At 64.9% G+C, this 57,033-nt stretch carries 55 protein-coding genes and 2 tRNA genes (1 of these 57 only partly in view); 26 read left to right on the top strand and 31 right to left on the bottom strand.

The window, feature by feature from the left end; genetic code table 11:
• On the top strand, positions 1–661 hold the 3' portion of the coding sequence (locus EXQ71_10085; GenBank protein ID MSO87851.1) for a hypothetical protein. 224 nt of this gene lie to the left of the window's left edge; the window shows 661 of its 885 coding nt (coding positions 225–885); its start codon lies off the left edge, out of view; its stop codon occupies positions 659–661.
• Between the two features lie 30 nt (positions 662–691).
• On the opposite strand, the gene EXQ71_10080 is transcribed toward EXQ71_10085, so the two are convergent.
• The gene (locus tag EXQ71_10080) at positions 692–1,744 is read right to left on the bottom strand and encodes a magnesium and cobalt transport protein CorA (protein MSO87850.1); all 1,053 of its coding nucleotides are present in this window, start codon (positions 1,742–1,744) and stop codon (positions 692–694) included.
• On the opposite strand from EXQ71_10080, the gene EXQ71_10075 reads away from it, so the two are divergent.
• Positions 1,686–2,564, top strand: coding sequence for a maleylpyruvate isomerase family mycothiol-dependent enzyme (locus EXQ71_10075; GenBank protein MSO87849.1), 879 nt, complete (start codon positions 1,686–1,688; stop codon positions 2,562–2,564). The two genes, EXQ71_10080 and EXQ71_10075, sit on opposite strands and share 59 nt — an antisense overlap.
• Here EXQ71_10075 and EXQ71_10070 read toward each other — a convergent pair.
• Positions 2,561–3,328, bottom strand: a complete 768-nt coding sequence (locus tag EXQ71_10070) for a DUF3105 domain-containing protein (protein MSO87848.1) — start codon at positions 3,326–3,328, stop codon at positions 2,561–2,563. The genes EXQ71_10075 and EXQ71_10070 overlap by 4 nt on opposite strands.
• A gap of 2 nt (positions 3,329–3,330) precedes the next feature.
• On the opposite strand from EXQ71_10070, the gene EXQ71_10065 reads away from it, so the two are divergent.
• The gene (locus EXQ71_10065) at positions 3,331–5,712 is read left to right on the top strand and encodes a hypothetical protein (protein MSO87847.1); all 2,382 of its coding nucleotides are present in this window, start codon (positions 3,331–3,333) and stop codon (positions 5,710–5,712) included.
• A 43-nt stretch (positions 5,713–5,755) separates the two neighbouring features.
• On the opposite strand, the gene EXQ71_10060 is transcribed toward EXQ71_10065, so the two are convergent.
• The 6 genes from EXQ71_10060 to EXQ71_10035 all read right to left on the bottom strand — a co-directional run bounded on the left by EXQ71_10060 (position 5,756) and on the right by EXQ71_10035 (position 13,558).
• On the bottom strand, positions 5,756–7,054 hold the full coding sequence (locus EXQ71_10060; protein ID MSO87846.1) for a cytochrome P450: 1,299 nt from the start codon (positions 7,052–7,054) through the stop codon (positions 5,756–5,758).
• Between the two features lie 42 nt (positions 7,055–7,096).
• A complete protein-coding gene (locus tag EXQ71_10055; GenBank protein MSO87845.1) occupies positions 7,097–8,074 on the bottom strand; it encodes a hypothetical protein in 978 nt (325 codons plus the stop codon).
• 235 nt (positions 8,075–8,309) lie between these two features.
• Entirely contained in the window at positions 8,310–11,006 is a 2,697-nt protein-coding gene (locus EXQ71_10050; GenBank protein ID MSO87844.1) for a hypothetical protein, read from the bottom strand.
• 153 nt (positions 11,007–11,159) lie between these two features.
• Positions 11,160–11,243, bottom strand: a tRNA-Ile gene (locus EXQ71_10045).
• A gap of 110 nt (positions 11,244–11,353) precedes the next feature.
• Positions 11,354–12,778 (bottom strand): hypothetical protein, encoded by a 1,425-nt coding sequence (locus EXQ71_10040; protein MSO87843.1) that lies wholly within the window; start codon positions 12,776–12,778, stop codon positions 11,354–11,356.
• 186 nt (positions 12,779–12,964) lie between these two features.
• Complete coding sequence (locus tag EXQ71_10035) at positions 12,965–13,558, bottom strand: hypothetical protein (GenBank protein MSO87842.1); 594 nt, start codon at positions 13,556–13,558, stop codon at positions 12,965–12,967.
• Positions 13,559–13,719: 161 nt separating this feature from the next.
• On the opposite strand from EXQ71_10035, the gene EXQ71_10030 reads away from it, so the two are divergent.
• Positions 13,720–14,280 carry a sigma-70 family RNA polymerase sigma factor gene (locus EXQ71_10030; protein ID MSO87841.1) on the top strand — a complete coding sequence of 187 codons (561 nt, stop codon included), beginning with the start codon at positions 13,720–13,722 and terminating at the stop codon, positions 14,278–14,280.
• A 118-nt stretch (positions 14,281–14,398) separates the two neighbouring features.
• On the opposite strand, the gene EXQ71_10025 is transcribed toward EXQ71_10030, so the two are convergent.
• The 9 genes from EXQ71_10025 to dnaA form a co-directional block, all read right to left on the bottom strand.
• Positions 14,399–14,475, bottom strand: a tRNA-Ile gene (locus EXQ71_10025).
• Positions 14,476–14,512: 37 nt separating this feature from the next.
• Complete coding sequence (locus EXQ71_10020) at positions 14,513–15,205, bottom strand: hypothetical protein (GenBank protein ID MSO87840.1); 693 nt, start codon at positions 15,203–15,205, stop codon at positions 14,513–14,515.
• A gap of 39 nt (positions 15,206–15,244) precedes the next feature.
• The gene (locus EXQ71_10015) at positions 15,245–15,547 is read right to left on the bottom strand and encodes a hypothetical protein (protein MSO87839.1); all 303 of its coding nucleotides are present in this window, start codon (positions 15,545–15,547) and stop codon (positions 15,245–15,247) included.
• Between the two features lie 73 nt (positions 15,548–15,620).
• Positions 15,621–18,086 (bottom strand): DNA gyrase subunit A, encoded by a 2,466-nt coding sequence (gene gyrA, locus EXQ71_10010; GenBank protein ID MSO87838.1) that lies wholly within the window; start codon positions 18,084–18,086, stop codon positions 15,621–15,623.
• The gene (locus EXQ71_10005; GenBank protein ID MSO87837.1) at positions 18,086–20,053 is read right to left on the bottom strand and encodes a DNA gyrase subunit B; all 1,968 of its coding nucleotides are present in this window, start codon (positions 20,051–20,053) and stop codon (positions 18,086–18,088) included. The genes gyrA and EXQ71_10005 overlap by 1 nt, the downstream gene beginning before the upstream one ends.
• Positions 20,054–20,192: 139 nt before the next feature.
• Positions 20,193–20,585, bottom strand: a complete 393-nt coding sequence (locus EXQ71_10000; protein MSO87836.1) for a DUF721 domain-containing protein — start codon at positions 20,583–20,585, stop codon at positions 20,193–20,195.
• Positions 20,563–21,642 (bottom strand): DNA replication/repair protein RecF, encoded by a 1,080-nt coding sequence (locus EXQ71_09995; GenBank protein MSO87835.1) that lies wholly within the window; start codon positions 21,640–21,642, stop codon positions 20,563–20,565. Before EXQ71_09995 ends, EXQ71_10000 begins: the two co-directional genes overlap by 23 nt.
• A gap of 43 nt (positions 21,643–21,685) precedes the next feature.
• Entirely contained in the window at positions 21,686–22,780 is a 1,095-nt protein-coding gene (gene dnaN / locus EXQ71_09990) for a DNA polymerase III subunit beta (protein ID MSO87834.1), read from the bottom strand.
• 255 nt (positions 22,781–23,035) lie between these two features.
• Positions 23,036–24,430: a chromosomal replication initiator protein DnaA gene (gene dnaA / locus EXQ71_09985; protein ID MSO87833.1), complete on the bottom strand. Its 1,395-nt coding sequence runs from the start codon at positions 24,428–24,430 to the stop codon at positions 23,036–23,038.
• Positions 24,431–24,827: 397 nt separating this feature from the next.
• Here dnaA and EXQ71_09980 point away from each other — a divergent pair, with 397 nt between their 5' ends.
• From EXQ71_09980 to EXQ71_09945, 8 genes are all read left to right on the top strand, one after another.
• Complete coding sequence (locus EXQ71_09980; GenBank protein MSO87832.1) at positions 24,828–24,968, top strand: 50S ribosomal protein L34; 141 nt, start codon at positions 24,828–24,830, stop codon at positions 24,966–24,968.
• 22 nt (positions 24,969–24,990) lie between these two features.
• On the top strand, positions 24,991–25,374 hold the full coding sequence (locus EXQ71_09975) for a ribonuclease P protein component (protein MSO87831.1): 384 nt from the start codon (positions 24,991–24,993) through the stop codon (positions 25,372–25,374).
• Entirely contained in the window at positions 25,371–25,601 is a 231-nt protein-coding gene (gene yidD, locus EXQ71_09970) for a membrane protein insertion efficiency factor YidD (GenBank protein ID MSO87830.1), read from the top strand. The genes EXQ71_09975 and yidD overlap by 4 nt, the downstream gene beginning before the upstream one ends.
• Complete coding sequence (locus EXQ71_09965; GenBank protein ID MSO87829.1) at positions 25,601–26,608, top strand: YidC/Oxa1 family membrane protein insertase; 1,008 nt, start codon at positions 25,601–25,603, stop codon at positions 26,606–26,608. Before yidD ends, EXQ71_09965 begins: the two co-directional genes overlap by 1 nt.
• Before the next feature lie 5 nt (positions 26,609–26,613).
• Positions 26,614–27,516 carry a KH domain-containing protein gene (locus EXQ71_09960; protein ID MSO87828.1) on the top strand — a complete coding sequence of 301 codons (903 nt, stop codon included), beginning with the start codon at positions 26,614–26,616 and terminating at the stop codon, positions 27,514–27,516.
• 67 nt (positions 27,517–27,583) lie between these two features.
• Complete coding sequence (locus EXQ71_09955; protein MSO87827.1) at positions 27,584–28,174, top strand: hypothetical protein; 591 nt, start codon at positions 27,584–27,586, stop codon at positions 28,172–28,174.
• Positions 28,175–29,441: 1,267 nt separating this feature from the next.
• On the top strand, positions 29,442–30,311 hold the full coding sequence (locus tag EXQ71_09950; protein MSO87826.1) for a ParA family protein: 870 nt from the start codon (positions 29,442–29,444) through the stop codon (positions 30,309–30,311).
• On the top strand, positions 30,283–31,188 hold the full coding sequence (locus tag EXQ71_09945) for a ParB/RepB/Spo0J family partition protein (GenBank protein ID MSO87825.1): 906 nt from the start codon (positions 30,283–30,285) through the stop codon (positions 31,186–31,188). Before EXQ71_09950 ends, EXQ71_09945 begins: the two co-directional genes overlap by 29 nt.
• A gap of 198 nt (positions 31,189–31,386) precedes the next feature.
• Here EXQ71_09945 and trxA read toward each other — a convergent pair whose 3' ends face one another.
• The 9 genes from trxA to EXQ71_09900 form a co-directional block, all read right to left on the bottom strand.
• The gene (trxA, locus tag EXQ71_09940) at positions 31,387–31,707 is read right to left on the bottom strand and encodes a thioredoxin (protein MSO87824.1); all 321 of its coding nucleotides are present in this window, start codon (positions 31,705–31,707) and stop codon (positions 31,387–31,389) included.
• A gap of 134 nt (positions 31,708–31,841) precedes the next feature.
• Positions 31,842–32,816, bottom strand: a complete 975-nt coding sequence (gene trxB, locus EXQ71_09935; GenBank protein MSO87823.1) for a thioredoxin-disulfide reductase — start codon at positions 32,814–32,816, stop codon at positions 31,842–31,844.
• Positions 32,817–32,857: 41 nt separating this feature from the next.
• Positions 32,858–33,238, bottom strand: a complete 381-nt coding sequence (locus EXQ71_09930; GenBank protein ID MSO87822.1) for a hypothetical protein — start codon at positions 33,236–33,238, stop codon at positions 32,858–32,860.
• 69 nt (positions 33,239–33,307) lie between these two features.
• On the bottom strand, positions 33,308–34,144 hold the full coding sequence (locus EXQ71_09925; protein MSO87821.1) for a hypothetical protein: 837 nt from the start codon (positions 34,142–34,144) through the stop codon (positions 33,308–33,310).
• A complete protein-coding gene (locus EXQ71_09920) occupies positions 34,141–34,752 on the bottom strand; it encodes a sigma-70 family RNA polymerase sigma factor (protein MSO87820.1) in 612 nt (203 codons plus the stop codon). The genes EXQ71_09925 and EXQ71_09920 overlap by 4 nt, the downstream gene beginning before the upstream one ends.
• A 9-nt stretch (positions 34,753–34,761) precedes the next feature.
• Positions 34,762–36,366 (bottom strand): serine/threonine protein kinase, encoded by a 1,605-nt coding sequence (locus EXQ71_09915; GenBank protein MSO87819.1) that lies wholly within the window; start codon positions 36,364–36,366, stop codon positions 34,762–34,764.
• 60 nt (positions 36,367–36,426) lie between these two features.
• Positions 36,427–37,272, bottom strand: coding sequence for a DegV family protein (locus EXQ71_09910; GenBank protein ID MSO87818.1), 846 nt, complete (start codon positions 37,270–37,272; stop codon positions 36,427–36,429).
• A gap of 46 nt (positions 37,273–37,318) precedes the next feature.
• Positions 37,319–39,343: a hypothetical protein gene (locus EXQ71_09905; protein ID MSO87817.1), complete on the bottom strand. Its 2,025-nt coding sequence runs from the start codon at positions 39,341–39,343 to the stop codon at positions 37,319–37,321.
• Positions 39,340–40,065: a GNAT family N-acetyltransferase gene (locus EXQ71_09900; GenBank protein ID MSO87816.1), complete on the bottom strand. Its 726-nt coding sequence runs from the start codon at positions 40,063–40,065 to the stop codon at positions 39,340–39,342. The genes EXQ71_09905 and EXQ71_09900 overlap by 4 nt, the downstream gene beginning before the upstream one ends.
• 44 nt (positions 40,066–40,109) lie before the next feature.
• Here EXQ71_09900 and EXQ71_09895 point away from each other — a divergent pair, with 44 nt between their 5' ends.
• From EXQ71_09895 to EXQ71_09885, 3 genes are all read left to right on the top strand, one after another.
• Positions 40,110–41,129: a histone deacetylase gene (locus EXQ71_09895; GenBank protein ID MSO87815.1), complete on the top strand. Its 1,020-nt coding sequence runs from the start codon at positions 40,110–40,112 to the stop codon at positions 41,127–41,129.
• An 89-nt stretch (positions 41,130–41,218) separates the two neighbouring features.
• Entirely contained in the window at positions 41,219–42,301 is a 1,083-nt protein-coding gene (locus tag EXQ71_09890; GenBank protein MSO87814.1) for a PilT/PilU family type 4a pilus ATPase, read from the top strand.
• 59 nt (positions 42,302–42,360) lie between these two features.
• Positions 42,361–43,767 carry a CCA tRNA nucleotidyltransferase gene (locus tag EXQ71_09885; protein MSO87813.1) on the top strand — a complete coding sequence of 469 codons (1,407 nt, stop codon included), beginning with the start codon at positions 42,361–42,363 and terminating at the stop codon, positions 43,765–43,767.
• 32 nt (positions 43,768–43,799) lie between these two features.
• Here EXQ71_09885 and EXQ71_09880 read toward each other — a convergent pair whose 3' ends face one another.
• The 3 genes from EXQ71_09880 to EXQ71_09870 all read right to left on the bottom strand — a co-directional run bounded on the left by EXQ71_09880 (position 43,800) and on the right by EXQ71_09870 (position 46,254).
• Positions 43,800–44,489 (bottom strand): methyltransferase domain-containing protein, encoded by a 690-nt coding sequence (locus EXQ71_09880; GenBank protein MSO87812.1) that lies wholly within the window; start codon positions 44,487–44,489, stop codon positions 43,800–43,802.
• Positions 44,490–44,557: 68 nt separating this feature from the next.
• Positions 44,558–45,640, bottom strand: a complete 1,083-nt coding sequence (locus EXQ71_09875; protein MSO87811.1) for an inositol-3-phosphate synthase — start codon at positions 45,638–45,640, stop codon at positions 44,558–44,560.
• Positions 45,637–46,254, bottom strand: a complete 618-nt coding sequence (locus EXQ71_09870; protein MSO87810.1) for a PadR family transcriptional regulator — start codon at positions 46,252–46,254, stop codon at positions 45,637–45,639. Before EXQ71_09870 ends, EXQ71_09875 begins: the two co-directional genes overlap by 4 nt.
• A gap of 147 nt (positions 46,255–46,401) precedes the next feature.
• Here EXQ71_09870 and EXQ71_09865 point away from each other — a divergent pair, with 147 nt between their 5' ends.
• Together EXQ71_09865 and EXQ71_09860 are read left to right on the top strand one after the other, a co-directional pair.
• A complete protein-coding gene (locus EXQ71_09865) occupies positions 46,402–46,800 on the top strand; it encodes a hypothetical protein (GenBank protein MSO87809.1) in 399 nt (132 codons plus the stop codon).
• Positions 46,801–46,825: 25 nt separating this feature from the next.
• Complete coding sequence (locus EXQ71_09860) at positions 46,826–49,039, top strand: PBP1A family penicillin-binding protein (GenBank protein MSO87808.1); 2,214 nt, start codon at positions 46,826–46,828, stop codon at positions 49,037–49,039.
• A gap of 18 nt (positions 49,040–49,057) precedes the next feature.
• Here the strand turns inward: EXQ71_09860 and EXQ71_09855 are convergent, their stop codons facing one another.
• A complete protein-coding gene (locus EXQ71_09855) occupies positions 49,058–49,237 on the bottom strand; it encodes a hypothetical protein (protein ID MSO87807.1) in 180 nt (59 codons plus the stop codon).
• A gap of 105 nt (positions 49,238–49,342) precedes the next feature.
• Between EXQ71_09855 and panB the strand changes: the two genes are divergently transcribed.
• From panB to dnaB, 7 genes are all read left to right on the top strand, one after another.
• Positions 49,343–50,236, top strand: a complete 894-nt coding sequence (gene panB / locus EXQ71_09850) for a 3-methyl-2-oxobutanoate hydroxymethyltransferase (protein ID MSO87806.1) — start codon at positions 49,343–49,345, stop codon at positions 50,234–50,236.
• Between the two features lie 39 nt (positions 50,237–50,275).
• On the top strand, positions 50,276–50,872 hold the full coding sequence (locus EXQ71_09845; protein MSO87805.1) for a DUF192 domain-containing protein: 597 nt from the start codon (positions 50,276–50,278) through the stop codon (positions 50,870–50,872).
• 155 nt (positions 50,873–51,027) lie between these two features.
• Positions 51,028–51,375 carry a 30S ribosomal protein S6 gene (gene rpsF / locus EXQ71_09840; protein MSO87804.1) on the top strand — a complete coding sequence of 116 codons (348 nt, stop codon included), beginning with the start codon at positions 51,028–51,030 and terminating at the stop codon, positions 51,373–51,375.
• A 13-nt stretch (positions 51,376–51,388) separates the two neighbouring features.
• Positions 51,389–51,856: a single-stranded DNA-binding protein gene (gene ssb, locus EXQ71_09835; GenBank protein ID MSO87803.1), complete on the top strand. Its 468-nt coding sequence runs from the start codon at positions 51,389–51,391 to the stop codon at positions 51,854–51,856.
• Positions 51,856–52,314: a 30S ribosomal protein S18 gene (gene rpsR / locus EXQ71_09830; GenBank protein MSO87802.1), complete on the top strand. Its 459-nt coding sequence runs from the start codon at positions 51,856–51,858 to the stop codon at positions 52,312–52,314. Before ssb ends, rpsR begins: the two co-directional genes overlap by 1 nt.
• On the top strand, positions 52,311–52,757 hold the full coding sequence (locus EXQ71_09825) for a 50S ribosomal protein L9 (protein MSO87801.1): 447 nt from the start codon (positions 52,311–52,313) through the stop codon (positions 52,755–52,757). Before rpsR ends, EXQ71_09825 begins: the two co-directional genes overlap by 4 nt.
• A 167-nt stretch (positions 52,758–52,924) precedes the next feature.
• Positions 52,925–55,291: a replicative DNA helicase gene (gene dnaB, locus EXQ71_09820; protein ID MSO87800.1), complete on the top strand. Its 2,367-nt coding sequence runs from the start codon at positions 52,925–52,927 to the stop codon at positions 55,289–55,291.
• 70 nt (positions 55,292–55,361) lie between these two features.
• On the opposite strand, the gene EXQ71_09815 is transcribed toward dnaB, so the two are convergent.
• On the bottom strand, positions 55,362–55,580 hold the full coding sequence (locus tag EXQ71_09815; protein MSO87799.1) for a hypothetical protein: 219 nt from the start codon (positions 55,578–55,580) through the stop codon (positions 55,362–55,364).
• Between the two features lie 22 nt (positions 55,581–55,602).
• Here EXQ71_09815 and EXQ71_09810 point away from each other — a divergent pair, with 22 nt between their 5' ends.
• Together EXQ71_09810 and EXQ71_09805 are read left to right on the top strand one after the other, a co-directional pair.
• Positions 55,603–56,022 (top strand): aminoacyl-tRNA hydrolase, encoded by a 420-nt coding sequence (locus EXQ71_09810; protein ID MSO87798.1) that lies wholly within the window; start codon positions 55,603–55,605, stop codon positions 56,020–56,022.
• Between the two features lie 88 nt (positions 56,023–56,110).
• A complete protein-coding gene (locus tag EXQ71_09805; protein MSO87797.1) occupies positions 56,111–56,770 on the top strand; it encodes a hypothetical protein in 660 nt (219 codons plus the stop codon).
• Positions 56,771–57,033: the final 263 nt, after the last annotated feature.

The following is a 57,033-nucleotide window of genomic DNA, read 5'->3' as shown; positions in this document are numbered from 1 at the left end:
GCGCAAAGACGACGGCACCCCGGTGACCAACGCCGATCTCGACGCCGAGCGCTACCTCCGCCACAAACTGGCTCAGGACTTTCCCGGCGATGGCGTCTTAGGTGAGGAAGAGGCCCCCACTCCGTCCTCCACCGGGCGCCGCTGGATTCTTGATCCCATCGATGGCACCAAGTCTTTCATCCGAGGCGTGCCGCTCTATTCCAACTTGCTGGCCCTCGAAGACGAGTACGGCATCGCCGTAGGCGTCATCAACCTCCCCGCCCTCGGGGAAACGGTCTGGGCGGGGCGGGGCTTGGGATGCTGGTCCGAACGAGGGCCCGCCCGAGTGAGCGACCACGCCGCCCTCACCGGGGCCAGCGTGATGACCACTTCGCTGAGGCGATGGCGGCCAAGTCAGATCGAAGCCTTTCGAGCCGCCGGCACCATGCTTCGCACCGAGGGGGACGGCTACGGATACGCCCTGGTGGCCACCGGCCGCGCCGACGCGATGATCGACCTCATCGTGGAGCCCTACGACGTTGGCCCGATGCCGGTGATCTTGGCCGAAGCGGGCGGCCGCTTCACCGACCTCTCTGGTGCGCCTGGTATCGCGGGAGGCAGCGGCCTCGCCACCAACGGCGTGATCCACGACGAGGTCCTATCGCTTCTCGGCGGCGGCTAGCCCCCCCCCACCTCAACCGGCGGGTTCGTCTCACGAGTCCTTAGCCCGGTCCGCCATGCCGGGCCCGGAATCGGCCCCAGATGGGCCGGGGACGGCGGCTGGTCCCAGCCAACCGATCTGCCGGAAACGACGGTGCAGGGCCAAGGAGATCAACGCCATCAGACCCAGCGTCACCCAGTAGCCGTATCGGGTCTGGAGTTCAGGCATGTGCTCGAAGTTCATGCCGTAGATGGCCGCCACCACAGTGGGGAACCCCCCGATGGCCAGCCAGGCGGAAATCGTGCGCATGTCGTCGTTCTGGCGCACCGAAACCTGGGCCAGGTTGGCGTTGAGAACGTCGGAGAGAAGGTCCCGAATGTGCCCCAACGAACCCACCTCGCGACGAAGGTGATCCTCCACATCACGGAAGTCGCGATCCAACTCCCGCTGGGCCCCGGGAACGGCACCATGCACGAGCGGATCGAGGGCATCGAGCAGCGGCTGACTGTTTCGATAGAACTCCAGGACCTGACGTTTCAACTTGAAGATGCGGGCGGCGGGATCGAATCCCCGAACCCGGTTGGGATCGAATACGGCGTCCTCGATCTCGGCCAGATCGTTGTCGAGCTCCTCCACCACTGCCTTGTAGCCGTCCACCACATGGTCCATCACGGAATGCAGCACGGCCATAGGTCCACACCCGAGGCGCTCGGGGTCCTGCTCCAAGGCGGCTCGCGCGTCGACAACGGCGCTGGCCTCACCGTGCCGGACGGTAACAACGAAGTTCGGGCCAACAAACAGGTGCATCTCGGCGTAGGTCACCGTTTCGCTGAGGTCGTCGTAGTGAGCGGTCTTGAGCACTACGAAGATGCTGTCGCCGTAGACCTCCAGTTTTGCTCGCTGATGGGCGGCGATGGCGTCTTCCACCGCCAAGCGGTGCAACCCCAACTCATCCTTGACCACCAAAAACTCCTCGCTGGAGGGCTCGTGTAGTCCCACCCACACAAAGGAATCGGCCTCGCTGGCCGCCTCGAGGGCATCGCTGATGGGGAGGTCCCCGGGTCGCCGCACCCCCTTCGTGTACACCGCGCAATCCACGATCACCCCGTCAGCATTGCCGGTCCGAGCCCGTCGATCGGGTATGGAGCGGTTCTGCTACCACCGGGGTCGCCGCACCGCCACGGGAGCCATCCGTGGCAGGCTCCTGCCCATGGACCCCTCCACCCACCTCGACCATCTCGTTCGAGACCGCGCCGCCCTCCTGGCGGCCCACGCGGCGGACCCCGACGCGGCAGTGTCTTCGTGCCCAGGTTGGGACCGCGCCACGTTGCTGGGGCACGTGGCGTTTGTCCACGCCTGGATTGGAGCCCAGGTGGAGGCCGGGCCCACCGAACGGATTCGCCTCAGTTCTGTGTCCCGGCCGCCCGAGGGTGAGGACCTGCCCGCCTGGTTCGAAGCCATCGCCGCCCACACCGCGGAGGTGCTCTCTACGATGGATGCCCACCGGATGTGGCCCAGCTGGGCCGGTCCACAACCAGGCACCTTCTACCCGCGGCGTCTCGCACAAGAAACCGCCGTACACCGCTGGGATGTGGCCGCCGGGACCATCGATGCCGCCTTGGCCGTCGATGGTATCGATGAGCTGCTGGACATCTTCTCGCCCTTGATTTCGAGCGAGAAGATGGCGGGTTCGAGCGGCACGATCCACCTCCATGCCACCGACATCGAAGGGGAGTGGCTGATCCAGATGGGCAGCGAGGGCGTCACCTTCACCCGGGCCCACGCCAAAGGCGATGTGGCGCTGCGGGGGGTGGCGTCGGACCTATTGCTATGGGCTTGGAACCGGGTACCGGCCGACGATCGCTTCGAGGTATTCGGCAACCGCGAGGTACTCACCACCTGGCGCAAGGCGGCGGCCGTCTAGGGAATCGGCGTGCCCAGGGGGGACTCAAGGCAGGTGGTCCCGGCCTCGGGGGCCTGATCGCCGTCGGTGTATTGGTCCAGGAACTTCTCAATGCGGGGATCGGCGACGGAGTCGAGGGTGAGTTGACGGGCCCACGCGGTAGCGACCACGGCCACCCCATCGGCGAGGTCGGGATACGGCGTGGCCACAATCCTGGGAGAGGTGCGGGCCAAGTTGTGAATAACGTTGATGTCCGCCGCCGGAAGATCCGGCGAATACGCGAGCCACACGGCCCCGTGCTCCAGATCGTGCACCAGATGCTCAGCGGGTGACGCCTTGTCATAGAAGCCACAGTTCAACCAGACGGGGTTGTGGACACCGCCGGCGGGAGGGCTCAGCCCGTAGTCCACCGGTGATTCCGTGTGGGTGTTGTCCGGTACCCGGATGGCCATCACACCCTCGATCCCCTCAGCGGCGGGCCCGATCTCCACGTTGGTTTCCTCACCACCCGCTGCTCCACCATCGTCGCCTCCGCAGGCGGTGACGATCAGAGTGGACGTGACCACGCCAGCGAGAAGAAGCTGGCGGAGCATCGTCGGAGAGTACACGCCACTGGCGCTATGGGCGCCGCACCCGTAGAGCGTTGCCACGTCCGACATCGCGGCGATGCCAGCAGCGGGCTGGGCGGGCTTCGATCGACGAGGCAGGTCGACAGAGCGACGTAGGCTAGCCATTGGATAGCAGGCGTTGTCGCCTCTCAAGGGTTTTGAAAGAGAGTTGATCATCGGTGGCAGCGATCAGATCGGGCTTGGCGGGCCGGTGTGCTGTCGTTGTGGCCGTCATCGCCACCGTGTGCTGTGTCACCGGGCCCGCTTCGGCCCACACTCCCCATGATGTCGTCGCCGACGTCGAGCTCTCGCCGGACTTCGAGGGTGACCACACCCTGTTCGCCATCGTCCGGGAGTCCCTTCTCAAGTCAGATGACGGCGGTGATACGTGGACCCGACTCGTCCGAGGACTCGACAATCGATTTCAGCTGCGTGCCGTCGAGGTGTCGCCACAGAACAAGCAGGTGCTGTTCCTCGGATCTCGAGGCGACGGCATCTACCGGTCGAGCGATGGCGGGCAGACCTGGGCCAACAGAAGCCGCGGCCTCCCCACCCTCGATGTTCGTTCCCTGTCCATCTCCCCAGGCTCATCGGACAACCTCTTCGCCACGATCGAGACCAATGGTGTGCCCACCGTGGTCCGAACGGAAGACGGCGGCCTGAGCTGGTCGACCGTCTCCGACGCCGGCGCGGCGAGTGTGATCGAGTTCGCCAACGATGACCCTGAGGTGGTTCTGAGCGGGTCGGAAGGCGGACCGGTGAGGATGTCGCGCGACGGCGGGTCCACCTGGCGCAAGATCGCCGACTTTCCTGGGTCGGGAGGCATCACCGCGATCGTCGCGTCACCCAACACCTCTGGCGGCCACTCGATCTTCGTGGCCACGCACGACAAGGGTCTCTTCCACTCCACCGACGATGCTCAATCGTTCGAACCCGTCGGTACCGGCATCACCGATGCCTCAATCGTGTCCGTCGCCGTGTCTCCTCACTTCGCGGTCGACCAGACCCTTTGGGTGAGCACGTGGTCAACAGGGGTCTTCACATCCGGGGATGGCGGCGCTTCCTGGTCTGACGAAGTTGACGGGCTCACGACGAACCGGCAGGCCGACCTCCTCGGGCGATCCCAGTTCGGGCCGTTGCGCGTCTCCAACACGACGGTTGGCATCCGGCCGATCCTCTTCCTCGGCGCGTTTGAGGGGCTCTTCCGCTCCTCCGACGCCGGGATGTGGCAAGAGCTGGAGACGCAGTCCTCGCGCAACATCAGCAGCATGGCGATCTCCTCCTCGTACGGGGAGGACACGACGATCGCGGTGGCCACCTACCTCAACGGAGCGTTTCTCTCGGAGGATGGAGGCCGTACGTGGACGGCGATCAACGACGGTCTCGCTTACCAGGGCGTCTGGACTCGGTCCGAGGAGTACTACGCGCGGCTGACCAGCATCGGCATCTCGCCGTCATTCGCCTCTGACCGCACCCTCTTCGCCAGCGAGCGCGGCTACGTGTTGCGATCCGAGACGGCGGGAGACCAGTGGCGTGCGCAGATCCCAGATGGCCTCGTGGTGGAGGGAGAGGAGCCGCCCGACTACACTCTCTGGGCCTTTTCGTCCGCCTACGCCCAAGACCAAACGGTCCTTCTCGGGTCGAGCAGGGGCAAGGTGTTCCGTTCGAGGAACGGTGGATCGGAGTTCGCCAAGGTCGGCCAGATGGACTCACCCGTCTCAGCGATCGCGACCTCCCCTGCCTTTGCATCTGATCACACCGTCATAGCGGGCACCTCCACCGGGATGCAGCGCAGCGCGGACGCTGGTCGCACCTGGGAGCGCATCGGGCTGGGCGGTCAGCGGGTGACCAGCTTGGCCATCTCTCCGGACTATGCCGACTCGGGCCGCGTCTTCGCCGGCACCACCAACGGGCTCTACGCCACCGACGGAACGGGCTGGACCCCGGTCACGATCAGCGGTGTCAGCCCAACAAGCAGCATCGAGGCCGTAGCCGTCTCCCCAGAGTTCGCGAGCGACGGAACCCTCCTGGTGAGCGTGCGGGGCCGTGGTCTGTTCCGGTCAGCAGACGGCGGGGCGACCTTTGCTCCCACTGGAGAGGCGTTGCTGGAGCGCAACATCGTCCTCGCCAACTTCTATCACGGCGCAACCGAGGCGATCCTCTTCTCCCCAGACTTCCAGCACGATCACACCATCTTTGGGCAAGCGGGCACAGCCGTAGTCAAGTCCACGGATGGCGGCGAGACATGGGAGTCGCTGGTGCTGCCGCTCAGCACCCACGACACCGCCGTCGAGGCTGCTCCCGGCGGATTGCTGCCCATGATCGATCCCTCGGATCTCCACCACGGGCGGCCGGACAAGCAGTCGGCCGCCCCCCCGGTGGGTCGCGCGATTGCACGGCCGTTGCTGGCGGGCCTGGGCTGCGCAGCCCTCGCGTTCGCTGGACTCACGTTTCTTCGACGCCGACGCCTCGGGGCCTGGCGACCGTTCGAGTCGATCGCGGCGCGGGTCGTCGGGTCCTTCGCGGTCCTGGTCGTTGTAGTGGCGGTGCTGGCAGCCTGACGACCCGCGACGGACCTGCGGCGGTGCCGGCGGGCGCTGCGGTCTAACTACCGATGCGATGTTTGACCTTCGGCCCTGGCGTCCATCGCGTCGGCAGGTGCTTGATCCCGTTGATGAAGTTCGACTGGAGCCGGTCGGGTTCACCCACCGTGTGGATGTCGGGCATCCGCCTGAACAACTCTCGAAACATCACGGTGATCTCCCGGCGAGCGAGGTGAGCACCGAGACAGAAATGGGGACCCGGACCGCCAAACCCCAGGTGATCGTTAGGGGTGCGGCCCACATCGAAGGAAAACGGATCGTCAAACACGGCCTCGTCCCGATTGGCGGAGCAATACCAGAGCACCACCTTGTCGCCGGCGTTGAGTTCCTGCTCACCGATGCGCACGCCGTCGGCCGTGCAGGTACGCCGAAAGTGGATCACCGGCGTGGCCCACCGAACGATCTCTTCCACCGCCGTCGGGGCCAGTCCGTCGAAGTCGGCCTGCCATCGGGCCATCTGATCGGGATACTCCGACAGAGCCTGCATGCCGTGGGAAATGGCGTTGCGGGTGGTCTCATTGCCCGCTGCCACCAGCAGCAGGAAGAACGATGCCACCTCGGCGGGAGTGAGGCTTTCCCCGTCTACCTCGGCGGTGATCAGAGCCGTGGTCAGGTCCTCCTGCGGATTCTTCATCCGGGCCTCGCTCAATTCAGTGATGAGTTGCGTCAACTCTTGAGCGGCGATTATTAGCGCTGTCATAATCCCCGACTCGGTCTGATCGGGCACGTATTCGGCATCGCCAAGCCCCAGGATGATGTTGGTGCGATCGAAAATGAACCGCTCCTGGCTGCGGGGGATTCCCATCATGTCCACGATGATCCGCAGGGGCAGGGTGGCGGCCACCTCGGTCACAAAGTCGCCTTCGCCCCGCTCGATCACATCGTTGACGATCCCCGCCGCCGTGGCCTCAACGTCGCCCTTCATCTGATCGAGTTGGCGCGGCGTGAACCCCCTCGACACGATGCGTCGCATGCGGGCGTGCTTGGGATCGTCCATGTTGATCATGGAACCGAGAAACTCCAAGAACTCGGTGGGCATGTCGGGAATGTTGGTGCCCTGACTGGAGCAGAACACCGCCGGGCGTTTGCTGGCTTCGAGCACATCGGCGTGGCGGGTGAGCGAATAGAAACCCGGCCCCGGCGGGAAGGTCTCCGACACGATCGGCTCCTTGAAGAACCGGATCGGATCCTGCTCCCGAAGCGTAAGGAAGGCCCCTTCCCTGTCCGCTACCGGGCCGGCCCAGAATTGAGGGTCAGACAAATCGATCTGATCAAGAGACAACGCTTGGCTCGGCTTCATCCCGCCAAACTAGACCGACTGGTCAACGCGGAGCACCTGACGTCAGGATCCGCCCTCGAACACCGCCGCTTTGATACCAACCGTGGCGAGGGCAACCAAGAAGGGAACCGGCTCGGCCAGGGCACCGAGGCCCTGGGCGCCGGCGGGGAGGCGGCCGTCCACTGCCCAACGCGTCGCCAGGGCGGCCACCGCACCGGCGGCCACTGCGGGGCGGTCGAGTGCGCCGAGCACCCGCACCTCGGTCTGCCCGTTGCGCCGCCCGCGAACTTCCACGCGAACGGCCCCCACCAAGCCCTCGGGATGTGGCTTGCGCAGCATGGGCAAGTGGGCCGAGAGGCGGTCCCGGCGGGTGGCCGCCAGCCGCGCCGTCACCCGACTTACGCCACTGAACAAGGGCTGCAACAACAAAGCATCGGGAAGCTCGGCCCGGTAACAATCTTCGGCGCCGATGGGATCGGGGAACCAACACAGCTCCCGACCCGATCCGGCGGGCCGACGTTGCCATTCGCCGTCACGCCAGTCCAGGCCTCGGCCCGTGAGCGACGCATGGTGGTGACGCGCGCACGCCGGACCGCCGGTTCCGGAGCGGGCGATGTGCACCTCCTCCACCTCGTCGAAACCCGCCGCCGCATGGCGGGCCAGCACGCAGGAGTATCCCGGTGAAAAGGCGGCGCCCACCACTAGCGCCACCGAACGTTCCCGGGCCGCCCCATCGAGATCCAGCAGGGCTTGCACATCACTTATCGAATCACTGGTGGACACCACCGTGCGGCCTGCCGCCACGTGACGAGCGGCTTCGGCCGCGTGGGAGCCAACCGGCCCGGCGAGCAACACGGCGTCCGCCTCCACCTCGCGGTCATTGCCCACGTCGGTGGCCTTGTCGCCCGTGGCCTGGACGACCGCGACCCGTCGGGCCGCGTCGAGATCAGAGACGAAAACCTCCTCAACATCGCCTGCCTCTACCAACTGACGGGCGGCCCGAGCACCCACGGCACCGGCACCAACCAGAAGGATCCTCATTCGAGATCCGGGCCCGACAGTTCACGCCAGCCCCCGTATTGGGGAGGGGTTCCACCGCTCCCTCGGAGACGAAGGACCGTCGCGACGATGCTGGCCACCCCCACTGCAACAACCGCACGGCGAAACAAGGCCATCAGGGCTTCTCCTTCACGAGACCATGGGAGCAGGAGGGTAGCCCCCCGCGGTGCCTATCCCTAGCAGGGATGTGCGGCCCGCCGCGCCAGCGCCGGGGAGGTCAGGCGGGAACAACGAGGTTCGACAGCGTGGACCGTGCGCTCGCTCCAGCGCCGTTGATCGCGATCACGCTGAACCGATAGGAGGTTCCGTTCGTGAGGCCCGTGAGCGTCTGGCTCGTGCTCGCCGGACCGAATGTCGTCGAAGGCAGGACGAAATACCCGACGTAGGGGGTCACCGTGTATCCGGTGATGGGAGAGCCCCCGTCCGACGACGGCACCGTCCAGGAGACCGTTGCCTGTCCCGGCCCAGCCACGGCCGTCACCGACAGCGGGGCCGATGGTACGGCGATCGGTACGACGGCGTTGGACGATCCTGACGGGGCACTGGTGCCTCCCGCGTTCGTCGCCGTCACTCGACACGTGTAGGTCTTGCCGTTGGTCAAGCCGCTTGCCATCACTGGGCTCGATGGGCCCGACCCGCCGCCCGTGACTCCTCCGTTGGTCGAGGTGCAGGTGCTGTCGAAGCGAACCGCGGGGGCCCCTCCGGCGCCGGATGGGGTGAAGGTGACCGATGCGGACCCACTGCTGCTGGTGGCGGTTCCCATCACCGGGGCGGAGGGGGCCACGGGAAAGGGGCCCGTGTGCGTGGCGCGTGGGAAGACCACCCGCACCCACGTGGCCCCCCCGTCGGTGGAACGGAACAGGTGATCGTTGGAGTAGCCGAACACGGTCCGGTCGGCCTCGAAGACCGGGGAGAAGGCGATCGCCGACGCCGTGGGCTTGGCGTTGGAGTTGTCGAGCTGCTCGTTGGCATCCAGGAGCGCGGTCAGTAGGGCACCGAAGGTGGCGCCTCCGTCGGTGGAGCGGAGCAGACCTCGCCCACGGATGCTGACGAGAACGGTGCCGGGCCCGCTGGACGGGGGCGAGCTGGCCACCGACACGACCTCAGCCGTGGCCGGGACCGACGACGGCAGCGACGCTCGCGTCCACGACACCCCTCGGTTGGTACTCCGAAACAGCCCGGTCGTGGTGGCGGCGAGCCAGGTCTCGCTGACGCCGCTTCTCACGACCACCGCAAGCCCCGTCATGTTCAAGCTCGCCGTCGGGGACCACGTCGCACCGAGGTCGGTGCTCACGTAGACACCGCGACTGGTGCAGACCAACAGGCGCTGGTCGGCGGCGAAGTTGGGCGAGGCCTGGAGGCACCGCGGCTGGAACGGGATCGTGCCGACCCGCTGGAACGAAGCGCCCTCGTCCACGGAGCGGTTGACGAAGCCATTGCCACCATCGACCATCAGGACGGAACGATCGTTGGCGAAGTTCGGCGATGGCAGCACGAAGGGGATGTGGGTATCGAAGTCAGGGCTGCTGAACCCCGGCACGGACGTGCGCGACCATGAGGCGCCGCCGTCACTCGAGCGCAGCACGCCGCCGGGACTCCCGCCGTGGGTGGCCACCGAGGAGTACAACCAGGACCGCCCGGCCACCGGGGGCGCGTAGGCGATGTTGTACAACCGAGCGTACCCATCCGGCTCGGCATCCCAGAAGCCCCGTTGGGCCAGCCCCAGGTTGCTCTCCGACCAGGTTGCGCCCGCGTCGGCCGAGGTGAAGGCGCCGTTCGAGTAGGTGGAGATGGCCACCTTCCGGTTCGTGCCGTACTGCGGGGAGAGCGATAGGCCCACGAGGATGCTCGAGGTGAGGGTCTCGCTCTCGGCCCAGGATGCCCCCCGGTTGTCAGAGGCGTACAGCCCCACGAAGGCAGCCAGGAAAACGGTCTGAGTCCGGGTGACCTGGTCCGTCAGCGCGCTCACCACCCGGCCGAAGTTCGGACGGTCCTGGAAGGCAATCTGGGTCGGTTGGGGATCCCACACCAGACCGCTGTTCGACGCGCTCCAGGTGCTCCCCCGGTCACCCGAGACGAACAACCCGCCGGTCCAGGTCGACGCGAACACCGTGGAGTCCCAGGCGTAATCGGCGGAGTACGTCACGGAGGTCACCCGCGGGTCCGTGAGGCCGCTGTTGACCGAAGTGGCCGTCTTGGTGAAATTGTTCCACCGGAGGACGCCGCCAGTATTGGTGCCGATCAACGCGAGGCCGTCGGTCGAGAAGGACGGAGACACCGCGATCGACGTGATCGCTCCGGCCCCCGCCAGTGGGTAGTTGAACCAGGCCGCCCCGCCAGTGCCCGAGATGTGCAGGACACCGTTGGCGTCCCCCGCGAACACCACCTGGCTACTGGCCTTCTTGAAGGCCACCGCGGTGACGGCGGCCCCGAAACTCCCCAGTGGCCCCCACGACACCCCTCCATCGCGGGTGATGTACGCACCAGCGGCCGGGCCCGCGACGACGGCAACATCCCGAGAGGCGCTCGTCGTACCCACCACTTGGAGGTCATTGGCAACCGGGGTCATCACTCGTGTCCAGGCGACTCCCCCGTCGTCCGAGCGAAAGACGCCGTCCCGGCTCAAGGCCCACGCTCGGCTGCTCACCCCGCCGCCGAAGGCCACCCCTTGAGGTTGCGCTAGGTTATTGAGCCCCTTTACGAGGCGCTGCCAGGTCACCCCCGCGTCCGTGGATCGCATGAACAGCCCACGCGAGATGGCGAGGAGCGTGTCGTCGGAGCTGAACTCCGGTGATACGGCGACATCGAAGATGTCGTCGTGCGGGGTGTGCGCCGACGCTGACGGTGGCGACGCCGCGAGCCCCACCGCCACGAGAAGCACCGTTATGAGCGCCCACCGCTTACTTGCTCGCACTGTGCCCACGTACATCACACCCCCCCCCGACAAGCGCCAGCGTAAAACCGGGAACGCAGCACGATTAGCCCCAACGAACCCTACCAATCCCGCCCCACGACTGTCATTTGGCCGAATGGTACTTCCGGCGACGGCAAACTTACAGGTCAGGGATAGTGGGGCGAGGAAGAATCGAACTTCCGACCTCATCCTTATCAGGGATCGATGGGGGTGCGCGCCATTGACCGCCATCCCCACTGACCTGGTCTTTCGCGACGGGGGGTGACCGCCAGAAACCGCTGTTTGCCACTTCGCCGGGTAGCCGCCCCGCCCGATGTCGTCGCCAGTCCCCATCCCCTCAGCCCGCCTCACCGCTCGTGGAGCTCGGCGATGGAGTCGAGCTGGCTCCAGTCGAACAGATCCGGGTCGTTGGGACAGTAACTGGGCCAATACCGCTCGAGGTCCGGGGCCTTGAACGGCTTCCAGGGCTTCCCTGCCGACGATCGGTCAATCTGGACGCGGACCTTGTCGAACTGCTCCTGGGTGAGCGGGACGATCGACCGGGCCGGTGCCTTCGGGAGGACCTTGTCCCAGTCGGGGTCGTCACGCCAGCGGCCGTCGTGGCGGCGGAGGACCTCGCCGTCCACGAGAGCCAGCATCACCAGCACCGCGTCACGAGCGATGTAGTCGACCACCGCGACGACCTTGGACCCGGAAAGCAGCCGTAGCGGCTCTCCTCCCAAGGCAGCATTGATCACTGCCGCCCGGAATCGGTTGGTCGGTTGCAGGCCCCCCGGTGGTACCGGCCTCGGCGGCGAGAAGTGGTCGAGCGCGGCGAGGGCATCGTCGTCTTCGGAATGGAACCAGATCTGGTCGATATCAGTGACGCCGTGGACCTTGACGAGGACCTCCACGGCGGCGGCGGCGGCTTCGTCCTCGTCGGCCGGAATCCATTCCCGCCACAGGTTCCCGCCGTCATCGGCGTCGTGCCACCCCTGGTAGGCGAGCCACACCAGGTGGTCGACGGTCATGGCGTCGTTGTCCCGCTCGAGGTAGCGGATGCCGATGGTCTCCAGACGCAGGTTGGGTCGGAAGGTGGCGAACTGCACGTAGCGGACCGATCCAAGAACGTTGATCACGAGGTGCGAGTCGTCTTTCAGCCGCCGCAGGACCTCCGCAAGGTGGGGGACGATCCCGGCCACCGGGGGTGCGGACGGATCAGCGGCGGCTCGACGGGCCTTGAGCTCATCGAAGAGGACGCTGTCGTCGATCCACTCGAGGGCCGAGTCGACCCCCGCCCCCTCTCGGAGCCCATCGAGGTCGATGATTCCTGTTTCGTCGCGCATGAAGGACGAGAACACCAGCCAGCGGACCCGGTCGGTGCGAGTGCCGCCGTCGAGCTCTGCCGACTCCCGGGCAATTCGTTGGTAGGCGTCGTTGATCCTGGCGATGTCCTTGTCCTCGTCGGAGTACCCGCCCCCGAGGCCGCCCTGGGTGAAAAAGGCGACATCGCCCGTGGGCGCGGTGGTCACGAGGCTGAGGGCGTAGCTGTTGATCCCGTGGCCGGCGTAGGAGAGCGAGAAAAGGGGACCGTGGTCGATGATGTTCCGGGCGACCGCCTCGACGTCGAACAGGTACAGCTCGTCCAGGGCGTTGAGATCGCGGGTGCCCCAGTGCCACTGGCCGAAGGCGTCGACCTGGCCGGGGTCGGTGGATCCGAGGGGCGGTACGACGAGACGGCTCCTCGTAAGCGTCTCGATCATGTCCCAGACGGGCGGTTTGGCTGCGTTCACGGTTGTTCCTTTCGGGGTCGAGGGTCGGGGCCTCATCGGTAGACTTCGGTGGAATCGGTGAAGTCCTGCTTCCAGTGCCACTGGTCCGTGACGTACTGGGCGAACTCGTTGTCGTTGAGCTCGACGGTGACGCTTCTCATTGGGGATCTCCTGGTTGGGTGGGTGTTGGTACGGATAGGTGGCGGGTCAGGCGACCCGGGCGGCCGCTTCGTCCTGGCGGATGCTGCGGATGATGCGAACGACGTCGATATGGTTCTCGTGGCGCCACTGGGCGAGCCGGCGACGGTCCTCGGACCGGCGGGCGGGGTCGACGTCGTGGCGGCGGTGGAACCAACCGAGGGCGTCCTCGGCGTAGGACACTCCGGCGATGGGGCGGGCGGTACGGATGGCGTCGACCGCGTCCACCGGGTCGACGCCCTGATCGAGCAAGACGGCGTAGGCCAACGACGGCCCCCGGTTGATGCCCATGTGACAGTGGATGAGCACCTTGGCGTCGGGATCGCTCAACGCCTCCCGGGCCCAGGCGACACCGTCGTCGAACCAATGGTCCGGTTGGCCGTTGCCGGCGTCAGCGACCCCGTTGCAGAGGTACCTCATCTCGGGGGCGAGGTGGGCCACGAGGTCCTCGTCGGTCCACTCCTGCCGATTATCGATCACGTGGGTGATCCCGAGGTCCTGCCAGACCCGAAGGGCCGCGGCGGCGTCCTCCCGGCGATGGGGTAGGTCGCCGCCGGTGGCGATGCGATCGGTGACGAAGTCGAGGTTGGGCTTGATGGTCACGTTCGTGACTCCTTTCGATGGGGCGCTCGGGTCAAGTGCCCTTCAATGAAGAGGAGTCATCCGAGGGGCGATTTCTTACACCGGGTCTCGCGAATCTCTTGCGGGGGCCCTTGCGGGCTGTCGCCAGCGGCGGGCCGGCCTGACCCGTAGCCTTCGAGGGCATGGGGGAGCTGAGCGACGAAGAGTTGGTCTACTTCCGAAAGATCGCACTCAAGGCAGCCAAGACCATCTCCAGCGATGACCAGGTGTTCGAAGGCGCGGCCAACCACGCCGTGATGGAGCTCATCGAGGGACTCGACGACATCGACCCGGACAAGCGAGATGGGTGGGTCTGGAAGGTCGCCGCCAACGACGCCCGCCGCATCGGCAAGAAGCTGCACCGGGACGTTCCCTTCGGCCGGCAGGGAACCTTTCCTCCACCGCGACAAGATGCCGACGGCGACTTCGGGCCCGACCAGCACTACGCGCGCCTGGTCCAGGAGCTGCCCCTCGGCATGTCGAGCCCCAGCGTCCAGTCCGTCCTGCAGATCGTGATCGAGCAAGCCCTGGACAGCCTGTCCCCCGAAGCCCGGTTCCTCATCGAAGCCCGCTACGTAGCCGGCCGGTCGACCAAGGACATCGCCGCCGAGCTCGGCAAAGAGCCAGGCGCCATCGACGTCGCCATCCACCGCGCCCGCAAAGCCCTCGCACTGCTTCTGGCCGACGACCCCCGTGTCAGCTGAGGCGAGGCAGTTGGGTGCCTTGAGACCTCACCCGACGGCAGCACTCGAGGACGGCGGCCTGGGCCCGGTTCGGGCGGGGCGGCCATCGCAGTATGGCGACGGACTCGCGGGTCAGGACTGGTGGGGCTAGGAAGAATCGAACTTCCGACCTCATCCTTATCAGGGATGCGCTCTAACCGACTGAGCTATAGCCCCGGGTGCAGCGCCGGGAACTGCGAAGATAGCCGCCGCCCTAGCGCCCCGGCGAGCCGGTACCGGCCGATCGGGGGCTGGGATCCTCCTCCAGCACCGTTATCCGTACCCCCCCGGTGAGGTCGCTCAGCACGTTGAACAGCAGCGCCATCACCACGGCACCCATCGAACCGGCGAACACGAGCACAAACCCTCCAAGGGCAACGGCCGCAAAGATCTTCCTGTCCTCGAATCGGAAGGTGTCCTGCAGTTCAGCGCCACCGACGCAGCTCTGATCCCCAGTGGGGACGGCGGTGACCGGTTGGTCAGCGGATGGCACAGCTGGCACCGCCGGGACCTCACCCACGGGTTCAGGGCAGTTGCCGAAGCCCCCCACCTCGGTGATGAAGTCCTCCACGCCACCCAGGGTGCCGGTACTGCGGGCGCCCCCCCACAACAGAGCCAATGCGATACAGATGATGACGACCAGCGCCAGGAAAAACAGCAACGAGAGCTTCAGAACCGACCACGGGTCGATGTGGCGGACCACCCGCTGCACCTTGCGGGCCCGGACGCGATCACGACTGCTCCCGGGCCGTGACGGGTCTTTGCCCCCCTTCGCCGGCGGCCGACTGATTCCGTGAGCGGCGTCAGAGGCACGCCGAGAACGAAGTTCCTCTGTCGCCGCGTCGCCCACCCGGGTGCCAATGGGCATCGATGCGCCAGCGGGATCGGAAACCATCGCCGTAAGCATAGGGCTGGCCCCCCATCACTCAGCCGCATACATGCGCCCTTAGTCGCGTTGCGCCTTCGCTTCCGCACTCGTTCCACCCCGGTCAATCACCACCCACACCTCATTGCCCTCGGCTCGCCACGTCGTCACCTCCGCCCCGTTGGCGGCGGCTACCTCACGGGCCGCATCTTCCCCTTCCGCGGCGCCCGCCAATGCCGCGGCGTCGGCGGCGGTCCGAGCGGCGGCCTGGTTTTGGGCGCGGTGCACCACAGGCACCATCCCGATGGCCACCACTACGGCGATCAGCAGCACCGCCAAGACCAACGGAACGGTTTGGCCACACTCGTGTTCTTGTCGTCCCACGACGACCTCCTCGACTCGGGCGCGTATCGCCACGGGTGAAGGGGGAAGAAGAGAAAAATCCGGACGAGCCGAATCAGCTTGTGTCGTCGTCGGCGGAAAGAACCGGGGCTACCGACGCCACTGTTTCGTTGTCGTCGAGGTTCATAACCCGCACGCCGGTTGCGTCGCGTCCCTGAGAAGAGATCTCCCTCACCGGCATACGAATGAGCGTTCCCACCGAGTTCACCACGAAAATCTCGTCGTCAAGGCCCACCATGAAGGCCGCCACCACGTGTCCCTTTTTGGCTGTGATTTTGATTCCCCGCACTCCCTGCCCGCCGCGGCCTTGGCGGTTGAAGTGCTCCAACTGGGTGCGTTTGCCGTAACCGGCATCGGTAACGATCAGCATGGCTACGTCGTCGCGACAGCTGTCGAGGCTCACCACTTCGTCGCCGGTGCGCAATTTCATGCCCCTCACCCCTGCGGCGGCTCGGCCCATGGGTCGCACGTCGCCTTCCGTGAAACGGATGGCCTGGCCCAACTTGCTGAGCATCAAGATGTCGTCGCTCCCGTTGGTAGGAATGACCTTCACGAGTTCGTCGCCCCCCCGAAGATTGATGGCGATGATCCCGGTGCGCAACGACGAGTCGTAGTCATTGAACTTTGTTTTCTTCACCTGCCCCTGCTTGGTGGTGAAGAACAAGAAACGACTGGTCTCGTAGTCGCGGGTGTCGATGATCGTTTGGATGTGCTCCCCCGGCTGAAGTTGCAGGAGGTTGGGCATCGCCGTCCCCCGAGCGGTGCGTTCCTTCTTCGGAATCTCGTGGGCCTTGAGGCGATAGACACGCCCCAAGTTGGAGAAGAACAGCAGGTACGCATGAGCGGTAGTGGTGAGGATCTGCGTCACGTAGTCCTCATCGCGAAGTTTCGCGCCCGCCACGCCGCGCCCGCCCCGGCCCTGCGAGCGGAAGGCATCGGCCAGCACCGTTTTGATGTAGCCACGAGCCGAGAGGGTGACCACCAGTTCCTCGTCGTCGATGAGGTCTTCGATGTTTACGTCACCGAGGTCGAGGGTGATCTTGGAGCGGCGGGCGTCGGCGAACTTGTCGCGCACCTCGGTTAGCTCATCCTTCATTACCGTGCGCAACACACCTTCATCGCCGAGGATCGCTTCGAGCCCGGCGATCACCTCCCGTAGGTTGGCCATCTCGGTTTCGAGATCAACCCGCGCCAAGCGAGTGAGTTGACCCAACTTCATTTCGAGAATGTGCTCTGCCTGCACGTCGGAGAAGTTGTAGGGAGCCGAAGTGAGGCCCACGCGCGCCTCCGCACGATCATCCGAGGCCCGGATGAGCGCGATGATGGCGTCGATCACGTCAACGGCTTTGAGCAAGCCCTCCACGATGTGGGCCCGGTCGCCGGCCTTTTTGAGGCGGAACTCAGAGCGGCGGCGGATGACCTCGGCCTGGTGATCAACGTAGGCCTGCAGCGCCTGCACCAGGTTTAGCGTGCGGGGAATGCCCCCCACCAGGGCCACCGTGTTCACCGAGAAGTTCGTCTGCAACGGGGTGTGCTTGTAGAGGTTGTTCAAGATGACCAGGCCCGGCGCATCCTTCTTCAACTTGATCACGAGACGGGTTTTGCCCCGGGCGGATTCGTCGTTCACATCACTGATGCCCTCGATGGACCGGGTTTGCACCAACTCCGCGATGCGAGCCGCGGTCACCGAGATGGAGGTCTGGTAGGGCATCTCGGTCACCACGATCTGGTCGCCGCTGCGTCCACTGCCTTCCTCGATCTCGCACACCGCCCGCAGTCGGATCGATCCTTTTCCGGTGCGATAGGCATCAAGAATGCCCTGGCGGCCCATGATGAGAGCCCCGGTCGGGAAATCAGGTCCCTGGACGAACTGCATCAGGTCATCGGGGCTGGCCTCGGGGTGGTCGATGAGGTGGATGGTGGCGTTGATCACCTCGCCGAGGTTGTGGGGCGGAATGTTGGTGGCCATCCCCACCGCGATGCCCTGGCTCCCGTTCACCAACAGGTTGGGGAATCGCGCCGGGAGCACATCCGGTTCGGTTTCGTCGCCCGAGTAGTTATCGGACTTGTCCACCGTGTTCTCGTCGATGCCGTCGAGCATCCGCATGGCGATGGGATCCAGTCGGCACTCGGTGTAGCGGGAGGCCGCCGCGCCGAAGTCGGGGCTGCCGAAGTTGCCGTGTCCGTCTACCAGCGGGTGGCGCAGCGAGAAGTCCTGCGCCATACGCACGAGCGCGTCGTAGATCGATCCCTCACCGTGGGGGTGGTACTTCCCCATGACGTCGCCGGTAACGCGGGCGCACTTCATGTGGGAGCGGTCGGGGCGCGCCCCGAGTTCGTACATCCCGTACAAAATCCGCCGGTGCACTGGTTTCAGGCCGTCGCGCGCGTCGGGCAGAGCGCGGGTGGTGATAACCGACATCGCATAGTCGAGGAACGAGGATTCCATCTCCTCCTGGATCTCGATCGGTTCGATGGCTTCGCGCACGGGCCCGTCAGTGGGGGGGGTTTGATCTGACATCAGATGTCCAGGAACCTCGCGTCCTTAGCGTTATTCACGATGAAGGCCTTGCGTACTTCCACTACGTCGCCCATGAGGGTGGAGACGGTGTCGTCGGCCAGGGCAGCCTGTTCGGCGGTGACCCGAAGCAACGTGCGGAGACCATCTTCCATCGTGGTGACCCGCAACTCCTCCGCGTCCATCTCCCCCAAACCTTTGAGACGACCGAAGTCCTTCTTGTGATTCGGATTGTCTCGCAGGAAGAGATCCTTGGCATGGTCGTCTTTCAGGTACACCTTCGCCTTGCTGACCTCGGTGGAATACAGCGGGGGCTGACAGATGAATACGTGTCCGTGTTCCACCAGGGGCTTCATTTGGCGGTAGAAGAAGGTCAGGAGCAGAGTGCGGATATGTAGGCCATCCACATCGGCGTCGGCGAGAATACAAACCTTGTCGTAGCGGCGTTTTTCTACGTCAAACTCCTCCCCCACCCCGGCCCCGATGGCCGCGATGAGCGCCTGGACCTCGAGATTGCGCAGCATCTTGTCGAGGCGCGCTCGTTCCACGTTGAGGATTTTGCCGCGGATAGGCAGAATCGCTTGCCGTAGAGGATCTCGGGCACTTACGGCTGAACCGCCCGCCGAATCGCCCTCCACGATGAACAGTTCGCGCTCCTCGCGGTTCTTAGAACTGCAGTCTTTCAACTTGTCGGGCATTCCGGCGCCGTCGAGCAGAGTCTTGGACCGGATGACGTCTCGCGCCTTTTTGGCCGCCATGCGGGCTTGGGCCCCCGCGAGGGCCTTCTTCACCATCTTGTTGGCCTCAGCGGGGTTTTCTTCGAACCACTGACCCAATTTGTCGTTGGTGGCCTTCTGCACCAGCGTCTTCACGCTGGTGTTCCCCAGTTTGCCTTTGGTTTGTCCCTCGAACTGTGGCTCGCGCAGACGCACCGAGAGGATTGCCGTGATGCCTTCGCGGATGTCTTCGCCGAGCAGGTTCGGCTCTTTCTCTTTGAGCAGGTTCTTGGCTCGGGCGTGCTTGTTCACCACGGTGGTGAGGGCCGCTTTGAACCCTTCCTCGTGCGACCCACCCTCGGTCGTGTTGATCCCATTGGCGAAGGAGTGGATGCCGTCGGCGTTGTACCCCGTGTTCCACTGGAACGCCACCTCCACTTCTTGTTCTTCTTCGGCCAACTCGTAGTACCCCACCTTGGCGAAGAGTGCCTCTTTGGAGGTATTGAGATGCTTGACAAAATCGATGATGCCGCCGGCGTAACGGTAGGTAACCGCCGGGGCGGCATGCTCGGGCCGTTCGTCGGTGAACACGATCTCCAGGCCCTTGTTCAAGAACGCCATCATCTGGAGGCGTTCGAGAATCGTACGGGCGGAAAACTCGGTGGTTTCGAAAATAGAACCGTCCGGCCAGAACGTGACGGTGGTGCCGGTGCGGCCGCGGGGCGAGGTGCCGACCACCTCGAGTGTGCTGCTGGGTACTCCGCCGTTCTCGAAGGTCATTTGGTAGCGCTGTCCACCGCGGTCCACCTCCACGATGAGTTTTCGGGAGAGGGCGTTCACCACCGACACCCCAACACCGTGCAGCCCACCAGAAACCTTGTACCCGTCGCCGCCGAACTTTCCGCCGCCGTGCAGTTTCGTAAGGGCGATCTCCACCCCGCTCATCTTCTGCTGCTTGTTGATGTCGGTAGGAATCCCGCGTCCATCGTCCACTACCCGGCAGCCGCCGTCGGGCAGTAAGGAGATCTCGATTCGAGTGGCGTGGCCAGCCATGGCCTCATCCACCGAGTTGTCCACCACCTCCCAAACACAATGGTGAAGACCAGTGGGCCCGGTGCTGCCGATGTACATGCCAGGGCGTTTACGAACAGGATCGAGCCCCTCCAGAACCTGCATGCTGTTGGCCCCGTAAGACCCCTCGGACTGCGCCACGAATGGACCTCGTTTAGATGGTGGGCCCGGCGCCTGGAGCATCCGGGCTGCGTAGGGGGAAAACGCCAGGGAAATCGAAGTAAAAACCCTGGTCAGACGCCCGAATCACAACGCCGTCAGCATACCAGGTTGAGGGGTAAAATCAGGTCATTACCAGCCGAAAGTGACCACACCTTTGGGACTACCGCTTGGGACCAACCCGGAGGTCGATGGCGGTCACCCGATCCGGGCCGAGAAGCTCACTCAACCGCTCCAACAACTCCGCTTGGAGGAACTTCACGTGCGTGGCAATCGCCGGCTCGTCCACCGCCAACACCAAACGTTTTCCTTCGATTTTGAGCGGACGGGTGTGGGCCGCCAGAGCCTCTCCCACCACCGTCGACCAACGGTCGAAGACCAGATGCACACCGCTGGCCTCCGGCGCGCCCAGGCCTCGCATCACCGCATCAAGGGCCACCCCCACCCGTTGGGGACCGGGTCCTGGACCGGGAAGAGGGCGAGCGACCATGCCTGATGCTCGCGTTGTTTGGGTAGCCCCACAACCCCCGAATTCATCCGAGGGTGATCTGACCATCGTGGACGCGCAGGATCCGATCGGGTGTGGCTTTGGGCGGGAGACCGCTGGCGCTGGTCAGCAGCGTCTGTCCGGCCGGCAAGTTCGCCAGCAGCGCGTCGCTTCGATCGGGGTCCAGTTCGGAAAAGACATCGTCCAAGAGCAGTACCGGCGCACTGCCGGTCACATCGGTGATCACGTGATGAGCCGCCAGGCGCAGCGCTAGGGCCAAAGAGCGTTGCTCTCCTTGCGACGCATGGGTACGGGCAGGTAAGCCCCCGATGCGTAGCTCGATGTCGTCGCGATGGGGCCCGATGGTGGATACCCCCCGTCTCACATCATCTCGTCGGCTGGTGGCCAGAGCCTTGGCCAGCCCCACCTCAGTCCAATCGGCCACATACCTCACGGTGACGGCCGCCGGACGGTTGGCCACCGCGTCATAGGTTTGTGACAACAGTGGCCGCAGGCGGTGGAGAAGGTGTTGCCGGGCCTCGGCGAGGCGGCCCCCGGATTCCACCAATTTCGCATCCCAGACGTCGAGAGTGAACGCCGCCCCCTCATCGAGTCGGCCTTGGGCCCCCTTCAGAAGCGCATTGCGCTGTTTCAGCACCTTGTCCACTTCGCTCTGGAGAGCGTCGTAGCGGGGATGAGAGGCCACTAAGGCGTCATCAAGATACCGCCGACGGCCTGCCGGCCCGCCTTTGACAAGGTCGAGGTCATCGGGGGCAAACACGGTGACTCGCAGCACCCCCAGGAGATCCCGGGCCCGTTTGAGTGGTTGGCGATTCACCAGCACCCGATTACGACCGCTGGCCACCAGTTCCGTCTCGATTAGCAGCGACCGGCCTTCCCGCTCCCCTTCGGCCCGTATGACCGCGCTACTAGCGCCCTGTCGAATCAACGCCTCAGTAGGGGCTCCCCGGAACGACCCCAAGGTGGCTAAGAAACCAACGGCTTCCAGGACATTGGTCTTGCCTTCACCGTTGCGCCCGAGCAACACCGTAAGCCCAGGAGATAACTCGATTTCCGCGGTCACATAGGACCGGACATCCGCCAGCCACACCCGATCCAACCGCATGGCAACCCTTCTTCATCGCCGTTCTTCGAGGAACTGAACGGCTCTAGGACACCCGCACCGGCATGAGTAGGTACAGGAACTCGGGGTGCTCGGGAACCCTCAAGATGGCCGGCTTGAGCGCATCCACGGTTTCGATGGTTACTTCATCGCCGGGGGCAACCTCGATGCCCTGGAGCAAGTAGTCCGGGTTGAACGCCACAGTGAGTTCGGTACCCTCAAACTTGGCGTCGAGGCTTTCGCTGGCCTGGCCTACGTCTTGTGTGACGGCAACCAATTCCAGGCCCTCACTAGACATGGCCAATCGCACTGGAGTGGCTTCCCGGGCCAAAAGTTTCACTCGCCGTACCGCTTCGAGGAATACCTCTCGACCCACCGTGAGTCGGTTCGGCTGCGACTGAGGGATCAAGCGCTCGTAGGGCGGGAATTCCCCTTCGATCAAGACCGAGGTCAAGCGGGTTCCACCCACCTCGAAACTCACATCTCGTTCACCCAGACTTACCGCCAGGGTGTCGCCGGCCGAAAGCACCCGGGCCAACTCCTGTAGTGCCCGGGACGGAATAAGAACGTGTTGGCCCTCTTCAAGAACGTTCGTACCGGGGAGATCACGAATGGCAAGACGGTAGGAGTCGGTGGCTACCAACCGTAAACCTCCGGGTTCAGCGGCCAGCAACACTCCCGTGAGAATCGGACGGGCGTCGTCATTGGACGCGGCACGAACCACCTGCGATAGCGCCAGAGCCAATTCATCGCTGGCCAGGCTCACTGGTTGTCCGTTGGCTTCAGTGATCCGAGGGAACTCATCGGCCGGAAGCACCCGCAGGCTGAACTTGGACCGTCCCGCGGTGATCTGGGCTTCGTCGTTGGCTACCTCGATTTCCACGCTGCCAGCAGGCAGCGCTCGCACAATGTCCGAAGCCAGTCGGCCAGGAAGTACCACTACACCGTCGGCACTGCCAGAAACTTCCACCTCTACCGAGATCGTCAATTCCAGGTCTGTTCCGGTGATCTGCAGCGAATTCCCCACCAGTTCCACTCGTACTCCAGAAAGCACGGGCAAGGAACTACCGCGCCCAGCGGCCGCACGGCCGGCAACTCCGAGTGCTTCTACGAGAACATCACGCTCACATCGGAACTTCACGCCTTGGCTCGCTTTCTACGGTGGTCTTATGCTGAAAAATAGAAGTAGTAGTAGTAGGGGCTGTGGATTGGGGATAACCAAACATTTTCCCAGGTCAACTGGGGTGGCGCTGCCCAAGGGTTCTCCCCAGGTTCCCACAGGAACGCGACAGGGCTAGGGACGCTACGCCTAAAGGACCCAGCTTGCCCACAGGAGGAGTTGGGTGACTGGTGGGGGCCCACAGTTCGTCCCCGGTGTTTTCCCCAGGCCCACAGTTCATGCTTCTGCCCGGATGGTCTGCACGAGGGCGGTGACCTGGTCATAGGTCGCCTGGTGCGTACTCATTTGAGCGGTGATCTTTTCGACGGCGTGGATCACCGTGGTGTGATCGCGGCCCCCAAACTCCCTGGCGATGGCGGGGTAACTGAGGTCGGTGATGTCACGGAAGACGTACATGGCAACTTGGCGTGCCGTCACGAGAGGACGTTGACGCTTCTTCCCGATGATTTCCTCGACGGGGATACCAAACATTTTTGAGGTGGCTTCAAGAATCACCTGGGGGGTGATTGCCTGAGGCTGACGGCTGGTGAGAAGGTCTCGCAGAACAGAGGCGGCGGTGTCCACCGTAAGTTCCTCAGCCGTGAGGCTGGCGAAGGCCGCCACTCGTATGAGGGCTCCTTCAAGGACCCGGATGTTGTCGGTGATGTTGGTGGCAATGAACTCGAGAACCTCGGGCGGTACCGAGGTGGTTTCGAGTTCGGCCTTGTTTCGGAGGATGGCCAGGCGGGTTTCGAGGTCAGGTACCTGAACGTCGGTGATCAACCCCATCTTGAATCTGCTTCGCAGCCGATCTTCGAGAGTTCCGATCGCGTCAGGCGACCGGTCGGAGGAGAGGATGATCTGCCGGTTGGCCTGGTGTAGATGGTTGAACGTGTGGAAGAACTCTTCCTGGGTCTCTGGCTTGCCCTCGATGAACTGGATGTCATCAATTAACAACACATCGATGTCTCGGTACCGTCGCTTGAATCCATCGTTGGTTTTGTTGCGCACGGCGTCAATGAACTCATTTAGGAATGCTTCCGAGGTGACATACCGAACCCGGTAGGTGGGGTAGTTCACTCTCACGTAGTGAGCAATGGCCTGCAGAAGGTGGGTCTTGCCTAACCCGGCATCGCCATAGATGAACAAGGGGTTGTATTTCCGGGCCGGTCTTTCCGCCACGGCCAACGCCGCAGCGTGGGCAAATCGATTGGAAGGCCCAATCACGAAGGTTTCGAAGGTGAAGGGGTCTGAGGAATCGGCTTCGAGCCCACCCCACCCGTTGGTGTTCTCGGCGACTGGGGCGGCCATGGTGGTGGGACGTGGTTCGAGACCGTGTTCGGTCCGCTGTCCCGCCGGAGCGATCCGCAACGTGAGCTCGAGGTCACCGGAGCCCACATCAGCTAGCGCGTCGCGAACCATGGACAGGTACCGGCCCTCAATGCGCTCCTTCGCCAGAAACGACGGCACCTCTAGGATCAAGACGCCGCCCTCAAGCGACTCGGCACGCGTTTCTCGGAATGTGGTGAGCCAAACCGGTTCCGACACCTGAGCCCGCAAGATTTCGGCGCATTCGTCCCACAACCGCTGTGCCTCGTTCACTCGTAGCGGCGCCTTCGGTCGGGTGGACATCCACAGGACATCCACAACTGTGGAAAAGAAATGACGAAGCGGATTCGGCGGTGGTACTACCCGCCGACCCGCACAATGATGACGCCCGTCCACAGGTACAGGAGCCGATCCAGAGACCATTACCCAGCCGTGGTGATGAGGTTCTGGCACCGTAGCACCGCCGTCACCACTCAGCGCAAGAGCCCGGCCACAATTTGTGTTTACGCTGTTCAGAGCGTTACCAAATCCCCCTGAGCACCCTTGGAATGTGGTAGGGGCTTCCCAGGTTGCCCACGAGGGGGTGTGGCCTCTACGATCCCCCGCGCATCATGTGGCGCCGACAAGTGGCGCGTCGGTGGTGCATCCCACTCGATTTTGTCAGGCGCCGGGCCAAGTGGCCCAGGCCGCCGAGGAGGCCATCCCAGTGAAGCGTACCTACCAACCCAACAATCGCCGTCGGGCCAAGCGCCATGGATTCCGCCACCGGATGTCCGACCGGGCTGGGCAAGCGGTACTGAAGGCCCGTCGCCTCAAGGGCCGCAAGCGCCTGTCGGCGTAGCCGGCCCGATCGGACCGGAAGGATGACGCCCGCCCCGCCCGTACGCCCACTTGGTGCGCCGCGTCCTCAATTGTGGCGAGTGACCGAACGGGAATCGTTTCAGGCCTTGCGCCGTCATGGTCGACGAGTACGCAGGGGTTCGTTGGTGGTCACCTTCCTCGCCCCCGACTCGTCCTTGGGTCCCACCCCACCTCGGGTGGCCTTTGCTGTCGGCACGGCGGTGGGTGGCGCCGTCGTGCGTAATCGGATTCGCCGTCGTGTCCGTGCTGCGCTGCGGGACCTAGTGGTGTCTGATCGCCTCCCGGCGGGCACCTATCTGATTGGCGCTACCAGTGAAACGGCACAGATGCCTTGGTCGAAACTGGTGTCATCTCTCTCCACCACGATCGATGAGGTGACACGTTGAGCCCGCTGGCGCGGGGTTTCCACTCGTTGGTGCGGGGCTATCGCTGGGTCATGTCGGGTCGCCCATCTCCGTGTCGGTTTGATCCCAGTTGTTCCACCTATGCCCTTGCGGCAATCGAGCGCCACGGTGCACGGCGAGGGCTCTGGATGTCCCTCCGACGGGTGGGTCGCTGCCATCCGTGGGGTGGCATGGGGTGGGACCCGGTTCCTGATGGAAAGGCGAACTGATGTTCGACCCTGTTTATGAGTTCCTGGCCCAGGTACTCAGTTTCTTCTACGACGTCATCGCGAACTACGCCATCGCCATCGCCTGGCTGACGGTCTCGGTAATGGTGTTGACCACGCCCTTCACGTTGAAGGGCACCCGCAGCATGATCCAGATGCAGCGGCTGCAACCGGAGATGAAGAAGATACAAACCCAGTACAAGGACGATCGCCAGAAGCTCAATGAGGAGTTGATGGCGTTTTATAAAGAGAACAATCTGAATCCCCTCGGGGGCTGCCTCCCACTGCTGCTGCAGGCGCCGATTTTCTTCTTCCTCTTCGCAGTTCTCCGTGGGCTCACCTACATCCCGAGCGGCGAGACAACCTTCGATCCGAAGTACCTCGACGAAAGCTCCAAGATGTATCGGAGTCTCGACGGGGCCACCGAGATGATGTCGTTCGGCATCGACCTCGCCGAAAGCGCCAGCGCGGCCCTGAAGGTCAGCTTTGCCCACGCCCTTCCGCAGATCAGTTTGGTGTTGATTGTGGCCCTCACCTCCTACTACCAGCAGAAGCAGATTCAGAGCCGGAATCCAGGGGTTGAAGTTCCGCAGCAGCAACAGATTCTGATGAAGTTGATGCCGTTGATGATGGTGTTCTTCGCCTTTGTGACGTCGGCTGCGTTGGTGGTCTATTTCGTCACGTCAAACCTGTACCGGATCGGGATGCAGTACTACATCACCCGAACCCTCTACCACGGTGAGGATTCACTGGGAGCCCAGGCCCAACGGGCATCCGCCGAGACCAAGGAATTGAAGGAGGCCAATGGCACCTCACGTCTCCTGCCTCGGCTCGGCAAGCAGTCGCGAGCGCTGCCGGTGAAGGGATCCACTGTCAAACCGGCCGCCAAGTCCACTCCCCCGTCGAGCACTCCCAGCGCGAGCAGCAACGGTGCTTCCGCCGAGCAGACCCCCGCGCCACGGTCGGTCAGCGACGCCAATCGTTCCAAGAAGAAGAAGAAGCGTAGGTAGCGACCATGGAATGGGTAGTGACAACCGGCAAGACCGTTGAGCAGGCCAAGGATGTGGCCCTGGACCAACTCGGGGTAGATGAGCAGGAGGCCGAATTTGAACTTCTCGAGGAACCTCGGGCCGGGCTGTTTGGCCGCACGCGCGGCGAGGCCCGGGTGCGGGCTCGGGTGCGACCACTCAAGCCTCGAGTCAAGGTAGAGCGCCGGTCGGGTAAGGCCAGGGACCGAGGCGGCCGGAACGCGCCCAGAGGCGGCGGCGGTTCCCAAAAAAGCAGCGGCAAGGCTTCGGGGTCGGGCAAGGCTTCGGGGTCGGGCAAGGCTTCGGGGTCGGGCGGAGGCAACCAGCCGTCACCGAGGTCCGGGGGACGCAGTGGTACCCGTAATCAGTCCGGCGACCGTGCCGGCACCATCGACGACAAGCAGGAGATCATCAACATGAGCAACACCGAGCTGGCTGAGCAAGGCGAGGTGGTGCGGGGGTTCCTCGTCGACCTTCTGGAGGCATTCGGTTTGGAGGGCGAGGTTACGGCCACGCCGGCCGAGGAAGGGGCGGTGGAACTCGATGTTACGGGTGAGGATCTCGGGCTGCTGATCGGCCAGAAGGGTGCCACGCTTCAGGCGGTGCAGGAACTCTCCCGCAGCGTGCTCCAGCGGACCCTTCCCGGCAAAACCCATGCTCGTATCCGGGTTGACGTTGGCGGCTATCGAGCCCATCGCCGGGTGGCCCTGGCCCGTTTCACGCAGCAGATTGCCGAGCAGGTTCGCGACTCTGGCGTGAAGCAGGCTCTCGAGCCCATGTCGCCTCCCGACCGCAAAGTTGTGCATGACACGGTGAATGACATCGCTGGGGTACGCACTCTTTCGGAGGGCGAGGACGCTCGCCGCCGGGTGGTCATCCTTCCCGAGTGAAGCGGTTGTTGATCGGTCGAGCGACAGGCGCCTCTTCAGGCCGTCGGCGGCGAGATGGGGGTGAAGCATGACCCTGCTGGAAGTGCTGCTGCGGGCGCGCACTCTTGGGTTTCTGGGGCCAGGGCCGGTGGAGGACCATCTGGCCCATGCCACGGGCTTTCTGGAAGCGCTTGGTCCCGTGACGGGCTGCGTGGTGGATCTGGGCAGTGGCGGTGGGGTGCCCGGGTTGATCGTGGCGAGTGAGCGGCCGGACCTCAACGTCGTGCTCGTAGACTCCTCGGCGAAGCGATGCGAGTTTCTCCACGAGGTGGTCGGCCAACTTGGGCTGGCGGCGGCGGTGGTACAGGGTCGGGCGGAGGTAGTGGGGCGGGGGCCGTTGCGGGGAATGGTCGATGGGGTCGTAGCCCGCAGTTTTGGTCCGCCGGCAGCTACCGCAGAGTGTGCCGCTCCGTTGCTACGACGGGGAGGACTGCTGGTGGTGAGTGAACCGCCGATAGCCGAGGATCGCTGGCCGGCGGCTGCGCTGGCGCAACTGGGACTTCGACCACTGTTTCGGACGGTGACGTCGCCGGTGATGCAGGTACTGGAGTTGGCATCACTCTGCTCCGACGAGTACCCCCGCCGTGATGGGGTGCCGGCCAAGCGACTCTTGTTCTGACCTGGGTGGGTGTTCCACGTGGAACACCGCTGGCCTTTCGTGGTCAACGGTTGCCGCCGGAGCGGGGTCGCGTGGTGGTTGTCCACGTTGGAGACGTGGTGCCGCTCCTGGTCGTGATGCCGGTGGTGGAGGGCGCGATTCCCCGCCGGGAACGTCGGGCGGTCCTGCTGGCACAACAGCCGTAGCCTCGCCGGTGATGCCGGTACGGGAGTTGGTACGCAGCGGCCTGGCCGAGCCCCCCACTGCGAACGCGAGCGGGAGAACTCCTTCAGGCCCGACGTCGCTGGGGTGCTCCGCGGGGCGTGCAGCACCCGCCATGGTTGAGGGTTGGGCCCAGCCGGTGTGAGGGCCTAGCGGAGTGGGTCGGTGTCCGGGGTCCATGGTCGAGGGGCTACTCCCCCGGTGGCGCGCCGACCCCAGGGGCAGGTCGGCGGCTTCCGTTCCCGGCCGCGCCACACGTTGGCATTGACTCCCCGCATGGTGCCGATGGGTGGTCTTGGCGGATCGAGTGGGTCGGCCAACCCAGGTTTCGTGGCGGCGTCGGATCCTCGGGCCGGGTCACCCCTTGTCCCAGGCACGCTGGTGGGGCGTTCCACGTGGAACATCGGCACGGGTCCGCGGGTGCCGGTGGGATTCGGGGGGTGGGGCCAGGCGGCCCTGTGGTTGATGGCGGCGTTGCCGGCTGCTTCTCGGTGGCAAAACCTTCGAATCCGGCGTTCGGCGGCGTCGGCGGGCCAGGGCGACCGTGGCTTACAGGAGGGATCACGGCGACGGCAGGCGGGCCGCCCACACCTCTGTCCGGGGCGCGCTGGCGGGATGTTCCACGTGGAACACTGGTTGCCTGATGTAGGTGGTTGAGGGTTTCTCCTGAAACATGGCAACGGTCCTTGCATCACCGATGTCCAGCGGGCAGGATGCACCGGTGACTGAACCGTCCGATGATCTAGCCACTCGGGGTCGGGCGATCTTCCGGCGACTACGGGAGGTACGGCCGGAGCCGTCCCCGGAGCCTCCCGTTGTTGGCCCCGATGAGCCACCGGCGCTTACCGATGAGGAGTTGGTGGCCTTCACGGCTCCTCCCGATTCCGAGACTCCGCCGCCCCCGGCGATGCCGATGAGCAGCCCCCTGCCGGGCACGGATGACCTTCCCGGTCGTAGCTCGGCGGCGGCGATCGAACTGAGTGAGGGTGACCTCACGACGCCGATCTATGTGCCGCTTGATGACCCAGAGCCGTCGACGGGCGCCCCCGCCGCTCAGCCGGTTGCAATGCCCGCTCCCCCACCCCGGCCCGGAACCATCGTCGATGCCGCTCCCTCCGAGGTGATCGAAGAGACGGCCCCAGTCTCGTTTGCTCGCGAACTCCCCCGGGTGATGGCGGTGGCGAATCAGAAGGGCGGGGTGGGAAAGACCACGACGGCGGTGAATCTCGGTGCCTGTCTTGCCGACATCGGCTATCGCGTCCTCGTGGTTGATCTCGATCCGCAGGGCAACGCCAGCACGGGTCTGGGCATCAACATCCGCGACCTCCAGGGTTCGATGTATGACGTGATTCTCCACGACCTGCCGATCGAGGACTGCGTCGAGGCTACGTCCGTGAGGAATCTGTTTTGTGCGCCCTCATCCCTTGACCTCGCCGGTGCCGAGATCGAACTCGTGCCGGCCTTCAGTCGGGAGCTTCGCCTGAAGCGTGCCCTGAGTGAGGTGCATGACGATTACGACTTCGTACTGATCGACTGCCCTCCCTCCCTGGGACTCCTCACGGTAAACGGGTTGGCAGCGGCCACCGAGGTGGTGGTGCCGATCCAGTGCGAGTACTACGCGCTCGAGGGCCTGGGACAGCTCCTTCGCAACGTGAGCCTGGTGAAGAAGAACCTCAATCCGATCCTGGATGTGAGCGCCATCATTCTTGTCATGTACGACGCTCGCACGAAGTTGGCAGATCAGGTGGTACGGGAAGTGCGAGAGCACTTCGGGGACAAGGTGTGCAAAAACGTAGTGCCGCGAACGGTGCGTTTGTCAGAGGCGCCGTCGTTTGGGCAACCGATTATTTCGTTCGATCCGAGTTCCCGAGGGGCGATTGCCTATCGGGAACTCGCCAAGGAGGTGAGTGGTGGCACGCCAAAGCGGACTCGGTAGGGGACTCGGAGCGCTCATCCCCACAGAGAGCATCGGAGTATCCGGTTCTGGTTTGCAGGAGGTGGCGGTGGGGTCGATCTCATCAAACCCGCGCCAACCCCGGGCCTATTTCGACGAGGAGGCGTTGGCTGGCCTCACCGCGTCCATCGCCGAGTTGGGGGTGCTGCAACCGGTGTTGGTGCGGGCTTTAGGCGATGAGCGTTTCGAACTCATTGCCGGGGAACGTCGCTGGCGGGCCGCCAAGCGAGCTGGACTTTCCACCATACCGGTGGTGGTGCGGGAGGTTGACGAGGTCCTGTCGCTTGAGCATGCGCTCGTCGAAAACCTCCACCGTGAGGATCTCAATCCCCTTGAGGAAGCGGCCGCGTTTCAACAGTTGATGGAAGACTTCGACCTCACGCAGGAGGTCGTAGCCCAAAAGGTCGGGAAGTCACGCTCGGCGGTGGCCAATACGCTGCGCCTGTTTCAGTTGCCCCCGTCGATCCAGCGCCTCGTGGCTGAGAATCAGTTGGCGGCGGGGCACGCGAAGGCACTCCTCGGCACTCCGGACCGGTTGTATCAGGAGGTGTTGGCCAAGCGGATTGTGGCCGAGGGCCTCTCTGTCCGGCAGGCCGAGGACGCCGTCCGGGCTCATAACGATCCCGGGCAGGCTTCCTCCGAGGGAGACTCGCCGAGTCGGCGAACGCCGGTGGCCAAGCGACTGCGGGCTCCCGGTCTGCTCGAACTGGAGGAGTTGTTGGCTCGCCATCTGGCTACGCGGGTGAGCGTCACGATGGCCGGCGCTGATGGGAAGGGCAAGGTGATCATCGAGTTCGGTGGCCTGGAGGACCTCGAGCGCATCTACCGGTCGATTACCGAGGGCCCTGCACTGGGCTGAAGTCGTTCGGTCGGGCGCAGGACCCTCAACCTCCGCGAGAGAGTCGTGACGGCAACCCGGGTGGTGTGGGTTGGCCCAGTGCTGTATTCCCGGAGGTTGCCGCACGATTGACTGAAGGTAAACAAACCCTGAACAACAGCTCTAGTTCAACCGGAGGTAGAGATTGTCCACAACCTGTGGGGAAGGTTGTGGAGAACGTTAGGCGAGGAGATCCTGTAACTCTTCGAGCAGCTGACCCTTGCCCTTGGCTCCAACCATGCGCTTCACCGGCTGGCCGTCTTGAAACACGATGAGGGTGGGGATGCTCATGACCTCAAAGCGACGGGCGATCTCGGGGTTGTCGTCCACGTTCAACTTGGCGATCCTGAGTTTGCCGACCTGCTCCGCGGCAATTTCGTCGAGGATGGGGGCAATCGTTTTGCAGGGTCCGCACCATTCCGCCCAAAAGTCGACGAGCACAGGTTCCGCCGATCCAGCGATCTCCTCATCGAAGTTGGTATCGGTGAGTGAGGTGGTCATGGAATCCTCCGCAGGTAGGTGGCCCAAGGGGATGGGACATGGTCTCTAACACTCGTTGAAGGCCCGACATTCCCAGGCCCGACCAGTATCGAACACATGTTCGCTTAGTGGTGCCGTTGCCACCACGACGGGTCTTAGCCGTGCTGGGCCTCGAGCCAGCGTTCGGCATCGATGGCGGCTTGGCATCCAGACCCGGCCGCCGTGATGGCCTGGCGGTAGGTGTGGTCTTGCACATCGCCACAGGCGAACACGCCGGCCACGTTGGTAGTGGAGGCACCGCCCCAGCGGCCGGTGATGAGGTACCCGTTGTCTTCGAGGTCGAGTTGGCCCTTCAGGAGATCGGTGTTGGGACGATGCCCGATCGCCACGAAGAGTCCCGTCGCCGCCAAGGTGGTGGTCTCCGCGGTCTGTACGTCTTGCACGACGATGTGCTCCAGGCGGGTCTCGCCCACGATCTCGGTGACCACGCTGTTCCAGCGGATCTCAATCTTGGGGTTGTGGGCCACTCGGTCCTGCATGATCTTGCTGGCCCGAAGCTGATCGCGCCGGACGATGAGCGTGACCTTGCTGGCGAACTTTGTGAGGAACGTGGCTTCTTCGATGGCGGAGTCGCCACCGCCCACCACCGCTATTTCATGATCGCGGAAGAAGAAGCCATCACAGGTGGCGCAGGTGGATACCCCGTGGCCCAAGAGTCGAGACTCACCGGGCAACCCCAGCATGAGGGATTGCGCTCCCGTCGACACGATGACGGAGTGGGCCCGGTAGGTGGGCTCGCTGGCGTCGGCGGATCCCACCCACACCCCGTAGGGCGCAGCCGAGAAATCCACCCGGCTCACTTTTTCGGTGCGGATGTCGGCCCCGAAGCGAAGCGCCTGGGCCCTGAATCGGGCCATTAGCTCCGGGCCCATGATGCCGTCGGGGAAGCCGGGGAAGTTCTCCACGTCGGTGGTGAGCATCAATTGTCCACCGGGTTGGTCGGAGGTGGAGGACACTTCGCCTTCAAGGACCAAGGGGACCAGATTGGCCCGAGCGGCGTAGACAGCCGCAGTGAGTCCGGCGGGGCCAGAGCCGATGATGATCACGTCGTGAAGGGAGGGGGTGGCCATAGGGGTGGGTCAACCGGTCGAGCGGGCCGATTGTTCCATTTCTAGGGAAGGGGACGGCTCGCTCGCCGGATTAGCCAGAGCCCCGGAATGACGAACAGCATCGCGACAATCCCGTGGGCCAACCACACGCGCGGCTCTCCTGTGGCGCTCTGAGGGAGATAGGCAACGAGGAAACGCACGGTGGCAATAGAGAGGAACAGCACCACCAGCGTGCCGGCAAACACCGCAAACATGGCGAGCACTAGCCCCCGAGCGATGGTGATGGCTCTTCCGGTGGTGTTGTCCCGGACAAGTCTGACCATCCGTTCGATTTGATCGGCGGCTTGGGCGGGCCAATCGGTGCCGACGGGGTCGCGGCCGTCCGGGTGACTCGTGGGCGGGGCGATGCGGCCCATTCCCTGGGGGGCTTCTGGTCGGGCCATGGGGTGATCCTAGATGACCCTTACCCCCGGTGTTGCTACTCGAAGGGCGCGACACGCCGGTGGCGTGCCTTAGCGGTTCTGCACCCGCACCGTGCTGCAGTCGCCCCCGGCAATGCGCACGTCCTCGGCCCAGGCGACCACAGCAACCTCCTGCTCGGCCACGACGGCGGTGGCCGCCAGTTGAGCGACCGCCCCGGGGGGAAGGCCGCTGAGGAGCTCGTCGATACAGGAGGTGGGATCCGACAACGATGCGTACCAGGGCACCGAAGTGCTCGGGAGTGCGAGGGTGTCAACGGCCTCACCAACGGCGGCGTCGGTCGGGAAGGTTCCGAGGTCCGGGAGGGGAAGGGCCACGGTGGTGGGATCCGACGACGGGCTGGCGACCGGAGGGGTGGTTGTCGGATCCGGGGGGGTAGGGGCGGGGGCGGTGGTGGCAGAGGATTCCGGTGAGGATTCCGGTGAGGATTCCGGGGCTGGTCCCGACAGGGCGCGGTCCGTGGTCGGTGGTGAGGCGATTTCGGGGGCGGCGGTTTGGCTCGTGTCGCTCGTCGAGGGAAGGAGTGAAGCCACCATGGGTACAACGGCGACAAGGATGGCAACGGCGGCCGCCACACCCACCACCCGCCACACGATGGGGGTGCGCCCCCATGCTCGGCTCGTCACCGGAGTGACGTCCGGGGTGGGGTTGGCCTCTTCGTCGTAGGCGGCGAGCGCCGCGGCGATGGCTCCTTCGCGGTCCTGGCGTGGGTGGGGCGGCGGGGTGGCCATCACTTGGCGGATTCTCCTCATCGCCGCCATGCGAGCCTGGATTTCGGGGTCGGCATCCACCCGCACCGCTTCCTCAGCAGTGCTAACGCCATCAAGGTGGGCTGAGGCGAGTTCGTCGAGGGGTTGGTGGTCGGTCATGGTGAAGTTTCCGGGGGTTGGTCTGAGATAGGACGTTCGCCAGCGGGTAGTTGGTTCCGGGGATCGAGTAGGCCCGCCAATTGGGCCCGACCACGGGCGATGCGGGAGCGAACGGTGCCCGGCGGTATCTCGAGGCGCTCGGCGATTTCGGCGTAGTCGAAGCCCCAGAGATCCCGAAGAACCACCGGTAGGCGAAATTCCTCGGACATTTGGTCCAGCGCGGTGTCGATGGCCAGTCGATCGGGGACCATGTCGATCTCTGCGCTCGGGAGGCCAGTGGCGTCGGCGGCCTTCGACTCGCGAACGTCCTCGGTCAGGCCGACCCTGGGCCGCCGTTTCAGGCGTCGAAGTTCATCGAGGCAGGCGTTGGTGGTTACTCGATAGGCCCAGGTGGAGAAGGAGGCACGACCGTCGAAGAGGCGGATGCCTCGACTGATGGCGATCAGGGCTTCCTGGCTGGCGTCGTGGGCATCAGCGTCGTTTTTCGTTAGTCGCCAGCAGAGCGCGTACACGCGGTCGTAGTGCCGACGAAGGAGTATGTCCAGGGCGTGGCGATCCCCGGCTTGGGCGGCGCACACCAGCGCAGAGTCGTCGAGGTTCGCGGCGATATGCGCAGGTTACGCAGGCACGCCACGCAGGGAGGCGGTTTCGATAGTCACCCGGGGCTCGGGAGTGCCATCGCCGCGATCGGTGATCCATACGAGGACGGCTTGGCCCGTCGTCTTTTTGAGGTCGATGGTGGTGGTGCCGGCCGCAATGCCGCCCATGGTGGCCACGGGGTTCCCCCATCCCTCGAACGACCCAGGGTCGGTATCGGCAACGTAGAAGCTGGCCGACCATCCATTGGTGGGGCTCGTCAGGGTGAGGTCGTCAAGTTGACTCAGCTCCGCACCCGTCAGTACGAGACCCACCCCGTCCTTGAGGGCGGTGATGTCGCGGTTGTCGTACCGCTCGGTACTCCAGGTCGTAGCCGGATCTAGGTCGATCACGCTGGCGGCGTCCTCATCGTTTTCCTGGCTGTCTCCCGACGGGTCGAAGGCCTTGGCGGTGCTGATGGCGATGGTGCCGGAGGTCCCCTCCGAGGGTCCGGTGATGGCCTCGCGCACGCTGCCCAAGACATTCCCGGCCCCGCTGCGTTGGAGCAGGGCTCCGGCCACGCCGAGGCTCACGGCGAGGATCACCAGCATGAGGGTGGGGACCAGCCAGCTCCGTTCGGTTTCTCGGAAGGTGCTCCGGGGTTGGGAGGCTGCAGTGACGGGGGGAGTGTCGGGGACGGGCTGCGCGGCGGCCGCTGGCGCCGCAGTAAGGGTGGTCATGGTGAGGTCAGTTTCGAGGTCGGGGGTGGCGCCTGCCGCCAGGAGGGCGGCCCGCAGGTCGCTGGCCGATGGGTAGCGCTGCTGGGGGACGCGAGCCATGGCCCGTCCTACGATTTCCTCCAGCACCTTGGGGACGCTTGGGCGTACCTGACGAGGTCGCAATGGATCACGCTGAAGACGAGCCAGGGCGGTGGCCGTGTCGTTGTCAGCCACGAAGGGCGGACGTCCGCAGAGCATTTCGTACAGCACGATGCCGAGGCTGTAGATGTCGGTGCGAGCATCGACGGGTTTCCCCTCCACCTGTTCCGGAGACAGGTATTTGGCGGTCCCCACCATCAAGCCGGGTTGGGTGAGGTCCGCCTCCGAGAGAGCCTTGGCGATCCCAAAGTCGGCCACTTTCACGCGCCCATTTCGGCACAAGAGGATGTTGGCCGGTTTGATGTCGCGGTGGATGAGCCCCGCCCGATGGGCGGCGTCGAGAGCCTCGGCTACTTGGGCTGCGAGACTGGCCGCCTGCCAGGGGTCGACGGGCGTGCGGTCGTCGAGTCGTTGCCGCAGCGTCTGGCCGGTGACGAGTTCCATCACGATGGCCTCGGTGCCGTTGTCTGAGCAGGTGTCGTAGATCGCCACGATGCCGGGATGGGCGAGCCGGGCCGCAGCCACGGCCTCCTGCCGGAACCGGGTGACAAAGGATGCATCGGCAGCCAGATGGGGATGCAACAGTTTCAGGGCCACCTGGCGCCGCAGTACTTCGTCGTTGCCGCGCCACACCTGGGCCATTCCCCCCGTCGCCAACAGTTCCCCGAGTTGGTAGCGGCCCGCCAGCACTCGGCCGGGGACAACCGCGATGGGGGGTGACGGAAGGGGGGTGACGGGAAGACCGTGGGGCGGGGTTGGGCTTGACACTGCCGATGGAGGATACCGCTGGGAGGGTGGCGGAGGAGATCGCTGGCGGCGGGACGCGGGTTAGGCCGACGCCACCCAGGTGACGCCCATGACGCGCGGTCCGCCGTGGGTGCCGATCACCGGTCCGATGTGTCCGGTGCGGATCGACTCGCGCGGGTAGATGTCGGCGAGAAGTTCCAACATCTCCTCGATCTCCGCCGCCGGGGCCAAGCCATGGGTAACGCAGAGATGTTCAATGGCGCCGGCCTCAGCCACCTTGTCTCGCAGCGCCACAAGCGCCTTCTTGCGGGTACGAGCTTTCCCAGCCTCTTCCACCTCCCCGCTGGAGATATCCAGAATCGGTTTGATCGACAGCAGAGAGCCAAGGAGCGCTTGGGCACCCCCGATTCGGCCGCCCTTCTTGAGGTTTTCGAGGGTGTCGAGGGCTCCCACCACGTGCGTGCGGGTGGCGAGGTTCTCGGCCAGCGCCACCACCTCGGAGGCTGATGCCCCGGCGGCGGCCGCCTGGGCGGCGAGCACTACTTGTGTGCCGAGACCAGAGGTAATGGAGCGGGAATCGACTACCCGGACGTCGAGGTCGCCGTCGATGGCCCGGGCGGCGTTCTGGGCCGACTGCATGGTGGCGGAAAGGCCCGAGGAGAGGTTGATGCACACCACGGCGTCGGCGCCGGCCTGCTGCTGCCGTCGGAAGGCAGCCTCGAACTTGCCGGGGGAGGGCGCTGCGGTCTCGGGCAGGGTGCTCGAAGCCATGAGTTTCTCGTAGAAAGCCTCCACCGAGAGTTCGCTGCGATCTTCGTATTCCTCGTCGCCAAAGCGGATCGAGAGGGGCACCACCTCCACCCCATGGGTTTCGACTTCCTCGTCGGTGAGATCGGAACTGCTGTCGGTCACGATACGAACGGGCATGGGAGAAACGCTCCTGAGGCGCTGGATGAGCGAGGTCGTCCAGAACCTACTGCCCGGCGGTGGTGGGAGGCTTCGTGCGATGCGATGGGTGGTCAGGGGTGGCGATGAGGCGTCCGCTGCGACGGGCGCGCCGCCAGTGCCGGGCCCACCAGATCATGAGAAATAACCCGGCACCGATGGACAAAACGATGCCGGCTCCCGCCACGGCGGTGGAACGCACCGTGTAGCGGGACACCACGAGTTGGCGCTGACCGTCGGGGGAGGTGACTTCGATGTTGAGGGGGAATGCCCCCGACGCCCGAGCCACTACGGGAATGTCGAGGCGGGTGGAGGTTTCAACCAAAGTGAGGGGGATGGTCGTTCCCTCGGGGAAGGCAAGTTTGGGGCTACGCAGGCGGATAACGACGTTCATGGGGACCCCCGAGTCATTGCGGAGGGTGAGGGGGATAGTGCCTTTGCGGTCGGTGAGGGTGAGTACGAATCGTTCGGGTCCGGTGATTCCCGCCACGAGGTCGTTGATCGTGCTGACCACGCCGTCGGCCACCTCTTGGCGGTCCACGCGAGAGAGGTCGGCGGCGGTGGCGAGGAGAAACCGTCGGTCGGCGTCCTCCGCAAGGGGGCTGGTGACTCCAACTAGGCCACCGAAGGTCTCCACGATGGATCGGTCGGCCTTGATGTCCCTGGCTTCGGAGGGGGCGATGCGGTTGAGGCTGGTCGGGGTGAGGGAACGGGACACGGGGTTCCGGCGGGCGTCTCGGAGGGGGGTAACCGTGTCAAACAGGTCGGCGAGGCTCACGGTTGAGAACACGCCCCCGGCATCGAGTCCGGTGAGGATGGTTCGAACCGTGTCGGGGTTGACCGTCGTGTCCAACGGGAGGACTGCTCCGCGTTCCACTCCCGGTTGTTCGAACCAGAGCACGGCGAGTTCAGTGAGCACGCGATTGGCCACCAGGGCGGGGGTGCCGGGGCCTTCGAGGCGGTCGATCACAACCGGATCAAGGGCCATGGCGTCAACGGCGGAGGGGACAACCTCGGTGTCGTTTTCGGTCTCAGGGGCTGCCAACAGAAACGGCTGGGCCGGCGAGAGGTTGACGAGGTTGTCCGGGAGTGGCGCAACCTGAGCGTCGCTGACCACGGCGTGGCGGGCGCCGAGGCCAGGCAGGGCCGATAGCCCATCGGCACCCAGGTCCGGACCAGCCAGCCAGGTGGTTTCGGTGGGGGGTCTCTCGAAGGTGTCGGTGAGTACGAGGTCGCCGCGTTCTATCTGACGAAGGAGTTCGTACTGGAGTTCCGCCGCCACAAGCGCATCAAGGGAGATGTTCACGTAGGGCCGCTGGAGTAGCGGGCGCCCCGCTGCCGCTTTTTTCAGGCCGGTGAGCAGGTTCGCCGCCGGTTTGCCCAGGGCCGCGAGACTGTCGATCGTTTGGGGGGTGACCGCCAGGGAGACAACGGTGTTATCGACCGATCCCAGGGCGGTCACTAATCCGGCGATGGCGTCAAGGTCGCCCGTGTCGATGGCGGCGGTGATGCCGTCGGTGGCGACCGGCGGCGCGGCGAGCTGGGCTACGACCGCGACGCGTAGCGGAGTGGCCTCGTCTGCGGGCGGCACGATCATGTGGGTGACGAGGCTGGTCAGTTCTGTGCCGCTTGCGTTCTTGGCGCTGATCTCCAGGGGGTAGACGCCGCTGGTGGTCAGCGCAACTCCACCGGTGCTCGGGTCCAGGGAGATAGCGAAGCGCCGGGTGCCGTCGGCGGCCTCCGGCAGGGTGGCGAGTGGCGTAACGATCGTGACCAGTTGGCTCCGAAGGCCGTTGCCGTCGATGGTGGTAGCCAGTTCGGAGCGGGACCGCACCCGCTGATGGATCGACAGGGTGACGCTGCCGTCGGTGGGGACGCCGGGAAGGCGGAGTTGCACCGAGAACTCGGAGCCCGGGGTGGCCAAGGGCGTTTGGGCGACGAGCTCGATAGAGGCGTCGGCTTGGCGGGGCGCGGCGTCGGCTTCGCGTAGTGCGGTTGGACCAGCCAGGACCGTGGTGAGCACCACGAGCGCGCCGAAGGCCCGGCGGGTCATTGCGCGGGCCCGTCGAGGGAGCGACGCAGCACGGCGAGTCCGTCGGGCTGCATACGAAACCCCAGACTTTCGTAGAGCGCCAACGCCGAGCCGTTGCCTTCCTGGGTGTTGACGATGATTTCCCTGGCCCCCCATCGCCGGAGCCAGCGAAGCCCATCGGCGACCAGCGCGCTGCCAATGCCCTGCCGGTGCGCCTCGGGGTCCACGGCGAGCCGCTGGAGATAGCCCCGGGATCCTGCCCGGCCGGTGATGGCATAGCCCACGATGGTGCCCTCATTGCCGCGGGTTAGGGCCACCGCCAGCCGGGCTGAGGGGGTGGCGGCAATGGCATCGGTGAGGCCGGAGTCGTCGAGGCGCCAGAAGGGGGGGAATGACGCCGCGTCAATGGCGAGGACGGCCGGCCGCTCGGCTGGTCGTGTTCGGCGAAGTTCCACGTTGGACACGCGCGGACGGGGGATGTCGTAGAGGGTGCGCTTGAGGAGGTGGAGGCGTTCGAGCACGCTGAACCCCGACTGCAGAAAGGGGATTTGGTCAACGCTGGTCAGGGCGGCGGTGATGGCGGTGTTGTATCCCGCACCGGGCAACTCGCTCAGGCACTGTTCGATGACGGCGAGTGAAGGGCGACCGCGCGTGGGAGTGAGGTAGGCGGTAGTCACATCACCTCGCCAGGGTGTCACGCGGAGTTTGGAATTTGCTCCCGCGAGGATGCGATGCCCAGTCATACCGCCACGGTACCGGCGCGGCTCTGGTGGGTACGCTCGCTTTCGTGGCCGACGTCGTGTTCATCACCCATCCGCGCTATCTCGACCATGACAACGGTCGTGCTCATCCCGAGCGGCCGGAGCGCCTGCGGGCGGTACTTGAGGGCATCCACGAGGCCGGCTTGGGGGAGGCCCTGCGGCCGATGGGGCCCCGGCCCGCCACGCTGGACGAGTTGGAACTTGCTCACGATCCCGCGCTGGTGGCGCGCGTGGCGGCCATGGGGGCCGGGGGAGGAGGTTGGTTGGATGCCGATACGGCGATGAGCGAGCACTCCTATGAGGCCGCGATCCTGGCGGCGGGCGCAGGACTCACGGCGGTTGAGGCCCTCATGTCGGGGGCTGCCGATAGCGCGTTTTGTGCCGTGCGGCCCCCTGGTCATCACGCCACGTCGACGCGCTCCATGGGGTTTTGTCTCTTCAACAACGTGGCGGTTACCGCGGCGGCCCTGGCCGACCAGGGTGAGCGCGTGCTGGTGGTGGATTACGACGCCCATCATGGCAACGGCACCCAGGACGTGTTCTGGGCCGATCCCGACGTGGCGTACATCTCCTACCACCAGTACCCGCTTTACCCGGGCTCAGGTGCGTTGGGGGATATCGGGGGCGGGGCAGGGTGGGGGACCACGCACAATCTGCCCCTACCGGCCGGTGCCACCGGTGATGCATATCGGGCCGGCGTGGACGAGGTGATCGCCCCGTTTGCGGCCGTATTTCAACCCACCTGGTTGCTTATCTCGGCTGGGTTCGACGCCCACCGGGCGGATCCCATCACCGATCTTGGCCTCTCGGCAGGCGACTACGCCGACCTCACGGCGGCCCTGTTGACCCTTGTGCCGCCGGGTCGTCGGATCGTGTTCTTGGAGGGCGGCTACGACCTAGAGGCCCTTCGCCTGTCGGCCGCCGCGTGCGTGGCGGCTATGGCCGGTGAGCGTCTGGTGCCCGAACCGCCTACCAGTGGGGGGCCGGGGCGCGAGGTGGTGGCTCAGGCGAGCCGCATCCAAGCCGAGTGCACGCCCTCGCTCTGAGGGCTTGCCGGCGGTCTGGGCCCGAGGGTGGTTGGGCCGCCACCGAAGGGGGGGTTTAGAAGGCGCGGTGATCTGCCGATGAAGTCCCTATGACGCTGTTGGAAGAAATGTTGTCGCACCTGAGTGAAGTCCAGGGATCGGACCTCCATCTGAAGCCCCGATCTGTTCCGCACGTGCGGGTGGACGGCGAGTTACGGCTCGCGCCGTTCGAGGCCCTCGAGCCTGGTGTGGTGGAAGCCCTCGCGGCCGAGGTTTTCGACGCGGATCGCCTGGAGGAACTCGCTGAGCGCGGTGAGGTTAGCGGCGCCCTCGGCCTGCCGGGCATTGGTCGCTTTCGGGTGTCAGTGCATCGCCAGCGGGGATCGTTGGCGATGGTGTTGAGGCAGGTACCCCCGGAGGTGCCGGATCTTGATGCGTTGGGCCTCTCGCCCCAGTTGGATCGATTCGCCGAGGAGGCCTCAGGTCTCGTGCTCATCAGCGGCGCGCCGGGCTCGGGCAAGTCCACCACGGTGGCCGCGTTGGTGGATCGCATCAACCGTCATCGGTCATGCCACATCCTCACGATCGAGGATCCGATTGAGGCCCTCCACGCCGATATCGAAGCCATCGTGACCCAACGTGAGATTGGTAGCGATACCACCAGTTATGCCGCTGCCGTGCGCAGTGGACTACGCCAGGACGCCGATGTGATGTTCGTGGGCGAGGTCAACGATGTCGAGACGGCGCGGGCGGTGCTCTTGGCGGCGCAGGTGGGGCATCTTGTGATTTCCACGATGCAGGCCGCCAACATCTCGGACACGTTGGTTCGCTTTATTGATTTGTTCCCCGTTTCCGAGCAAGCCAGCGCTCGGGAGGTGCTGGTGGGAGTCGTTCGGGGCGTCGTGAGCCAGCGACTACTGGAGCGGGCTGATGGTAAGGGTCGGATTCCGGCGTTGGAGATTTTGGTGGGCACCTCCCGGGTGGTCGATTGCATCTCTGATCCGCTGCTTCTTCACAACCTCGACAGGGTGCTGGCGGACGGGCGGTATCACGGCATGCAGACGTTGGATCAAGCGTTGCTGGAGTTGACACGCGATGGGATGGTCAGCCTCGGTGATGCCTTGGCCGCGTCCTTGAACCCTGAGGGGCTGCGTATCTCACTGAGCGAATCGGGGGTCGGCGCCTCGCTCTGAGGGGGCCTTGGTCATATCGGTTCGGAAGACGCAGGGCTCTGCGCCTACCCTCCTCACCCGTGATCCCTGAGCGCTTCGCCCTAATTTTCGATGGTGTGGGTCCGCTGGCCCACCGATTCGAGGAGGCGGGGTACCGGATCTACCTCGTGGGTGGAATTGTGCGTGATCTGGTGCTCGGTCGCCCGCTCAGTGAGAGGGCCGATATGGACCTCACCACCAACGCCCGACCGGAGATCACCGCCGAACTCGTGCGGGGGTGGGCCGATGCGGTGTGGGATCAGGGGGCCCGCTTCGGGACGATTGGTGTGAAAAAGGGCGACACGATCTTTGAGATCACGACGCACCGTTCCGAGGCCTACTCGCCCCACTCCCGCAATCCCGATGTTTCCTTCGGCGATGACGTTGAGGTGGATCTTTCACGGCGTGATTTCACCGTGAACGCCATGGCCCTGCGCGTCACGGGAACCAGCGACGAGACATCGGAACTGATCGATCCGTTCGGTGGAGCCGCAGACCTCGCGACGAGCATCTTGCGCACGCCGTTGGCACCGGAAATTTCCTTCGCCGACGACCCGCTGCGGATGTTGCGAGCGGCCCGCTTTGTGGCGGGGTACGGCCTCGCCCCGGTGCCGGAGTTGGTGGCGGCAGTGCAAGCCTTGGCGGGCCGCTTGGAGATCGTGTCGGCCGAGCGGGTGCGGGACGAACTGAGCAAACTCCTGGTGGTGAACGAGCCGAGTCTGGGCCTGTGGTTTCTGGTCGACAACGGACTGGCCGACATTGTCCTGCCCGAGCTTCCCGCCATGCAGGTGGAGCAGGATCCGATCCACCGCCACAAGGATGTGTTGGCCCACACGGTGGCGGTGGTGGCCAAGACTCAACCCGAACTCGTGGTGCGCCTGGCCGCCTTGCTGCACGATGTGGGAAAGCCGAAAACCCGGATGATCGGACCGCGGGGGGTGTCGTTTCATCACCATGAGGTGGTGGGGGCACGGATGGCCCGTAACCGGATGCGGGCGCTGCGGTACCCGAATCACATCGTCGAGGCGGTCACCCAACTCGTCTACCTTCACCTCCGCTTTCATGGGTATGGCGACGATCTTTGGACAGATTCGGCCGTGCGGCGGTACGTCCGTGATGCTGGCGATCTCCTGGATCAGCTCAATGAGCTCACTCGTTGTGACTGCACGACGCGCAATGAGCGGAAGGCCCAGATGCTCTCGGCCCGCATGGATGCCCTTGAAGTTCGCATTGCGGAGCTTCGGGAGCAGGAGGCACTCGAAGCCATCCGTCCTGATCTTGATGGTCAGGCCGTGATGGCTCACCTCGGGATTCCCCCGGGCCGCGAGGTCGGGCAGGCGTTGGCGATGCTGCTCGAACTCCGGCTTGATTCGGGCCCCCTCAGCGAGGTCGAGGCGCTGCGGTGCCTCGATGAGTGGTGGGCGGATCGAGCATCGCCGTCGGATTGATCCGATGGCGATGCTCGGCGGGGAGTGGGCGATTACATCCCTTGTTTGAGTGCTCGGACGATGAGGGTGGCGGGGACGAAGCGCATGTGTTCGTGCCAATGCTCGCTGCGCTGGGCCATCGCGATGGGCTCGGGCTCCAGCACGGTGTCCACCCGGAAGTTGGCTCGGCCGAGCGCGGTGAAGAGGTGGTGGATCGTGCGGGGTACCTGGCCGTCGATCGTGGTGGGATCCCAGTAGGTGCGCCGGACTTGGCACTCGGGGTTGTTGGTGTCCACCATGGCGAACGCGGGGTGAGGCAGGGAAAATACGAGCGGGTGTCCGGGGCGCAACACGCGGTCCACCTGCCGGAATACGCGATCGATGTCCTGCACTGGGGCCAGCCCGTGTACGGAAAGAACGGCATCGACGGTGTCGGCTCGTATGAAGGCCAGTTCGGCGAGGGGAGTGTGGTGGATCTCCACCTTGAATCCCTCGCGTTCGCAGGCGGCGCGGGCCTCGGCCACTTGATCCGACGATTCGTCGATGGCGATGACCTTGGCCCCCTGGCGGGCGAGGGCAATGGTGTTGTGTCCGGCGCCGCATCCAAGATCGAGGATGCGCGTGCCCTCGACCGTGCCGAGGAGTTTGAGCGCATCTTCCTGGGCTATGTCAGGCCCATAGGTCACTACGTCAGTGGGCAGGTGGCGACCGGCCGGAGTGGTGGCGGTAAAGCGTTGATGCATCGCTGCAGTCTGCCCGGACGCGCCCCACGGTGCTTGTCTGATCTCGCGGTGCACCGCGGGTTCGTGCGTTACAGCAGGTCGGTTTCGTTGTGGGCGTAGGCCTCCACGAGGCGGTGGGCGTCCTCGTCTCGGTACTGCTTCAGCGGGCTCTTCATGAAGTAGGCGCTGGGGCCTTCGAGGGGGCCGCCCATGCCGCGGTCGAGCCCGATCTTGGCGCAGCGCACTGCATCGATGATCACGCCCGCGGAGTTCGGTGAGTCGTGCACTTCAAGTTTGAGCTCGATGGTGAGCGGCACGTCACCGAAGTTGCGGCCTTCGAGGCGGATGAGGGCCCACTTTCGATCTTCGAGCCACGGGACGTGGTCGGACGGTCCGATGTGTACGTCGCGATCGCTGATGCCCTGGTCGATCTGGCTTGTGACGGACTGTGTTTTGGAGATCTTCTTGGACTTGAGACGCTTGCGCTCCAGCATGTTCATGAAGTCCATGTTGCCGCCGAAGTTCAGTTGGTACGTGTGGTCGATCGTGGTGCCGCGGTCCTCGAAGAGGCGGGCGAGGGTGCGGTGCACGATGGTGGCGCCGACCTGGCTCTTGATGTCGTCGCCAACAATGGGGAGTCCGGCGGCCCGGAACTTCTCGGCCCACACGGGGTCGGAGGCGATGAACACGGGGATGGCGTTTACAAAGGCCACGCCCGCATCGAGGCAGGCCTGGGCGTAATACCGCTGGGCTTCCTCGGATCCCACCGGCAGGTACGACACCAGCACGTCGGTCTTTGTGTCGCGCAGGATCTGGGCCACGTCGACGGGTTCGGCGGGGCTTTCCTCGGCTACCTGGTGGTAGAACTCGCCGAAGCCGTCGAAGGTGGGGCCACGCATAACCTCAACGCCGAGGTTGGGGACCTCGGCGAAGATGACCGTGTTGTTGATTTCGGCCAGCAGAGCCTTGGAGGCGTCGAGGCCCACTTTTTCGGCGTCGACGTCGAAGGCGGCGACGAGTTTGATGTTGCGGATGTGGTAGCCCCCGAGCACCACGTGCATGAGCCCGGGAACGCGGTCGGCTGGATCAGCGTCTTGGTAATAGGTGAGTCCCTGTACGAGCGAACTGGCGCAGTTGCCCATGCCAGCGATGGCGAGCCGGATGTCGTTCATGAGTATTCCTCCGTGGATTGCATGGTTGGGGTGCGTTCAATGTCGATGAGGCGATCGAGCCAGGCGAGGTCGTTGGCGAGGTGGTCGGCGTCGCGCTCTTGGAGAGCGCCGAGGTAGCGGTCGTGGCGCCGACTGGCGGCCCGGCGGCTGAGGGCATCGCGTCGGCCGAGTAGTTCGGTGCGCCGACGTTCGAAGAGTTCGAGGCGAGGGCTGGGATCGAGATGCCGGGCGAAGGCCACCCGCAGAGTGAAGGCTCGGTCGTCGCTTAGGTCGGGATTGGTCATGAGCTCGACGAGTCGTCCTCGGCCCGCCTCGGTGATGCCGTAGACCTTCTTGCCGCGTCCGCCGACCTTCGCAATGCTGCTCTCGCGTACCCGGGCTTTGAAGGCGGAAAGTTCGCCGGCGAGGGAACCGGTCATCGGCGTGATGGGTACGGCGATGGGTTGTTCCACGGCTCTCACATGGCCTTGAGCTTCGAGGCGAGCGAGGGCGGGGTAGAGCGATCCGAAGCTGATCGAGGCGCGGCCCGACAGCAGTTCGCCCAGCCGTTTCTTGAGTTCGTAGCCGTGGAGGTCCTGCTCGGTGAGCAGGCCGAGGATGGCGAGGTCAATCATAGGAGAGGAGGCATCAACAGTACATCAGGATGACGTATCGAATCGATGTAACGAACACTATCTAGCAGTGGCGGCGATTCGTCAACCCCGTATGGCACACCCCCGGGGTGCCGGGTAAATCCCGATGCACTGGCCTAGCCTCCGAGGGTGACCTTTCGGCCTGAATCGATCCGTGGGAACGGGCTGCAGGCACCGGGTGGCGTGATCGACTACCGACTGGCCCGTATGGGTGCCGTCTCGGAGTACAAGAAAGGCCGCGTCGCCAAGCACGAGGTGTGCGACGCCCATCCTGAGCTCAAGCGGGCCGCGCAGTCCGCCAGCGAACCCACCGCCATGGAGTGCCCGATCTGTGAAGAGGACAGGATTGTGTTGGTCACCTATGCCTTCGGGGCGGGGCTCCCGGCGTCGGGACGCTGCATCACGCTGAAGGGTGAGTTAGCCAAACTCACCAAGGGACGCCGCCAGGTGGCCTGCTACGTGGTCGAGGTGTGCCCGTCGTGCTCCTGGAACCATCTGGCTAAGACCTTCGTGCTCGGCGACACCTGAGCCGTCGGCCCGACGCTCTCTCGCCATGACGCTCCGCCGCTCGCCCCCTCCGCCCGCCAGGGCTTCGAAGCGTCCATCCAAGCCGTCCGGCCGTCGCAGCATGTTGTGGCGCCACCGGCGCGGCCTCTTCGTCGTCGGCGTCCTTCTTACGGCGGTTGTCGGAGGAGTAGCGGCGGTCGTGCTCAACATTCCCCTGCCGCCGTCGGATCCGCTCCTTCAGACGTCGTTCATGTGCAGCGCCGCGGTAACCGAGGAGTGCGGCCCGGACAATGCCATGGCCGCCTTTAGTGCCCAGGAGGATCGCATCAATGTGCCCTTCGAGGAACTCCCTGTACCGCTCACCGAAGCGGTGTTAGCTACCGAGGATCGCGGTTTCTACCGCCACAACGGCGTCGATCTTGCCAGCATCGGTCGAGCCCTCTACCAGGACATTCGCAATGCCGGGGTCACCCAGGGCGGGTCCACGATCACCCAGCAGTACGTGAAGAACGTCTACCTCACATCCGAACGCAGCATTGTTCGTAAGGTCAGCGAGGCCGCCCTGGCGGTGAAGGTCGAGCGAGAACTCAGCAAGGACGAGATTCTCGAGAGGTACCTCAACACGGTGTATTTCGGGCGCGGCGCCTACGGGGTAGGGGCGGCGGCGCGGGCCTATTACGGCAAGGACGTGCGGGATGTCGGGGTACTGGAAGCGTCCTTTTTGGCGGGCCTGATCCGGTCGCCAACTTCGGCCGATCCATTGATCGAGCCGGAAGAAGCGACGCGCCGACGAGGCACCGTGCTCAACGCCATGGTTGAGGAGGGCTACATCACCGCTAACGACGGGGCGGTCACCGCCGCGACGCCCATCGCCACCGGCATCGTGGCGCCACGGGACCGCGCTGGTCTTGGGCCGGTAGTGGGCGCAGAGGTGGGGTCGCTGTACTTCGTGGAGGCCGTGCGTCGGCAAGTGGCCGATCAGTATGGCGAGGAGACCCTCTACGGCGGAGGCCTGCGGATCTACACGACGATCGATCTCGACATGCAAGCCGCCGCATGGGACGCGGTGGTGTCCACGCTGGATGAGCCGGGGGATCCCGCGGCGGCCCTGGTGGCGCTCGACGATCACGGGTCGGTCAAAGCCATGGTCGGTGGTCGGGATTTCGCGACGAGTCAGGTGAACCTGGCGCTCGGCGCACAGGGGGGAGGCTCGGGCCGCGGGGCCGGCTCATCGTTCAAGCCTTTTGTGCTGGCCGAGGCGATTCGCGAGGGCATCTCGCTCAAAGCGACCTACCAGGCCCCTGGGCAGATGACGTTCCCGAAGGCCAACGCCGGACAGGACTGGCGGGTACGTAACTACGGCAAGACCGAGCAAGGCACCCTCAACCTGATCGATGCCACTCGGGTCTCCTCCAACACCGTCTTTGCCCAAGTGATGCTGCAGGTTGGGTCTGTCGACGTGGTCAAGATGGCCAACAGTTTGGGGGTCAGTGCCACCCTCCCGGAGGTGCCATCGATTGTGCTCGGCACCGGTGAGGTCTCCCCGCTCGACATGGCGGCGGGCTATAGCACCTTCGCCAACCGGGGTATCCGTAATGAACCGTTCCTGATTGCCCGGATTGAGCAGGTGGATGAGGACGGTCTGACCGTGATCGATCAGGCCAGTCCCAGCGGTCGGCGCGTGCTCACTGAAGAGGAGGCGGATTTGGTTACCTACTGCCTGCGCGGGGTGGTAGAGGGAGGAACGGGCCAGTCGGCCGCGTTCGGAAAGCCAGCGGCCGGCAAGACTGGCACGACGCAGGACAATAAAGACGCTTGGTTCGTGGGCTACACACCGAAACTCACGGCCGCCGTCTGGCTCGGGTTCCCCGATGCCGGGCCTGATGGTGAGGTCCCTGCGATGAATAACATCCACGGCCTTGCCGGGGTGACCGGTGGCTCGTTACCGGCAGAGATCTGGCGGAAGTTCATGGAACGCGTGACGGAGGGTACCGACACAGGGACGTTCCGCTCGCCCGAGACCTTCCCCGGCGACGTCGACGGTGGCGATGCCGAGGGACCGGTTACGTCGCTGGAGCCTTCCCCGTCGTCGAGCAGCACCTCGGTTCAGGAATTGCCGACCTCCTCCACCTCCACCTCCACCTCCAGCTCCACCTCCACCTCCAGCACCTCCACCTCGACCACCACCACCGTCCCGGCCACCTCGACGACCACGGTGATGCAGCCCAACTCCGCCACCCCTCGGGGTAACCGCGAGTAGTGGGTTACCGCGCTGGCGTTAGTCCAGCAGTTGGTGCGGGTAGGACGTTCGGCACGAGAAGCACCAGCGCTCCAGAGATGGCTGCAGCGCCATCGTGGGGGTTTGTTCGCCGGCCTCGGGGGTCAGGTAGATCCGGTGCAGGGCCACCACCCCCACCCCTTCATCCCCGCAACTGTCGCACTGCCCGATTGGCTCCATCTGGCGGACCCTAGCGAGGTTGTTGGCACCGGTAGCCGGTTGTGCCTACGCTATGGGTACTGCTGGCAGCCACATGGGCGCTGGACGGGATCAGGGGGTTCGTACATGCGAACGAAGTTCACGGCGCCGGGCGTGAGGGTTCGAAAGGTGGCCAGCGGGAATGAGCCGCTCGTGATGGTGACGGCCTATGACGCGCCAACGGCGCGGATGGCCGACGAAGCCGGCGTGGATCTGATCCTGGTGGGCGATTCGGTGGCCATGGTGGTGCTCGGGTACGAAGACACCCTTTCCGTGACGGTGGCCGACCTCGCCCACCACACCGCGGCGGTAGCCCGGGGACTGGCTACCTCTGCCCCCGATCGTTCTGTCGCCAAACCCTTTTTGGTGGCTGATCTGCCCTGGATGAGCTACCACACGACCACGGTGGACACCGTGAACAATGCCGCCCAACTCGTGCGCGCAGGTGCGCAGGGGGTGAAACTGGAGGGCGGTCGGAAGCGTCTGGCGATGATTGAGGCGCTACTCGATGCCGAGATCCCGGTGATGGGGCACCTGGGGCTCACACCACAGTCCATTCATGCGATGGGCGGCTTCAAGGTGCAGGGTAAGGAGCACGGGGCCGCCCAGGAACTGCTCGCCGACGCGAAGGCCCTGGCGGCGGCCGGATGTTTTGCCATTGTGCTCGAGGGTGTACCCGCCGAGGTGGCCAAGGTGATCACCGAATCGGTCGACGTACCCACCATTGGCATCGGCGCCGGTCCTGGTACCGACGGACAGGTGCTGGTATTCCACGACGTGGTGGGCATCGAGGACCGCATCCTGCCGAAGTTCGTGCGGCGCTACGGCGATCTCAAGGCCAACGCCGTGGAGGCGTTGGAGGCCTATGCGGCCGACGTGCGTTCCGGGGCGTTCCCATCGGAGGGGGAGACGTACCACCTTTGCCCTGATGTGGCCGAGACGTTGGGGCTTTACGCAACCGGCTCGGCATCGATGGCGTAGTGGCCGGTGGGCAGGCCCGGGGCATGGGAGCATGCCCGGGTGCGTTTCGAACGTAGTGAGTTGCGCGGCGGTTTGGTTCTGGCCACGGTGATCGTGTTGGTGTTGGGTATCACGTTGGCCCTGCAATGGAGTCAGACCCGCAACGCTGGCCCTGACGGTGGGGAGGTGGTCCCTCCCACGGTTGCACCAGGGTTTGTGCCGCCGGGCGACTCCGGTCGTACCGGCGTGGAGGGATTCGATGAGATTGCCATCACGGTGGAACCCGGCCGCGGCGCGCCCCCGTTGTTTTGGTGTCTGCTGGCCGCCCTCAACGCAACCCAGCGCAACCGGGGTCTTATGGAGGTCACCGACCTCGGGGGCTACGACGGCATGGTGTTCGTCTACCAAGCCGACACCACCAATCCCTTCTACATGCGAAATACACCCACTGCCTTGAGCATCGCGTGGGTGGCGGAGGACGGGCATGTCGTGAGCATCAAGGACATGGCGCCGTGTCGGGATCGGCAGGGTTGCCCCCGTTACGCCCCCGGGGGGCCCTACCGCTACGCGATCGAAACGTTCCAAGGGGATCTGCCGGACCTCGGGATCACCGAGGAGGCCACGGTGGCCGTGGGGGGTGCATGCGCGCCGGCGTAAGCCATTGTCGTCAGGAGGACTGTCTCACCACCGCCGTAAGGTCGCGAATGTGTGCTGCCGCCCTCACCACCGCTACGATCACGAGGTCATTTCGACACCCTGCCCCCACCGTGGGGGCCCCGGTGCTGCCGGGTCCACAGGGAGGATGTACGCCCATGCGGGCCTATGAGTTGATGGTCATCTTCGATTCCGGTCTCGACGACCAGGCGATCGACGATCAGGTCAAGTTGGCGGCGGCGGCGATCGCCACCCGCGGCGCGACGGTGGCCAGCACCGATCGGTGGGGCCGACGTCGCTTCGCCTATGAGATCAATCACAAGCAAGAGGGCTACTACGTCGTCTGGGAGATCACCTCCGATGGCGGCGACCTTGAGGCTCTCGAGCGATCCCTGCGTCTTGCGGACGAAGTAGTTCGCCACAAGCTTGTGCGCTTGCCCGACCGGGAGGCCGCTAGACGCGGTCTGCTCGGCGAGGTGCAGGCCGAACCGGCGACTGCCGGATAGGAGACCAATAACCATGGCACGTAACACCAACAACATCAGCGTGACCGGCAACGTCACTCGAGATCCCGAACTGCGGTTTACGCCCTCGGGTCAGGCAGTGGCGAGTTTTGGCCTGGCGGTGAACCGAAGCTGGCAGAACCGCCAGACCAAGGAGTGGGAAGAGCAGACCTCCTTCTTCGACGTCAAGTGCTGGGCCCAGCTCGGTCAGAACGTGAGCGACACGCTCGTGAAGGGCACTCGCGTGGTCGTCACGGGTCGCCTCGAGCAGCGTTCGTGGGAGACCGACCAAGGCGACAAGCGATCTGCGGTGGAGATCGTGGCCGAGGAGGTGGGCGCCAGCCTGCTCTTTGCTACCGCCGACATCACCCGTAACGAGCGCCGCGAAGGCGCCGCTCCCTCCAGCGGTGGCGAAGGCGGCGGGAGTCGTCCCGTCGAGAATGCCGCCCCCGCTGGCTATGACCCTGCTGAGGAGCCCTTCTGATGGCGAAGCCCGTTCGCACCAAAACTAAAGACAACGGTCGCCGCGTCAAGAAGAAGGTCAGTCTTCTGGTGACCGAGCGAGTGGACTACGTGGACTGGAAAGATGTGAACCTGCTCCGCCGGTTCATGTCCGACCGGGCCAAGATCCGCACCCGTCGGGTGAGTGGTAACAGCGCCCAGCAGCAGGCGGAGATCGCCCGGGCGATCAAAAATGCCCGTGAAATGGCGATCTTGCCGTACGCAAGTCGTGTTACCCAGACGCGGGGCCCCAAGCGGGACGGCGAACGGGGTGGCCGGCGCGAACGCGACCGCGACCTCCCGGCTCCCGAGACGGCGCCGCTGAGCCGCGATACCGATCCCGGTGAGGCAGTGGGTACCGACGAGTTCGCCAGTGAGGCGGAGGTTGTCGAAGGGGATCTCCTCGTGGAGACTGCCGGTACTGCGGAGGATCTGTCGTGAAACTCGTTCTCCGTGCCGATGTGGATCAGGTCGGCAAGAAAGGCGACATCGTTGAGGTGGCCAAGGGCTTTGGCCGCAATTACCTCGTTCCCAATGGCCTGGCCTTCCCGGCCACCCCGGGCGTGGAGGCTCAGGCCAGCGCGATGCGCCGGGGCCGTGATGTGCGCGACGCCAGCGACCGCGTGAAGGCCGAAGCAGTGGCGAAGTCTCTCGTGCCGCAGGTAATCACGATCCCGGCTCGATCCGGGGCGGAGGGGAAGCTCTTCGGCTCGGTTACCACCGAGCAGATTGTGGAAGCGGTCACCGCCCAGACGGGCATTGACCTCGACCGCCGCCAGTTACACCTCAGCGAACCGATCAGGTCCCTTGGCACCCACGTGGTGCCCGCCAAACTCCATGCAGATGTGGAGTTCCCGATCACCGTTGAGGTGGTTTCGTCCTAGCCTGCGGGCCGGTGGGGTACCCGACGGCCCAACGAGAGCGTGTTCGAGGCGTCTTCTGGAAAGTTATACACAGCCATATCCACAGTCTGGAGCGACACATCCCCAGGGTTTCCCCAGGGTTGTCCCTCTGGTAGCCCACAGGCCGCGTGGACCAAGGTGGAGGACCTATGGCGACCAGACCTGATGCCAACGAATCCCCCCGACCTTCCGCTCCCGCGGGCCGGGTGCCACCCCACGATTTGCAGGCCGAAGAGTCGCTGCTGGGGGCGATGATGCTCTCTACCGAGGCCATCGCCGGCGCGGCCGGGGTAGTGAATGCGTCGGATTTCTACAAGCCCGCCCACGGCCACGTATATGACGCGATTCACACGCTGTATGCTTCCGGTCAACCAGCAGATTCCGTCACCGTGTCCGACGAACTCCGGCGGGCCGGGCTGCTGGAGGCCATTGGCGGGCCGGCGGTCCTGGCCCAGATCATGTCGTCCACGCCGGCCACCACCAATGCGGCGCGCTACGCCAGGATCGTGGAGGAGTATGCCCTGTTGCGGCGCCTGATCGGGGTGGCTGGCGAGATCTCGGAATTGGGCTACTCAGTGCCCGACGATGTGGCGAAGGCCCTCGACCGCGCCGAGGCCATGGTCTACGAGGTGAATGAACGTCGGGTCACCGACAGCACGAAGCGTGTCTCCGATCTCCTATCCGACAATCTGGATCGGCTCGAGAAGTTGTACGAGCAGGGCGACACCGTCACCGGCACCCCCACGGGGTACATCGATCTAGATCAGCTCCTCTCGGGGTTGCAACCGAGTTCGTTGGTGGTGGTAGGTGCTCGTCCCGCGATGGGGAAGTGTGTGGCGTGGGATACCCCGATCGTGGATCCGCTTACCGGCGCGGTTCGCACCGCGGCCGCCTTACACCGGGTCGGCGAGCGTGGCGATGCCGTGCGGGTCATGTCGCTGGATGCGGATCACCGGTTAGCGGTTACGGCGCCGTCGGCGTTTGTGGACGATGGCCACAAGCCGGTGTTTCGAGTGCGGACGCGACTCGGTCGTGAAGTGCGCACGACGGCGAGCCACCCCTTCCTCACACCGGAGGGTTGGCGCCCGCTGGTGGCCCTGAGCCCCGGCGATGTGGTGGCGGTCCCGAGCGGCCTGGCGATTTTCGGCGGCGATTCGCTACCCGATGTCGAGGTGAGCCTCCTCGGGTACCTCACGGGGGCGCCCAGCGGCGTCTCCACGAGCGCTGCGCCGCCCCTGGCGGAGGGCAGCCCCGGCGTGGTCGCCCGTTTGCAGCAGCGGCACCGCCTCGGTGGTGCGGCGGAGGCTCGCCGCGTGCCCGAGGCGGTGTATCGCCTGCCCCGACACCAACTGGCCACCTACTTGAACCGGGTGTTGGCTGCGGCAGCCACGATCGCCCCGCCCAGCGGTCACGACGATGCGGGCCGGCTGCGACTCCCGTTGGCCAGTGCAAGATTGGCACAGGATCTCCAGCACCTTTTCTTGAGATTTGGGATCAACGCCGCCGTGGGCGCGCCGTCGGGTGGGCTGGGCCGTCGTGTCTTGGAGGTAAGCGACGCCGAGGACCTGGCGCGGCTGGCGGGGGAAATCGGGATACTGGGCCAGCAGATCCTTCTCGATGATCTGGTGGCGCGGGCTCGCCTCGCGGCCCGATTGGTGCCCGCAGGTACTGGCGAAACGGGTGCTTTGGCTCTCGAACGGCCCCAAGGTGTGGTCCGGTGGGACGAAATCGTGGCCATTGAGGCAGAGGGGTCCGAGCAGGTCTATGACCTCACCATTCCGGGCCTTCATAACTTTGTGGCGGCTGATGTATTCGTGCACAACACATCCTTTGCGCTCGGCATGGTGGCCCACGCGGCGCTCGAGGCACAGAAGCCGGTGCTGATGTTCTCCCTCGAGATGAGCAACCTGGAACTTTCCCAGCGGCTCATCTGTTCCGAGGCGAGGGTCGATGCCGCCCGGATCCGTAATGGACAGCTCCAAGCCGATGACTGGTCCAAGATTTCTCGGGCCATGGGGCGTCTGGCCGATGCGCCGATCTGGATCGATGACAATCCGCATCTGACCATCATGGAGATTCGGGCGAAGGCCCGGCGCCTGAAGAGTCAGATCGGCAGTCTCGGGATGATCGTGATCGATTACCTCCAGTTGATGAGCGGCCGATCCAATGCGGAGAACCGCCAGGTTGAGGTTTCCGAACTCAGCCGCGGCCTGAAAATCCTCGCTCGCGAACTTGAAACACCGGTAGTGGCACTCAGTCAGTTGTCGCGCGGTCTGGAGATGCGCACGGATAAGCGTCCGATGCTGGCTGACCTGCGGGAATCAGGGAGCATCGAGCAGGACTCCGACGTGGTGATCTTTATCTTTCGGGAGGAGATCTACGACGCCAAGCCCGATAATGCCGGTACGGCCGAGATCATCGTGGCGAAGCATCGCTCGGGGCCCACCGGGGTTGTACAACTGGCGTTCCTGCCCCAGTACACGCTGTTTGCCAATATGGCCAAGGGCTTCGACTGAGCCTTCGGTTCGCGCGCTGGGCCGGGTAGCAACCCGCCCTGGCCCCCGGCGGGCCCAAGATGGCGATCGGTCAGATCGTGTCGGCGAGGCGTTGTGCATCCGCCGGGGACAGCCCCGCGCGTCCGATGAGCCAACAGGCGATCGGGGCCGCCGTGCGCTCTGAGGCGTGGGCGGCCGTGCCGGCGAGGTTGAGCAGGATGTCGATGGTGGTTTGATCCGGGGGTTCGGTGCCCAGGGCGCTGGCGAAGGCGGCGATCCATTGGCTGGCGGTGCGGTCTTCGTTGGGCATGGCCCGACCCTACGCTGGGGGCATGGCGGATGAGCCCAACCGGTTGCGTGTATCGAGCACCCTTGTCGTGCCACTCTCCGAACTCTCGTGGCGCTTCAGTCGCTCCGGTGGCCCCGGGGGGCAGCATGCCAACACCTCCGACACCCGGGCCGAGGTGCGCTTCGACATCGCTGGTTCCCCTTCGCTGGGACCTCGCCAGCGGGCACGTTTGTTGGAGCGCTTCGGTCCTGAGGTCTGGGTGGTGGCCTCCGATGAGCGGTCACAGGCTCGAAATCGTGAGTTGGCCCTCGAACGTCTCGCCACTCGGCTGGCGGATGCCTTGCGGACATCGGCGCCTCGACGGGCCACCAAGCCAAGCAAGGCGAGTGACAGGAAGCGATTGGATGCCAAGCGGCGGCAGTCGAACCGTAAAGCCGAGCGGCGCTCGCCACCGACGGACTGAATCGGCATGGTGCATGACCAATGGCCAGCGTGGGTGACCGCGATGGGTGCTGCACGATCGCGTACCGTCGTCGGGGATGCGATCACGGATGAGGTTTGCGTGGGGCTGGGCAGCGGTGGCTGCCTACGCGACTCTTCTCATCCTGGTGACCGCCGATGCGCTCCACACGCGTCCTCCGGTGGCGCGCCGGGATGCGGCTACCTCGACCGCCGAGCAGTTTGTGGAGGTCTGGGAGCGGAGTCGCATGGGGACGTATGTGGCATCGGGCACCTTTGAGAGAACCAGTTCCATTACTGGTGCCCGGGTGGCCTCGAAGGACGTCGTGGCGCAACTCCCCCCGCGCCGCCTCCACCGGCAACTCGGTGGTGTTGATGGTCGTGATGACGACCGGCCAGTGTTTTGCCCGGTGCCTCCCACGGGGGAGATCGGCCCATCGGTCTGCCGGTTGGGCGAACCCGGAGGCCCTACCTTTCGCGAATCGGTGATCACGGAGATAGCGGCGCTTCGAGCGATGGTTACCGGTCCAGGGGCTCTCTACACGGTTGCGGAGACCTCCACCGGGTGTTTCTCCCTGAAGCAGATTCGGGTGGAACCCCGGGCTCCGTTTGGTATTCGTGCCCGCTTCTGTTTTGATCCCTTCACGGGGGCGCGCTCGGCCAGCCGGGTTGAGTACGGGGAGGGCATCGTAGAGGTGATCGTCGTTACGTCGATCCGCGCCGAGGTGCAGGAGTCGGACCTGCAGCCGTGACTGACTCTGGTCCAGGAAAGGACGGAGGTCACGGCATGGTCACCGGGGCCGGGTGGTCCCAGTGGCGATGCTGTTGGAGGGAGTCGCAACCCCCGCCCCGATTCCCGTTGATGATCGGTGGGGGCGTTATCCACTGATCATCAAGGTCATCGGCCCCTTCGCCACTCAACTTGAGGGGTTTTTACAAAAAAATTTCGACCAGGCGGAAGATCTGTCTTGTCCGCGCAGGTCGGTAACCTGGGGGAGATGCTCGGGGGACCAGA

The organism is Acidimicrobiia bacterium, assembly GCA_009694375.1.
Classification (GTDB): domain Bacteria; phylum Actinomycetota; class Acidimicrobiia; order Acidimicrobiales; family VFJN01; genus VFJN01.
The sequence above is the reverse complement of the archived record's forward strand: the minus strand, read 5'-3'. Positions and strand labels throughout refer to the sequence as shown.

Excerpts from the sequence above, each read along its gene's own strand:
- EXQ71_10075 (MSO87849.1), top strand. The coding sequence starts at position 1,686 with ATGGGGAGGTCCCCGGGTCGCCGCACCCCCTTCGTGTACACCGCGCAA.
- EXQ71_10070 (MSO87848.1), bottom strand. The coding sequence starts at position 3,328 with ATGATCAACTCTCTTTCAAAACCCTTGAGAGGCGACAACGCCTGCTAT.
- EXQ71_10060 (MSO87846.1), bottom strand. The coding sequence starts at position 7,054 with ATGAAGCCGAGCCAAGCGTTGTCTCTTGATCAGATCGATTTGTCTGAC.
- EXQ71_10055 (MSO87845.1), bottom strand. The coding sequence starts at position 8,074 with ATGAGGATCCTTCTGGTTGGTGCCGGTGCCGTGGGTGCTCGGGCCGCC.
- EXQ71_10030 (MSO87841.1), top strand. The coding sequence starts at position 13,720 with ATGGGGGAGCTGAGCGACGAAGAGTTGGTCTACTTCCGAAAGATCGCA.
- EXQ71_10020 (MSO87840.1), bottom strand. The coding sequence starts at position 15,205 with ATGCTTACGGCGATGGTTTCCGATCCCGCTGGCGCATCGATGCCCATT.
- gyrA (MSO87838.1), bottom strand. The coding sequence starts at position 18,086 with ATGTCAGATCAAACCCCCCCCACTGACGGGCCCGTGCGCGAAGCCATC.
- EXQ71_10005 (MSO87837.1), bottom strand. The coding sequence starts at position 20,053 with ATGCTCCAGGCGCCGGGCCCACCATCTAAACGAGGTCCATTCGTGGCG.
- EXQ71_10000 (MSO87836.1), bottom strand. The coding sequence starts at position 20,585 with ATGGTCAGATCACCCTCGGATGAATTCGGGGGTTGTGGGGCTACCCAA.
- EXQ71_09995 (MSO87835.1), bottom strand. The coding sequence starts at position 21,642 with ATGCGGTTGGATCGGGTGTGGCTGGCGGATGTCCGGTCCTATGTGACC.
- dnaA (MSO87833.1), bottom strand. The coding sequence starts at position 24,430 with ATGTCCACCCGACCGAAGGCGCCGCTACGAGTGAACGAGGCACAGCGG.
- EXQ71_09975 (MSO87831.1), top strand. The coding sequence starts at position 24,991 with ATGACGCCCGCCCCGCCCGTACGCCCACTTGGTGCGCCGCGTCCTCAA.
- EXQ71_09965 (MSO87829.1), top strand. The coding sequence starts at position 25,601 with ATGTTCGACCCTGTTTATGAGTTCCTGGCCCAGGTACTCAGTTTCTTC.
- EXQ71_09960 (MSO87828.1), top strand. The coding sequence starts at position 26,614 with ATGGAATGGGTAGTGACAACCGGCAAGACCGTTGAGCAGGCCAAGGAT.
- EXQ71_09955 (MSO87827.1), top strand. The coding sequence starts at position 27,584 with ATGACCCTGCTGGAAGTGCTGCTGCGGGCGCGCACTCTTGGGTTTCTG.
- EXQ71_09950 (MSO87826.1), top strand. The coding sequence starts at position 29,442 with ATGCCCGCTCCCCCACCCCGGCCCGGAACCATCGTCGATGCCGCTCCC.
- trxA (MSO87824.1), bottom strand. The coding sequence starts at position 31,707 with ATGACCACCTCACTCACCGATACCAACTTCGATGAGGAGATCGCTGGA.
- trxB (MSO87823.1), bottom strand. The coding sequence starts at position 32,816 with ATGGCCACCCCCTCCCTTCACGACGTGATCATCATCGGCTCTGGCCCC.
- EXQ71_09930 (MSO87822.1), bottom strand. The coding sequence starts at position 33,238 with ATGGCCCGACCAGAAGCCCCCCAGGGAATGGGCCGCATCGCCCCGCCC.
- EXQ71_09925 (MSO87821.1), bottom strand. The coding sequence starts at position 34,144 with ATGACCGACCACCAACCCCTCGACGAACTCGCCTCAGCCCACCTTGAT.
- EXQ71_09910 (MSO87818.1), bottom strand. The coding sequence starts at position 37,272 with ATGCCCGTTCGTATCGTGACCGACAGCAGTTCCGATCTCACCGACGAG.
- EXQ71_09905 (MSO87817.1), bottom strand. The coding sequence starts at position 39,343 with ATGACCCGCCGGGCCTTCGGCGCGCTCGTGGTGCTCACCACGGTCCTG.
- EXQ71_09900 (MSO87816.1), bottom strand. The coding sequence starts at position 40,065 with ATGACTGGGCATCGCATCCTCGCGGGAGCAAATTCCAAACTCCGCGTG.
- EXQ71_09890 (MSO87814.1), top strand. The coding sequence starts at position 41,219 with ATGACGCTGTTGGAAGAAATGTTGTCGCACCTGAGTGAAGTCCAGGGA.
- EXQ71_09880 (MSO87812.1), bottom strand. The coding sequence starts at position 44,489 with ATGCATCAACGCTTTACCGCCACCACTCCGGCCGGTCGCCACCTGCCC.
- EXQ71_09875 (MSO87811.1), bottom strand. The coding sequence starts at position 45,640 with ATGAACGACATCCGGCTCGCCATCGCTGGCATGGGCAACTGCGCCAGT.
- EXQ71_09870 (MSO87810.1), bottom strand. The coding sequence starts at position 46,254 with ATGATTGACCTCGCCATCCTCGGCCTGCTCACCGAGCAGGACCTCCAC.
- EXQ71_09860 (MSO87808.1), top strand. The coding sequence starts at position 46,826 with ATGACGCTCCGCCGCTCGCCCCCTCCGCCCGCCAGGGCTTCGAAGCGT.
- EXQ71_09855 (MSO87807.1), bottom strand. The coding sequence starts at position 49,237 with ATGGAGCCAATCGGGCAGTGCGACAGTTGCGGGGATGAAGGGGTGGGG.
- panB (MSO87806.1), top strand. The coding sequence starts at position 49,343 with ATGCGAACGAAGTTCACGGCGCCGGGCGTGAGGGTTCGAAAGGTGGCC.
- rpsF (MSO87804.1), top strand. The coding sequence starts at position 51,028 with ATGCGGGCCTATGAGTTGATGGTCATCTTCGATTCCGGTCTCGACGAC.
- ssb (MSO87803.1), top strand. The coding sequence starts at position 51,389 with ATGGCACGTAACACCAACAACATCAGCGTGACCGGCAACGTCACTCGA.
- rpsR (MSO87802.1), top strand. The coding sequence starts at position 51,856 with ATGGCGAAGCCCGTTCGCACCAAAACTAAAGACAACGGTCGCCGCGTC.
- dnaB (MSO87800.1), top strand. The coding sequence starts at position 52,925 with ATGGCGACCAGACCTGATGCCAACGAATCCCCCCGACCTTCCGCTCCC.
- EXQ71_09815 (MSO87799.1), bottom strand. The coding sequence starts at position 55,580 with ATGCCCAACGAAGACCGCACCGCCAGCCAATGGATCGCCGCCTTCGCC.
- EXQ71_09810 (MSO87798.1), top strand. The coding sequence starts at position 55,603 with ATGGCGGATGAGCCCAACCGGTTGCGTGTATCGAGCACCCTTGTCGTG.
- EXQ71_09805 (MSO87797.1), top strand. The coding sequence starts at position 56,111 with ATGAGGTTTGCGTGGGGCTGGGCAGCGGTGGCTGCCTACGCGACTCTT.